We start from the raw sequence: 57671 nt of genomic DNA on the forward strand, positions 1-57671 counted from the left end.
CAGAGCAGCGCCCTGGCGTGCTGGTACCGCAGCGCACTGCCCAGCGGTTCAGTCGAACCGGCGTGGTGCACGGCTAGCGCCAACAGGTCCGTCGCGTCCTCGCCAGCGCGCGTGATCAGCTCGTCGACCGAATCCAGCACCCAGCGGACGGTGCGGTCGCTGAGCACCCCGCCCGCGACCAGGTGCGCCGCCACGCGCTCGACGGGCAGGCCCGCGGCGGCGAGCCGTTCGCCGAGGTGGGCGTGCAACGCCTGCCGCAGGCCCGCTGGCAGGTCCTCGACCAGCGCATCGCGCACCAGATCGTGCCGGAAGTCGAGCCGATCGGCCGTTTCGACCAGCAGCCCGATGGTGACGGCGTGCTGCACAAGACCGGCGAGTTCGAGCACGGGCACTTCGGCGATCGCGGCGAGTTCGGGTCCGCTGAAGGACCCACCGAGCAGTGCGGCCAGCCGAAGCACCTCGGTGGTCTCCGCCGAGATCGCGTTCATGCGCTGCAAGATCGCGCCGCGCAGCGATCGCGGCAACCGGGACGGCACGGCGTCGGCGGTGAGTTCGGCGACGCCCGAAACGACCGCGACCGCACCTTCGCGGACCAGTGCGGCGACCATTTCCTGGACGTACAGCGGATTTCCGGCGGCCGAGGCCAGCACCGGCACCAAGGTCTCGCCGGGCGGTCCGCCGAGGAGGTCTGCCGCGAGCGACCCGACCGACGCCGCGTCCAGCTCGGTGAGCGTGACCGCCATGCTGCCATGCGCCTGCAGCCGGGCCAGCAGCTGGGCCAGTTCGCCGTCGTCGGGAAACGGGCGCCGGGCGCAGACCAGCAGCAGGGGAAGCTGTTCGGCGACGGCGCCGAGCCGCCCCAGCACGACCCGGCTCGCCGGGTCGCTCCACTGCAGATCGTCGAGCAGCAGCGCGACCGGTGCGCTGCCGCACCACTGCCGCACGACGTCGACGATCGCCGCGGCCACCGTGCGATCCAGTTGGGCGGCGGTCGGTGCCTCGACATCCCGCGCTGGGCGCAGCATCGCGGCGATCGATTCGATCTCGGCGGGCCGATCGACGGCGTCCAGACCAAGGCACGAGCCCACCGAAGCGAAGTGCAACCGCTGCTCCAGCTGCTCGGCGGCGCCGCGCAGCACCCGGATTCCGGCGGCGGCACCGGATTCGGCGATCACGTCGAGCAGGGCCGTCTTGCCGATGCCCGGCGGTCCTTCGATGACGATCGTCCGGCCCTGACCGGCCTGCACGCGGCGCAGTTGTTCGCGCACCGCATCGACCTGCGCATCGCGCCCCACCAGTGTCGCCATCCTCGACGCTCCTCGGCTCTTCGCCACGGCCGAACGGCCGCAACGAGAAATGATGCCGGGTCGAGCGGGCGCGGTGCGCCGAAACGGGATTAGTCGGGGTGGGAGATCGCGGGTCAGATCACGCCTGCGCGCAGCGCGATGGCCACCGCGTGCGACCGGTTCCGGGCGTCCACCTTCTGGACGACCCGCTGCACCACCTTCTTCACGGTCCGGTCCGAGTAGTTGAGCTTCACCGCGATCTCCTCGGTCAAGAAACCGTCCGCCAGCAGCCGCAGCACGTCGAGCTCGCGATCGTCCAGGCCGGTGATGCCGATGCCCAGCGGCCGCAGCAGCCGCTGCAACTGGTTGACCTGCGTCAACAACGCCCCTTGCAGGGTGCGCGGCAGAACCGCCTGCGCGGCGTGCACCGATCTGACCGCGTCGATCAGCTGCGCCGCGGTGGTCGTGCTCCTCGGGAGCAGGCCGACGAGGCCGTACTCGATGGCGGTCAGCAGATCCCGGGCGTCGAAGTCGTCGGTGATCAGCAGCACGCGCGTGGGGGTGTTCTGGTGGATCTGCCGCAGGTTGACCATGGCGTCCGTGCTCCACCGGTTGACCAGCAGGACCAGCACGTCGTGCTCGGTGACCTGCTGCGCGGGAACCGGCTGGATGTGCCGCTGGCCGTGCAGGAAAGCGGTCATGGCGGTCGAGGTGATCGGGTCGGCGTCGGCGCACACCGCCACGCGAATCCGCTGCACTGATAACGCTGCCACCGCCGCCACCTCCAGAGAACCGCTCCGCCATCGAATGTGCCCCCGTGCGCCGCGGGGCACATCCGCGAGGTGGCTGGCAAAACGGCAACGACCAGGCAGCGCCAGCGGCCCGAACACCCGGTGCAACCGGACGTATCGGGCGTCCTGCGGTCGATCTCGACCACCTGGATCGACCACGCGCGGCACCCCCGGGATTTCCTAGGCCATCTGGCGGAGAAAACCGGCTCTGACATCCCGTGACACGCCCGATTCTCCGGCTCGCTGAGGACAGGAACTGGCCGCTGTCGCTCATACGGTGGCCATCGAGCATCCCCGAATGAGAGGAAGGTTTCATGACCATTGTCGTGGCCGGTGCCACCGGCACGGTTGGGCGCCAACTCGTTGATCAACTGCTGGCCGCCGGACATCCGGTTCGCGCCCTGACCCGCAACCCGGTGCGGGCCGACCTGCCCGAGGACGTCGAGGTGGTCGCGGGCGACCTGGCGGACACCGGCAGCCTGGCGGGCCTTTTCGACGGAGCCACCGCCGCGCACCTGATCACCTTCGACGGCGCGGACTTCTCGCCGCTGACCGGCGGCTCGCAGATCGCGAAACTGGCCATAGCAGGTGGCGTCCGTGCCGCTGGCCGGACCGGGATCCCGAACCTGCTCGGGCCGACGGGCACGCTGACCCACTGGAACTGCCAACAGCCATCGCATTCGCCATCGAACAACCCGACGTCGTAGACGTGAACGAATCATCCGCCCCACCGCCCAGAACTGACCCGGGCTTCTGAGTCCTCGGTGTGGTGTGGGGACACGAATGGGTCGTGGTGGTTGTGTGGGTGTGCTTTGGTCGTCCTGGCTCTGTCACGATGAATTCGTACTTGGTCGGTGCGTGGAGGTCTTGTGTTTCGGTTCGCTGCCGGGTGATCGCTTCGGCCTGTTGCGCCTGTCAGCGTGAGGTTCCGCTTGAGAACAGGAGAGCGTCATGTCCGATGCGCGGCAGACCGCGGCGACGATTGATCCGTTGGCGCTCGGCGGTGTCGACCGCTTTCCCGATGCGGAGCAGCAGCTCGTGCTGCACCGGGATGTCGCCGCGCACGACGGTCTTCCGCCGCAGATCCATCTCGGCGTCGCCGAGAACGTGATGCTCTACCCGCTGCTCAAGCTGCACGTCTTCGCGAAGCTCGCCGAACTGCCGGTGCAGAGCCTGAAGTACGTCACCGCATACGGCAGTCCGGAGTTGCGGGAGAAGATGGCGGCCCGGCTGGAGAAATCGCTGATTCCCGACCAGCACCTGTCGAACGCGGCGACCGGCGTGCACCGCGACGACGTGTTCGCCACCGCGGGTGTGTCCTCGGCACTGGAGTGCATCGCGTTGGCCCTGCGCCAGTCGGGGGAGCTTCGCGCGGGCGACACCGTGCTGCTTCCCGCGCCGTACTGGCAGGGATTCAAGTGGTCGTTCGAACAGCGGCCGGAACTCCGTTGCGTTCCAGCCCATGTCGGGGTGGCGGACGATCCGGATCCCGTCAAGCGCTTCGAACTCAGCCTCGCCAACTTGCAGATGGCCTACGACATGGCCGAACCAAAGCCCCGGCTGCTGGTGCTGACCAATCCCAACAACCCGCTGGGCGTCAACTACCGGGCGCACCTGCTGGAGGAGATCTACACCTGGGCGTTGGGCGAGGGAATGCACATCATCTCCGACGAGATCTACCGCCATTCGCAACTCGACGGCGCCGATCCGAAGTTCGTCAGTGCACTCGCGCTGGCGGCGACCCGTCGAGAGGGCAACCGCGAGCGGGTGCACGTGGTGTGGGGGCTGGGCAAGGACTTCGGGCTGTCCGGCTTCCGCACCGGCTTCATCATTTCCCGATCACCCGAAGTCCGGGCCGCGATGGAAGGATCGACGGAACCGGATGCCGCGTCGCTGTCCTGGTTCAGCCCGTTCGACTCGCTCAAGCACCGGGTGGTGCTGACCCTGCTGGACGGTGAGGTCGACGGCGCGGCGTTCTGGGACGTCGCGATGCGCGAATACCACCGGCGGCTGGGGGATTCCTTCACCGCGGTCAAGCGGACGCTGCGGGACTGGGACGTCGACTGCGTGCATCCCGACAACGGCAACGCCGCCCAGTTCCTGTGGCTCGACCTGACCCGGTGGGTGGATCTCGTTCCGGAGCACCACAGCAGCGGCATGCACCTGTTCCCGGGTGCCGGGCACTCCGAAGCCGCGCTGGCCAACTACCTCGCCGCGACCGCGAACGTGACACTGCTGCCCGGCCAGACGCTCTCCAGCCGCGACCGCGGCTACTTCCGGCTCTGCTTCACGGCCTGCGAGAAGAACACCGCGGTGAAAGCCGCCAACCGCATCGGCGAAGCCCTGCACCGCCTGCACGCCTAGGGTGTGTCTGACAATCGGATCGCTGGTTGTCTGCCAGGCCCTGGCATGGCTGACCAAGGCGTGATGGAGCCCACCCCCGTCTTCGATCAGCTGTTGCGCGAGATGCACGGCTCGGACCCCCAGGAGCGGGGTTCGTGAGACCCTCGTGACGGTCGCGTCCCGGAATCTTGGAAAAATCACGCGACGCGCGGCGCCCGATCGTCGATGATCCACGCGTGGCCACCTCGAACGTCGACAGGACCAAACGCGGCCCGTCCCCCCGGTTCTCCCTGACCGCGCTGGCCGGACGTACCTTCGGCGCGATCCCGCCACCGGCACTGGTAATGCTCGGCATCGTCAGCGTTCAGGTGGGCTCGGCATTGGCCAAGCACCTGTTCAGCGCAGTGGGCAGCTTCGGGACGGTCGCGTTGCGACTGTTCTTCGCGGCGGCCGTGCTGATGCTGTTGTGGCGGCCCTCACTGCGCATGAATCGTCGCACGTGGACAGTGGTGCTCAGCTACGGCGTGATTCTCGGCTTGATGAACCTGTGCTTCTACCTGGCGCTGGCCCGGATCCCGCTGGGGATCGCGGTAACCATCGAGTTCCTCGGGCCGCTGGCGGTGGCCCTGGCCGGGTCGAGGCGATGGCTGGACGCTTTCTGGGCCGTGCTCGCGGCAGGCGGCGTGGTCCTGCTGATGGAGGGACGCGGCGACCTCAACCTTGTCGGTTTTCTGTTCGCCCTCGCCGCAGGAGCGTGCTGGGGCCTGTACATCCTGGTCGGCGCGGCGCTGGGGCGCCACACCACGGAAGGCAATGGTCTGGCTCTGGGAATGGCCGTCGCGGCACTGGTGGCTGTGCCATTCGGCGTGGCCGACAGCGGAACGGCGCTGATTCAGCCGTGGGTCCTGGTTGCGGGGCTCGGCGTGGCACTGTTGTCGTCGGTGATCCCGTACTCGCTGGATCTGGAAGCACTGCGCAAGATCCCACCGCGCGTGTTCGGCATCCTGATGAGCCTCGAACCAGCGATGGCGGCCCTCATCGGCCTCATCGTGCTCCAGGAGTGGCTGTACTGGTCGCAGTGGATCGCGGTGCTGTGCGTGGTGGCCGCATCGGCGGGCGCCACACGCGGCGCCCGCCCAGACGTCTAGCCCGGCCACCGGACCGCGAGCATCGGCAGGTCCGAGCGGCGGTACGAAACCGGTGGCCCGGAATGGTCGAATGGGGTCCTTGCACACCGGGGCGCGATGCATGAAAGTGTTAGGCCGCAATGCAACCCGGTTCGTCGTCGGACGCAGTGCGAGGGAGCCTGAGATGGCCGTGAACGCGCCTGACAAGCCGAAGAAGTTGGTCAGACGACGGCTCACCGCCGACGCGAAGCGCGCCATCGGCGCGTCCGTGCTGGTGCTGGTCATGCTGGTGGGGGCCGCGGCACTCGATCCCGCTGAACTCTTCCGAAACGGCCAGCCCTACCAGCGGGCGGCCGCCGTCGCGGGCGCGGTGGTCTTCCTCGCCGTCGGCATGATCGCGGTCCACAACATCGCCAGGGAAGCGCGCCGCCGAACCCGGCTGCGCATGCCCGCAAGCCACGCCGGGGCAATCCGGCTGGTCGTCTCGCTGGTGGGCTACGTCGCCGTCGCGCTCACCGCGTTGAACGAACTGGGCGTTCAGCTCGACCAGCTACTGCTCGGCGGGGCGGTCACCGGCGTGATCATCGGTATCGCCTCGCAGCAGTCGCTCGGCAACGTTTTCGCCGGTGTGATGCTCGTGATCGCCCGCCCGTTCACCGTTGGTGATCACCTCATCGTCTATTCCGGCACGCTCGGTGGCCCGCTTGAGGGTCAGGTGACCGAAATGGGCCTCGTGTACCTGACGCTGGAAAACGACGACGGCCTGATCCGGCTACCCAACACCGCCGTGCTCAATTCCGCCGTAGCCCCCAACAGCGGCGGCCGAGCAACCGAATCAGACCAGTCCGACCGCTGAACTGCCACGAGCGACCTCGGAGGTTCAGTTGCGCGCTCGACAACGCGCCCGCCGAGTCGAGTTCCTGGGCGCGCGGCGTCGCGGCGAGAATCGCCGCGTGCGCGTCGAATCGCCTCGCCGTGCCGAACTCCGACCGGCGCCGACCAATCGGATCTCCGTGGCGTCGCGGTGAGTTCTGGTTGATCGACGGTGACAGCATTGCCCCGGTTCGTGCCATGTGACATTTTATAGGCCGACGGGAGGCATGTGGGCTGGTGGCGAGAGGAGTGCCGGAGCATGGATCGGACAACTCGGGTTGCCGTCGACGTCGGCGGCACGTTCACCGACGTCGTCAAACTCATCCCCGCCACGGGTGAGTTCCGGTTCGAGAAGGTTCCGACGACACCGGACGCCCCGTCCGCCGGAGTGCTGCACGCATTCGAACGGGCCGAGGCCGACATGGCCGAAGTGGCGATGTTCAACCACGGCACGACGCTCGGCCTGAACTCGCTGTTGACCCGATCCGGCGCGCGGACCGCGATCATCGCCACGCGCGGCTTCCGCGACGTCTTCCTGCTCGGTCGAACGGATCGGCGGGTCATGTACGACATCACCTACCGCAAGCCGCCCGCACTCCTGGAGCGCCACGACACCTTCGAGGTGACCGAGCGGGCGTACTTCGACGGGACGGTCGCGACACCGCTGGACGAGCCGGACGCGCGGCGCGTCGCGGCGGAGATCGGTCGGCGCGGCTTCGAATCGGTCGCCATCGCTTTCCTGCACTCCTACGCGAATCCGCGCCACGAGCTGCGCATGCGCGAGATCCTGCTGGCGCACTGCCCGGGGATCGAGGTCACCGTCTCGCACGAGCTCTCCCGCGAATACCGCGAGTACGAGCGCACCAGCACCGCGGTTCTGGACGCCTACATCAAGCCGATCGTGCGGCGCTACCTCCAGCGCCTGGACGACAGCCTCACCGACCGGGGGTTCGCGGGCCGATTCCTGGTGTCGCGTTCCGGTGGCGGCGCCATGACCGCGGCGGCGGCGCGCGAACAACCGGTCAACCTGATCCTGTCCGGACCGGCCGGGGGAGTCGTGGGCGCCGCGGGTTTCTCCCGCCTGATCGGTCGCCCCAACCTGATCACCATCGACATGGGCGGCACCAGCCTCGACGCGTCGCTGGTGCTCGACTCGCAACCCGTGCTGTACCAGGGCGCCGAGTTCGAAGGCCTGCCCATCAACACGCCGTCGCTCTACATCCACACCATCGGCTCGGGCGGCGGCTCGCTGGTGCACGTCGACGACGGTGGGGCGCTCCAGGTCGGACCGCGCAGCGCCGGTGCGGTACCCGGACCGGTCGCATACCGGCGAGGCGGCACGCAACCGACCTTCACCGACGCCGCGGTCACGGTCGGCTACCTCGGGGCGGACACCCCGCTCGGCGGCACCCTCGCCCTGGACGCGGCGGGGGCGCGGGGCGCGCTCGAACCGATCGCGAGAACGCTCGGCCTCGATGTGGACGAGCTCGCCCGGGGCGTGTTGCGGATCGCCAACACCAAGATCGTCGGGGCGGTCCGCGCCATCACCGTCGAACTCGGGCACGATCCGAAGGACTTCGCGTTGCTGTCGTTCGGCGGCGCGGGCGGCCTGGTGGCCGTGGACGTGGCGCGCGAGCTCGGCATCCCCGAAGTGGTCGTTCCGCCGGGGCAAGGCGCGTTTTCGGCCCTGGGCATGCTGATGGCCGATGTGCAGCACGATGTCGCGCGCACCTCGGTCCAGGCACTGTCCGAACTGGACGAACGAACCGTGGACGACGCCTACACCACGATGGAGCGCGAGGCCGCCGCCAGCCTCGCCGCCGAGGGATTCGCCGCCGACCGCCGGATCTTCGAGCGCAGCGTCGACGTGCGCTACACCGGGCAGGAACACTCGGTGAACGTCGGATACCCCACCGACGCCGACGATCCGTTCGCCGTGGTGGAGAAGGAGTTCGCGGCGCTGCACGAGCGGCAGTACGGCCACGTGATGGACGAGCCCATCGAGATCACCACGCTCCGAGTCCGCGCTACCGGCATCGTCGACAAGCCAGCGCTCCCCGAATTGCCCGAACGCACCGGCGCGGCGCCGACGGCAGGTGGCAGTCGGGCGGTGCGCGGCCCCGACGGTGCGGTGACCGACTACGCGCTGTGGGCGCGGGAGGACCTTCTCGCCGGGGACGTGATTCCGGGACCGGCGGTGGTTTCGGAGCACACCGCGACAACCGTGCTGCACGAAGGTGACCGGCTGCGGGTCGGGCGCTACGGCGAGCTGGTCATCACGCTCGCGAGTGAGGGCGAGGAGCTGCGATGAGCGACGCGATCACCATCGAGGTCATCCGGCACGGACTGCTCGCCGCCGCTGAGGAGACCGCCCGCAACCTGTGCCGCACCGCCTACAACACGGTGGTCTACGAGATCCACGACTACGGCATCGGCATCCACGACGCACGCGGCGATGTGGTCGCCGACGCGCCGGGCATCGCGGTGTTCACCCGGGCCAACGACTACGGCATCAAGAAATCGCTGGAATTCCTCGGCGAAGCCGCGATGGAACCCGGCGACGTGTTCATCCTGAACTACCCGTACTGGTCCTCGGCGCACACCCTGGATCCGCTGGTCTTCGCGCCGATCCACGTCGAATCGGAGCTGATCGGCTTCGCCTCCTGCCGAATCCACGTGCTGGACCTCAACCAGAAGGACCCCGGCTACGTGCTGGATTCCACCGACGCCAGCCAGGAAGGACTGGTGTTCCCGGCCTCGAAGCTGTATCGACGCGGCCAGCGCAACGACGACGTCTTCAACCTGATCCGGTTCAACTCCCGCATGCCCGAGCGGACCATCGGGGACGTCCAAGCGCAGGTGTCGGCCTGCACGACAGGCGTCCGGCGAACTCAGGACCTGGCGCGAAAATACGGCGTGCCCGACCTGCTCGCGGCCATGCGGGAGATCAACGAACACGGCGAGCGGCTCGCCCGGATCGGCCTGGCCAAGCTGCCGAAGGGCACCTGGAGCGCCACGGACTTCCTCGACAACGACGGCGTCGACCTCGACCAGCACGTCGAGCTCGCGGTCACCGTCACCGTGACGGACGAGGAGATGATCGTCGACTGGCGCGACAGCGCCCGCGACGTCCGGGGTCCGATCAACCTGCCGGTGGGGCAAACGCATGCGCTGTCCAGCCTGATCTTCAAGGCGCTGACCACATCGGACACCCCAGTGGTCGCCGGGAACTTCGCGCCGCTGCGGGTGATCACCGAACCGGGCTCGGTGATGCACGCCGTCGCACCGATGCCGACGTTCACGCTGTGGACCGGTCTGCTGGCGGGCGAGGTCATCCTCAAGGCCCTCGCGCAGGGGATGCCGGAGATCGTGCCAGCGTGTTCCGGCGGCGACGTGTGCTCGATGATGGGGCTGGGCGTCCACCCGCGCACCGGCAAACCGTGGCTGGAGGCGACGAACGAAGCCGTCGGGTTCGGCGCCACGGCCCACGCCGACGGTGAGGACGGGATCATGCACCTGTCCGAACCCGGGTGCCGCAACAACCCCGTGGAGGTCCTGGAGACGAAGTCGTCGATGATCATCGACCACTACGGGTACCGGCCCGATACCGCTGGACCGGGGAAGTTCCGGGGCGGCGTCGGCGTCAGCCGGGTCTACCGCTTCACCGCGCCATCGACCGGGATCTGCCTGGTGTACAAGACGAAGTCCCGGCCGTGGTCGATCAACGGCGGTGGGGAAGGGGAGCCGAACCGCATCGTGCTGGACAGCGGCACCGAGCACGAGCGCGTGCAGGGCGGCAGCTACAACCAGCTGTCCGCTGGCGAGACCCTGACCAACGACACCGGTGGTGGCGGCGGCTTCGGCGATCCATTCGAGCGCGATCCGCAGGCCGTGGCCCGCGACGTGCGCAACGGCTTCGTCTCGCCAGCCGCCGCGAGGAAGCAGTACGGCGTGGCCGTCGATCCGGTCGATTTCACCGTCGACGAGCCGACCACCGAAGCCCTGCGCGGGCGCGGAAAGGGGACGGGTGCAACATGACCAGCAGCTCGCGGAGTTCTGCCTCGCCGACCGGTGAGCTGACCGTCGTCAACGCCGTGATCTTCGACGGGAATTCCGAAGACCTCACCGAAGCGTCCATGCGCGTGGTCGACGGCCGAATCGTCGAGATCGACGCGCAGGTCCAGCGCAGCGACCACGTCATCGACGCCCGCGGCCGGGTGGTACTCCCGGGCCTCATCGACGCGCACTTCCACGCCTACGGGATTTCCGTGCACGGCCTGGAGTTCCAAGCCGGACCGCTGAGCTACCTGGCACTGGTCGCGGCCAAGCGGCTCGAACGGGCCCTGCACCGGGGATTCACCACGGTCCGGGACGTGGCGGGCGGGGACATCGGCCTGGCGCGCGCGATCGACGAAGGGCACGTCAACGCGCCCCAGTACCTCTACACCGGACCGGCGCTGAGCCAAACCGGTGGCCACGGCGACGCCCGACCGGCCGAACTGGACATCTGCCTGCACGGCGGGCACATGAACGAGGTGGTCGACGGCGTCGAGCCGCTGCGCACGGCGGTGCGGGAGCGGTTCCGGCGGGGCGCGCACGCCATCAAGATCATGACCTCCGGTGGGGTGGTGTCGCCGACCGACCCGCTCGCCCCGGCGCAGTACTCGGCCGACGAAGTGGCCGCGGTGACCGACGAAGCTGCCCGGCGAGGCAGCTATGTCGCCGCGCACGCCTACTCGCCGGAGGCCATCCGGCACTCGGTGGACAACGGCGTGCGCTCGATCGAGCACGGGAACCTGCTGGACGAGTCGACCGCGTCGGTGATGGCCGCCCGCGGCGCCTTCCTGGTGCCCACCCTGGTCGCCTACGACGCGATGGATCGGCGCGGCGACGAGATCGGCCTGCCCGCGGTGTCGCGCGCCAAGAACCGCGAGGTGCTCGATGCCGGGCGGGGCGCCATCGAACTGGCCCACGCCGCTGGCGTGCCGGTCGGTTTCGGCACCGATCTCATGGGAGAGCTGGAGAACGACCAACTGCTGGGCTTGCGGTTGCAGATCGAAGCCGCCGGGGTGCTGGCGTGCTTGCGGTCGGTGACGTCGGTGAACGCGCGCCTGCTGCAACGCGACGACATCGGCACGATCAGCGTCGGCGCGCGAGGTGACCTGCTCATCGTGGACGGAAATCCGTTCGACGATCCGGCCGCGCTGTGGGACGCGAGTCGGGAGCGCGTGGTGGTGCGCGCCGGTGTGCCGATCGACGGGCTGCGCTGAGCTGTCGGACTGATGCCTATGGCGCTGAGCTGTCGGACTGATGCCTGCGGCGCTGAGCTGTCGGACTGATGCCTGCGGCACGGGGCTGTCGGACTGATGGGGCTGTCGGACTGATGGGGCTGTTGGGCACGGGCGGCCTTGAGCGCGCGTCGGTTCTGATTCTTCGCTGGCAACTCCACACGACCACGGCAATGCATCGACCTCGGAGGCCTGAAGCCACGAAGGGAAGCTGAACATGGACCCCGAACGCACCCAGAGCCCGGCGGCGGGCACCTCGGTGGGCAAGATCTTCGCCGACATGCCCCTGACCCGGCAGCACCTCAAAGCGGGCATCGCGCTGTTCTTCGCCTTCGTGATCGAGGCGTGGGAGATGCTGATCCTGTCCTACGTCTCGTCGCCCATCGAACGGGAATTCTCGGTCGGCCCGACGAGCATCGGCTTCCTGCTGTCGGCGATGTTCTTCGGCATGATCCCCGGTGCGCTCGCCTGGGGCTGGTGGGTGGATCGCAACGGCCGCAAACCCGCCTGCATCATCAGCCTGGGCAGTTACGGGATCGTGTCGGCGCTTTCCGCGCTCGCTCCTAACTACTGGTCGCTGTGGGGCCTGAGGTTCCTCTCCGGCATCGCCTTGGCTGGCATCCTGGTGACGGTTTTCCTCTACTTCGAGGAACTCGTGCCGGTTCGCTACCGGGGGCGGGCAACGGTCTTCCTGGCCGCTGGCTGGCCGTTCGGCACCCTGATCGCGGTGGGAGTGGCGGCCGGATTGCTCGATGTGCTGGGCTGGCGGTGGGTGTTGTTCATCAGCTCGCTGTCGGGGCTGTGGGCGCTGGTGGTCTGGAAGTGGGCGCCGGAATCTCCCTATTGGGCAGTCCGGCACGGGCGCATCGAGCAGGCTCGCGCCGCGGTGTCGTGGCTGAGCCGCGGAACCATCAACCCCACCGGGCCGCTGTCGCTGCGGGAGGCGACGGCGCAACGATCCGCGGGTCTGCGGTCGCGTCGCCTGCTGGTCATGACCGGTGTGCAGGCGGTCATCAACTTCTCGCTGTCGTGGGGCTACTGGGGACTGCAGACGTGGCTGCCCGGTCTGCTCGCCGAACGGGGCCTGTCCCTGCCGGACAGCTACACCTTCATCGCGATCTCCGCGGTGTTCATGATCCCGGGCTACCTGGCGGCTTCCTGGCTGACCGGGCGGATCGGCCGCAAACGCGTGTTCCTGGTCTTCGTGCTCTTCGGCAGCGTCGGGGGTCTGACGTTCGCCTACTCGGAAACGCTCGCGTGGTTGTACGTCGGGAACTTCATGATGTCGTTCTTCGCGCAGGGTGCCTGGGGCGTGTGGGACACCTGGCTCGGCGAGATCTATCCAACCGCCAGCCGGGGCAAGGGCTACAGCATCGGCATCACCGCTCAGCGCGTCGCGAACGCCGTGGCGCCCAGCGTGATCGGCCTGCTCGTCGCCGTGTCGGTCGGGTTCACCCCGACGGTCGTCTTCATCGAGGTGTTCTTCCTGGTCGCGCTGCTCTTCGCGCTGGCGTTACCGGAAACCGAAGGCGTGGAGCTCGACTGAACCGGCTGGAATTCCCAGCACGCGGGACCCGAGCGGCACGGCTCTTCCGAGCGTGCCTGAGCACGTAAGATGCAATGTCACATGGTAGTTTACATTGAGCGAAAAATTCTGTTACGCACCGTTATGTTGGGAGGTCTTATGTCGGAACTTAGCAAAGCCCGGCACGGCGTCAGCGCCGTGCCCGCGCTGCCGTTCACCGCTGATCTGTGTCGTGGCGCCTGCGCCGAGCATGTTCGGCCTCTGGCCGCCCAGAACGGTGCCACGCGATGACGAAGTCGAACATTCCGCTCGGCCCGCTGCATCGGCAGACGAGCATGCGGGAAACGATCATCGAACAGCTGCGTGCCGCGATCATCTCCGGTGACCTCGATGAGGGAGTGGTGTATTCCGCGCCCGCGCTCGGCAGCGCGTTCGGCGTGTCGCCGACGCCCGTCCGGGAGGCGATGGTGAAGCTCACCGAGGAAGGGCTCGTCGAAACCGTCAAGAACAAGGGGTTCCGCGTCACCCGCATCTCGGACAAGGAGCTGGACGAGATCACCGAGATCCGCCTGCTCCTCGAACCGCCTGCCGTTCGCGACGTCGTCGGGTCGGTGCCCGCGGACGGATTCGCCGAGCTGCGCGAGCTCGCGCAGCACATCGTCGAGGCCGCCGCGGGAAAGGACCTGCCGGGATACCTGGCCGCCGATCGTGACTACCACGCCCGCCTGCTCAGCTACACGGGCAACGGGCAACTCGCCGACCTGGCCACCAGCCTCCGCTTGCGGACGCGCATGTACGGGCTGAAGTACCTGATGCGACAGGGATTGCTGGACGGATCGGCGCAGGAGCACCACGAGCTGCTCGACCTGATGGAGCGCGGCGACGCGCAGGGCACCTTCGACCTGATGACGCGGCACATCGGACACGCGCGTGGGCTGTGGGCCACCGGGTACGAGGCGGGCGATCCGGTGCCGGAGGGCGGTACGCAGCCGAGGGCGAAGTCCACCCGCCGGTGACTCCGGCCGCGCACGTCCTCGCCTGAGTCGGCGCATCGCGGCCGAACGAGAGTCGTCGGTCGGCAACGCATCCTCAATCCATTGTGGACTTCTTGTCTTTGGCTCGGCGGTGCGCGCTCGTGACTGGAAAACCCGGTTCTTGAATCCCACTGGGTCTGACCGGCCGCGAAATCGGCGACCGTGCCGTGTCCAGTGGAGATACCGTCGTGCAGGGCCTCGGTCGTGGATTCCTAGACAGGAACTTAGCTAATTGACATAATTCCTTCATGCTCGACGTGGATCTGCTGAGGGCGCTGGCCAACGACAAGCGGTTGCTGGTGCTGGAGTGGCTGCGTGATCCGGCGGCGCACTTCCCGCCGCAGCGCGATGGCGACTTGGTCCGGGACGGGGTGTGCTCGTTGTCGCTCGCCGAGAAGCTCGGCGTCAGCCAGCCGACGTGCGGTGCGCACCTGAAGGTGCTCAGCCGTGCCGGGTTGGTCCGGGGCAAGAAGATCAAGCAGTGGGTCTTCTACCAGCGCGACGAAAACCGCATCGCCGAAGCGAAGGAGTTGCTGGGGAGTGGTTGGTGAACCGATGGCACGACGGTGGTGGATCTGCACGCGCGTTTGATCGCGGATTTGGACTCGGTCGGAGCGCGGTATCGGTTGATCGAGCATGCACCGGTCGTCGTCGCTGCCCTTCCGTTGGGCGCTCCTGTTGAAATCGAGGCAATCGCCCTACCCAAGAGCGAGGGAATGGACCATCTGTGGCTGCCAGCGCGCGCAACACCCGTGCAAACGTCACCGGCGACGTGATCACTGCGGAGCACATCCGCTACGTCTCCGATGTGATCAAGCCCTACCTGCGGCGGACGCCGATCATGGAAGTCGATCTGGTCGAGCTCACCGGCAAGGGGAGAACGGACCTGGTGCTCAAGCTGGAGCAGCTGCAGCGCGCCGGTTCGTTCAAGGTCCGCGGTGCCTTCGCGAACCTGCTGCTCCGCACCGTGCCGGAAACAGGAGTGGTCGCGGCATCGGGTGGCAACCACGGCGTGGCCGTCGCCTACGCCGCCCACCGGCTGGGTGTTCCCGCGAAGATCTTCGTCCCGACCATCTCCGCACCCGCGAAGATAGCCAAAATCCGCTCACTTGGAGCGGACCTCGTGGTCGGCGGTGACCGCTACGCCGATGCCCTCGCCGCTGCCCAGAATTGGGTAGCCGACTCCGGCGCGCTGAGCATCCACGCGTTCGACCAGCGTGAAACCCTCCTCGGCCAGGGAAGTCTCGGCCTTGAACTCGCCGAGCAGGCCGCTGGCCTGGACACCGTGCTGGTGCCCGTCGGCGGAGGCGGGCTCATCGCTGGAATCGCGGCCTACTTCGCGGGCGATGTCCGCGTTGTCGGGGTGGAGCCCGCCGACGCACCGACGTTGACCACCGCCTGGGCGCACGACGCGCCGACCGACGCGCCCAGCGGGGGCGTGGCAGCCGACGCCCTCGCCCCCAAGCGCGTCGGTGAACTGGTCTTCCCCATCACTCGGTCCTATGTGGATGATGTCGTGCTGGTCGACGATCAGGCGATCCGAACGGCGCAGCACGCGCTGTGGGACACCACCCGCATGATTGCCGAGCCCGCCGCCGCCGTCGGGATCGCGGCTCTCGTCACCGGTGCCTACCGGCCTGAGCCCGGCGAACGCGTCGCTGTCATCATCACCGGAGCCAACACAACCCCAGCCGGGCTTGACGCGAAACCCTGACCAGTTCGAACCTTTCGACACTCAGGATTCCAGCGCCGCGCGTGATCGATCCTTCGCGTGGAAATCCTGGGGCTGGCTTCCCGGTCAACGCTAGGCGGAAAACCGTTGTGCGAAACCGCCCGCCCCGGTGGGGGACGGGCGGTGCTCGCAGTGACTCAGCGCTGAACCGCGCAGATGGCCGTAGCGGTCTTGGTCGGATCGCTCTCGGACGTCGCGGTCAGCGTCACCGTGCCGGAGCTGGCGGCATCCCCGGCCGCGGCGACGGCGACCGGCACGCTCGTCGTCTTGTTGAACTGCGCCGTGGCCAGCTCGTTCGGCAGCGCCGCCCGCCAACCCGCGCCCTCGACACTGGCGGAGAGGCGGTAGACGTCGGAACGCAGGAACTTGCTGACATCCTCGGGCCGGTCTGCTCCAGCGGGCTGGTTGCGTCCGGTGTTGGTCAGGTCGAACGAACAGGTGGTTCCCGCGCCGTTCGGGTCACCGGCCGGGCGTCCACCGGCCAGCTCGACGCCGCGCTCCTGCGGGCCGGAGCCGTCCAGGGAGCGCACCGCCACGGTGTAGAGCAGTTCGCCAGCCGGGGTCAGCGACCGATCTAGCACGTAGAAGTGCAGCCGGTTCGCCTCGTCGACGTACTCGTACTGGCTCCCGGAGTTCGTACCGGCGTGGAACAGCCCGTCGTTGAGCTGCCGGTAGTCACCGATCGAACGCATCACCGGGGTGCCGTCCGGCTTGGTGTAGTCGACCATGTTGATGTCCTGCGGGTTGGCGTCGACCATCCAGCTGAAGCAGAGGTACCCGCAGCTGTCGCCCTCGTCGTCGAAGGGCTTGTTCTTGGTCAGCATCACCCCGTTGTCCGGTGTGAAGGAGTCGGAACCGATCCGCTGCACCGTCTCGATCGTGTAGTTCCGGTATCCGGGTCCCGCGCACAACGGGTCGGCGTTGACGTCGCACGGGGGAGTGTTGTCCTGGTCCACGTCCACCAGCACGCCCTGCACGTCACCCGGTTTCGGCTGCGCCGAGCGGGCCTTGACCTGCACCACCGCGACGCCGCTGTCGGCGAGCGCTTCGCGGGACAGGTGCACCACCTGCTCGTCGTCGATGAAGCCGAGCTTCATCTTGGTGCGCAGGGTCTGTCCGGCGGGCATCGAGGCGCCCTGGGTGGCGGGCACCTGCCAGCGGTTGTGCGGCCCGCCCGGTCCGTTGAACGACCCCCGGTCCATCAGGTCGAACGGCCCGGTGCCCGCGCGGTGGTAGGGCTGGGCGTAGGGATTGTTGTTGTTGTCGCCGATGTCGAAGGTGTGCGACAACTCGTGGGTGATCGTTCCCGAACTCTCACCCTGCCGGATTCCGGAGTTGCCCCACAGCTGCGAACCCGCCTTCCACGAGGTCCAGTCGCTGTAGCGGCCCCGGACCCAGTTCGGCAGCGACGGGTCCGGCGGACCCCACTCGTCGGGGATGTCCTCCTTGGTCTGGAACTTCATCTCGCCGAATTCCTGCCAGACCGACGTTTCGTCGTATCCGGCGTACAGGCGGAGGACCCGGTCGTACTTCTTCGTCTCGTCCTCGCCGACATCGGCCTGCCACTGGGCGTCGATGTCGGGCTCTATCCGGCCGTCGCAGGTGTGCCCGGTCGGGCATCCCTCGCCTTCCTGGCCGATGTCGTTGACGCCGTACTCGTAGGAAGGCCGCGGCGCCTGGTACGGACCGAACGGCACGAACTCGACGCCGATGCGTCCGCCCGTCTGCTCCATCCAGTACTCGTTGACGGTGTGCCCGTGGTTGAGTTCGCTCGGCTTGCCCCAGAAGTCGGCGTAGAAATGGGCCACCGAGTCACGGCTGATCGGGTCGATCTGGGGGTTGCCGAACGGGTCGCTGCCCTTGGGCTGGGTGATCACGAACGGCTGGTCGGGGAAGTCGACCGCCAGCACGGCGACCTTCAGCTTCTGCTGCGTGGGCTCACGATTGCCGTCCGCCCAGTTGGTGCCCGGCACGCCGTGGTAGTCGTCCCAGGTCATGTCCTGCTGGTCCTGCCAGTGCTGCGGGTCGATCGGTGCGAACGGATCGGCCTGCGCCTCATCGGATCCGGGCACGGCCGGGGCGGCCGTTGCGCCTGCCAGGAGTACCGCACTGACAGCGACGCCCGTCGCCATCAGTGCCCGCGAATGTCTTGCACGTCGCCAGAAGCCCATCTGCTTCCTTCCGAGAATGGTAGGTCTACGGCTGTGCGAGCGGCGATTCGGTGGTCAGCTCACCCCCTTCATCTGGCGAAGGATCACCGGGGCCAGGAAGTACAGCAGACCGCCGCAGGCCGCCACCACGGCACCGATGACTCCGAAATAAGCGATTTCCGTGTCCGCGCTGTAGAGCCGGACCACCTGTGCGCTGATGCCCTGACCGGCGGCGTCGGCGAGGAACCACAGGCTCATCATCTGGGCGCCGAACGCGGCCGGGGCCAGCTTGGTGGTCGCCGACAGCCCAACCGGCGACAGGCACAGTTCCCCGGCCGTGACGACGACCAGGCTGACGACCAGCCACAGCGGACTCGCCAGGGCGTCCGTGCCGCCCAGCAGTCCGGGCAGGGCCATGATCAGGTACGACAACCCGGCGAACACCAGACCGGCGGCGAGCTTGCGCGGCGTGCTCGGCTGCCGCGGCCCGAGTTTGGTCCAGATCCAGGCGAACACCGGGGCCAGGATCACGATGGCCACCGGCCCGATGGACTGGAACAGCGCCGGATCGATGGTGACCCCGAACGCGTCCAGATCGGTGCGTTGGTCGGCGAATCGGGCCAGGATCACCGAACCCTGCTCCAGGATGATCCAGAACAGCACCGCGGCGACGAAAAGCGGGATGTAGGCCCGCAGTCTGGAGCGTTCCACGGCTGACGTCTTGCGACTGCGCAGCATCACCGTGAAGTAGCCGACCGACAGCACCACGCCCAGGACGCTGATTGCGTTGATGACGAACTCGATGGTGAGCAGACCGGTGACGGCGAGCAGGACGACCGCCGCGACCAGCACGAGCAGCAGCCCACCGAGCCGGGGCCACAGCCGGGACCGCTCGGCCGGGGTGAGCGGGTTGCCCGGGGCCGAACCGGCGCCGCCCAGCCGTCGTCCACCTAGGACGTACCAGGCGATTCCGAGCGCCATCCCGATCGCGGCCACCGCGAACCCGGCGTGGTACCCGCCGATCGACCGCATCCCGCTGACCGCGAACGGAGCCACGAACGCGCCCAGGTTGATGCCCATGTAGAACAGCGAGAACCCGGCGTCGCGCCGGTTGTCGCCCTCGTCGTAGAGGTCTCCGACGACCTTGGAGATGTTCGGCTTGAGCATCCCGGTGCCGAGCACGATGAGGACGATCGAACCGTACAGCGCCCCCACACCGCCGCCGGGCAGCGACAGGCAGACGTGTCCGAGCAGGATCAGGATGGCGCCGTGCAGGATCGAGCGCCTCGACCCGAGCAATCGGTCGGCGATCCAGCCGCCGAGCACCCCGGACATGAAGACCATCGACCCGTACACCGACATCAGCGACGAGGCGAGTCCTTCGTCGAGGCCGAGTCCGCCTTGGTCGAGCCCGTCGTACATGTAGTACAGCAGGATGGCGCGCATGCCGTAGTACGAGACGCGTTCCCAGAACTCGGTGAAGAAGAGCGGGGACAGGCCCGCTGGATGTCCGAAAAACCCCCGCTGTTCCGGTCGCGAGCTGGTGGTTCCGGTGGCGGCCATCTACCCCCGTCCCTCCGTGTGGTGTCGGGATTGCGCCGACTGTTTGGAAGAGTCAAATGTCATACGGCTTCGGTAGAGTAAAATGTCACATGCCATATGACAATAGTTGGCACGAGACAGAACTTGAGCCACCGCCGCCGCCACCGCCGCCGACCTTGGCCTCCGCGCTCGATCCGGCTGCGAGACAGCGCATCTCGGATGGCTCGCCCGGACGGCGGAGCTGGGGCGAGCTGGCCGTGCCGACGAGGCGGTCACTGATCGTCCTCATAGGACAGATCGGCGAGACGTCGGGAGTGGCGTTGCGGCAACGGAAATCGGTTGGGGTGCGGAGGCTAGGCGATGCCGCGGCGGGCGTTGAGCATCCGACGGTGGCACGCGCAGGCAGTAGTCCAGCAGTTCCCGCCGCGTCTCAACCTCACCGGTAGCAGCCGATCGGTCGGTGGGTTGAGGCGACTTTCACGAGCTCGCTCTCGGGCCGGTCAGTTGCGGCACCGATGTGCGACCGAAGTTTCACCGGCCGGTGCTTCCGGTGGTTTCGGGCGGAATTTTTCGCATGCCGTTCGGGCGCGGCTACCGGCGGCAACTGCGGCCATATCGAACCGCTATCGCGCAGCGGCGTGGCGTGGATTGGCGCTATCGGGCGAGTGCTGCTTGATTGGCGGCGAGGCCGAATTCCCGGCCGTTGACCCGAACGGAGAACTTCGTTGCAACACCGAGAGATCCGCATCGCACGTCGCGCGATCCTGGGCGCGCTGCTGGCCGCCCCCGTGGTGGCGGCGTGCGGTTCGGCCGGGCCGAGCACGGCGCCACCGACCAGTGCTCCCGTCGACCCGAACGGCCGGTACGCCCAGGCGTTGGCCGACCTGGAGCGCCGCTACGACGCGCGGCTGGGGCTGTCGGCGACCAACGTCCAGACCGGTCGCACCCTGAGCAACCGAGCGGACGAGCGCTTCGCGATGTGCTCGACGTTCAAGGCTTACGCGGCGGCCGCCCTGCTGCGCCAGCACCGGCTGGACAGCGGCTACTTCGACAAGGTGATCCACTACTCGCGGGCCGACCTGGTGGCGAACTCGCCCGCCGCCGAGGCACACGTCGACACCGGCATGACGGTCTCCGCCCTGTGCGAGGCGGCGATCACGGTCAGCGACAACACGGCGGGCAACCTGCTGCTCGCCGAACTCGGCGGCCCAGCGGCGATCGCCCCCTTCGCTCGCTCGATCGGCGACGGCAGCAGTCGACTGGACCGCTGGGAAACCGAGCTCAACAGCGCGATCCCCGGCGATGAGCGGGACACCACGACCCCGGCCGGAATCGCCGCGGGTCTCCGGGCGCTGGTACTCGGCGACGCGCTCGGCGCACCCGAGCGGGAACAGCTGACCAGCTGGCTGGTCGCCAACACCACGGGTGGGCCGCGCCTGCGCGCCGGTCTGCCGCCGACCTGGCGCACCGGGGACAAGACCGGCATGGGCGACTACGGCGCGCTCAACGACATCGCGGTGACCTGGACCGACAACGGCCAGCCGATCGTCATCGCGGCGCTGAGCAGCCGCCCCCGGCAGGAGGACGACGGCGACAACGCCCTGCTGGCCAGCACGGCGCGGATCGTCGCCGAAGCCCTACGCTGACACCTCGGCGAGAACGTCCGGTCGTGCCGGGTGAAAGTCCCCACGCACTTGAACCGGTGCACCGGTTCGGCGTTATCGCTGAGCATTTCCGCAGTCAGGCTGTTTTCGCACACCTATCCCCTGAAGGAAGACGATGACGTCATCACAACCGACCACCACTCGCCGCACTTTCCTGGCGGCGGCTGCACTTCTACCGTTGGCCGGTTGTGCGAACGGCGAAACACCGCCGTCCGCGCCCTCCGCTGCCGCGACGAGCGATCAGCACGATCGGTTGGCCGAATTGGAGCGGAAGTTCGACGCGCGCCTGGGGGTGTACGCCCTCAACACGGGAACCGGTGCCACCATCGCGTACCGGGCCGATGAACGATTCGCGTTCTGTTCGACGTTCAAGGGACTGGCGGCAGCTGCTGTCCTGCACCGCAACCCGCTGTCGCACCTGGATGCGGTCATGACGTACACCGAAGGCGATCTCATGAAGAGCGCCGTCATCACCGGGCAGCACGTGGCAACGGGGATGACGATCCGCGACCTGTGCGACGCCGCGGTCCGCTACAGCGACGGCACGGCGGGCAATCTGCTGCTCCGCGATCTCGGCGGCCCGGCCGAGCTCACGGCATACACGCGCAGCCTCGGCGACACGGTCACCCGGATGGATCGGATCGAGCCCGCGATCACGGAAGCCACGCCGGGAGATCCTCGTGACACGACTTCTCCCCGGGCAATCGGCACCGACTACCAGAAGATCGTGCTGGGCGAAGCCCTGCCGACCGACAAGCGCGCGTTCCTCCGAGACCTGATGGAACGCAACGCCACCGGAGCTGGCGCCCAACGCATCCGGGCTGGTGTACCGCAGGGCTGGGCCGTGGCCGACAAGACCGGAACCGGTGATTACGGCACGCTCAACGACATCGCCGTCGCTTGGCCCTCGAACTCCGCGCCACTGGTCATCGCCGTCATGTCCAGCAAGGCCACCAAAGACGCCAAATACGACCAGCCCCTCATCGCCGAGGCCGCCGCACACGTAGTGGCCACGCTCACCTGACAAGCACGTGCGAGGCAACCGCCGGTCTGAGTCTCATCTAACGTCCACTGTAGACTGATCACGTCTTGGCCGCGACGGTGACAAGCGGTCGCGGTGCGCAGCTCGTCCCCGGTTGCTGCGTCATGCCGTGTCTTCCTCCGCGCGCGGGTCCAGAGTTGCGGTGCTGGTCGCGGGCTCGTTGGTGGTTGGCCAGGACGGCAGTCCGATGCCGTGCAGACCGCGGTATTCGGCCACCGGCGGTGAGCTCCACGTCGCCAGCAGGTCGGGGTCGGGCCGGTACACCTCGACCGCGAGCGGACGGCAGACGTCGATCGGATCGCGAGCGTCCGGGCCCCACAGCGGGACCGACAGATCACCGGCGGGGCAGGTCGACAGCGCGCAGAGCAGGTCCAGTTCGGCGAAGAACTCGAAGAAATCCCCGGGCCGGGCCGGTGACGCCTTCATGAAGTAACGGTCGTCGTCGTTGAGCCCGGTGCACTGGAAGATGTTGAGCACGTCGTGCACGTCGAACTCGGTCAGCCCGTAGGGCAGCACCGCGCGCACCAGGTTCGAGTGGCAGTGGAAGTCGAAGTCCTCGCCGGTCAGGATCCGGTTGACGTACGGGTCGCAGCGGGACCCGAGCAGATCGTGCACCCTGCCGCCGTCGCCATCGACGCCGTAGGACTCCAACGTGTCGTAGGTGATGGTCAGCAGCGGACGCAGGTAGGGCAACGTGGACCACAACCGGTCGTAGCGCGTCACGTGCGCGCGGTGCAGCTGCCGGGTGCGCGCCGCCCACAACCGCTCTCGCGGGTTGTGCCGGTTCCACACGTTGAAATCGCCGACCTGCGGCCCTTCTGGGGTGATCACCCGGCACAGGTGCCCGGCGGGAACCTCCCAGGCACGGCCGGAGCGGATCGGGATCACGAAGCTCTCGACCAGCTCCCGGCGGTCGGTCCGGTCGGCCAGCCGGTCGTAGAAGGGCCGGTCGACATCGAGCATGCTGCCCGCCTTCGGCTGATAGGCGGCTGGGGGAGAGCCCATCTGCGTTCCTCATCTCTGTTCGGGCGGCGGGACCGGTTGCGCCGTGCGGGCGGCGCGCAGCTCGTCGAGCACCTGGCGCTCGGAGTCCTCCAGGTAGACCAGCAAAGCGCCGACACCCTGGGAGCGGCGGCCCCGGCGCAACAGCTCGTACAGCTCCCGGTCGCGTTCGGACCAGGACCGCTGGAACGCCTGCTCGTCGCGATTGTTGAGCAATCAAGACCCGCGAAGTCGGTCAGAGTAGTTCCATACCAGGAGATTCTGGTCTAGTACGGGCATGTGTGCCGGATCCGCTGACGATTTTGTTGAGCAATATTTAAGGTGGGTTCCAACGATGGTGCCCGAACACATCAACAGAGCGCGTTCTTGGCCCGAGGCCAGCGCTCTCCGCGACGTCGGCCGCGGCGGCGAAGGTCATGCGCCGGACCCGGCGCAGGGACACGGCTCCCGAGCAGGCTGTTGATCTAACTTCGCCGTGCAGGTACCTGGACTCGTACGGTGGTTGACGTCTGGACGCGAGATCGTGTGGGCTGCTGACCCGGGACGACGCGGAAGCGGGGGAACGATGGTCGAGTGGGCCTACGGTGGTGAGGGCGTTGGCCGGGAAAGGTTCGCCAGGGCTGTGCACAATGAGATCAGTGGCGAGGCGGGATCGGTCGTACAAGCTGATCACCTCGCCGGGTCCGTGGTGTTCGGCAACCAAACGCATCACCACCATTACGGCAGGCATGAGCACCCACCGGGGCCTGGATTGGTATCCGTGGCTCCGCCTTTGCAGCAACTGACGCACGCCGTGCTCGGCCGCGATGAGCTTCTGGCGACGGTAAGTGCATCGGTACGAGACAGACAACGATCCGTCATCGTCTTGCACGGCGCCGGGGGCAACGGCAAGACAACTCTGGCGCTCCAAGTAGCCCAGGACCTCGGCGACGAGGTCTCCGTCTGGTGGGTAGACGCATCGTCTGAGGTCACCCTCATCGGCGGGCTGCGCGAAGTCGCACTGCAGGCGGGAGCTGATCCACAACAGCTGCACCAGGCATGGACCGGGCACAGTTCAGCACCAGACTTGCTGTGGCGGTGCTTGGACCAGCTTCAAAGCCGTTGGTTGCTGGTGCTCGACAATGCCGACGACCCGCGTTTGCTCGCTGCGGCCGGATACCGCGTTAGCGACGGCAATGGCTGGTTGCGAAAGCCACGTTCCGATCAAGGTGCCGTGCTGGTCACCTCACGTGACGCAAATCCCGCGACCTGGGCGGCGCACGCGGTTTTGCACGCAGTAGCGCCGCTGAACGTGTCGGACGGGGCACGGCTGTTGTTGAACCGGGCGCCAAAAGCAGGATCTGCGGCGGGAGCCGAGCAACTGGCGCAGCGGCTTGGCGGTTCGCCACTCGCGTTGCACGTAGCCGGGACCTATCTCGCCACCGTCACGTCAGCGCCGCCGTTGCCTGGCTTCGATCGAGTTTCAGATTTCGCTGGCTACCGTGCGGCGCTGGACGAGCGACTGCTCGAACTGACCGAGATTCCGGGGCTCGGCGGGGAGAGGCGAGAGCGGGAGCTCCTGCACCGTACGTGGGAACTTTCGTTGGACCTGCTCGTAGGTCGTGGACAGCCGATGGCCAGGACTTTGCTGCGATTGCTCTCCTCACTCGCCGCAACTCCTGTTCCGCATGCTCTTCTAGACTCGCAGCTGCTCAGCCAATCCGCGTTGTTCGATTCGCTGACCCCGCGACAACTAGCTGAATTAGTCGGCGCACTACGCGATATGGATCTTCTCGATGCTGCTGAGGTGCTCGACGGCGATCGGGGCCGGGCGGGTGGACATACCGCAATTGGCCTCCACCCGGTGATACGGGATGCGAGTCGTCAACAATCGGATTTCGCTGAACATCGCGATGCGTACACCGAGCTCGGTTTGAAGTTGCTGTTGAAGCTCACCCGCCATCTTGATGACGAGTCGCCGGACAGTTGGAAACTGTGGCGGTTGTTGCTGCCGCACTGCTTCCAAGTGTTGGAATTCTTCATCAGGCCCGCCAGCCCGGTCGATCACGAGGTACGCGGTCGGCAAGATCGTGAAGAGCAGATTCGCCGCCTTGACCGTTCACTTGCTGTCGCTTTGTGTCGTCGGGCGGCGGCTTTTTGCAAAACGGCCGATCTGTCAAATGAGGCACATGTCCTCTACAAAGCTCTTGTCGCGGATTCGTGGGAGCATTTCGGCCCCGACCATCGCGACACTTTGTGGGCACGGCTTAAACTTGGCGAAACGCTTATGGGAATGAAAAAGATCGGCGCGGCAAAAGCAGAGTTCGGTGACGTTCTGAGCAGGGCGTCTCGGACGCTGGGATCGGACCATATCGATACCCTGGGAGTGCGGCGCAGAATTGCTGATATCTTTTGCCTCGAAGGTGATTTGGCAAATGCGGAGACGGAGTTGCGCGATGTCCTCGCCAGGCTGCGCCACGTTCTGGGATTTGATCATGTGGTGACGTTTGCTACGCGTAGGCAGTTTGCTCATGTTCTGCAGGAGCAGGGCGACTTGGTGGGTGCTGAGGTAGAACTTCGTGACCTTCTCGCCAGGCAGCGCCACGTTCTAGGTTTTGATCATTCGGATACCATTTACACGCAAGCGTATCTTGCTAGCCTACTTGCGCGATTGAACGATTTTCCGGCGGCAGAGGTTGAGGCCCGGGCAGTGCTCGACGCGCGAACTCGGGTGTTCGGCACTGATCATCCGGACACGCTGAGTTCTCGACACTATCTCGCCTACCTGCTGTGGCGTCGAGGGGAACTCGCCGATGCGGAGGCAGAATTTCGCGAAAACTTGGCTGTTCAAGTTCGGGTATACGGTCCAGAACACCTGAATACGCTCAAGACGCGACACGGCCTCGCTGGAGTGCTTCGAAAGCTCGGTGAATTAGCGGAGGCGGAGCACAACTATCGCGAGGTACTAGCTGGTTGGACGCGAATTCTGGGGCCTAAGAATCATGACACGCTGACTGTTCGTCACAACCTTGCAAGTCTGTTGTTCTCTCGTGGAGAACTCGTAGCGGCAGAAGTAGAATTTCGTTGGATCCTGGAAGCGCGGATTCAATTGCTCGGCCTTGAGCATCCGGGGACTTTGGCTACTCGACATTTTCTCGGTGCCGTATTGTTGGAACTCGGGGAGTTTGATGCGGCAAAAGTCGAGCTGGGTAGCACGTTGGAAGCTCGTGTCCGTGTTCTTGGCGAGGACCATCCAGACACCGTTTCTGTGCGGAACTATTTAAGCGCTCTCGATTTTCCTGGGGACAAGAATAGATTGTTCCGGCTCCTTGGTCTCGGCTCGGTGTCTGATTTCGATCCTGCCGCGGCGTGGCGGCCTCGGCCGATCGAGCAACTCTTTCGGGTAGCAATCGGGGTCGACAAGCAAGGGTGCGCAGTCGAGTTGGATATCAAAGAAACCATGAAAGGCGGTGATGGTCCGCACGGTCTTTGCATCGGTTCTACCGGTTCTGGCAGAGTTGAGTTCTTGCGTACCCTGATCCTGTCTTTAATGGCTATGCATCCGCCTGATCTGCTCAATTTTGTGCTGGTGAGTCCGTCGAGAGCGTTCCCGGAGTTCGAGACGGCGCCGCACGTCTCGGCCCGCATCTCGGATTTTTCGCCGGACGATGTTCAGATAGATCGCATGGTGGAGATTTTGAATGGGGAGCTTTTTCGGCGCCAGGAGCTCCTGAGCCAAGTGTCGGCAAAAAATGTTTGGGATTATCGGAAAATTCGCGACGACAACAAGGATCTACCCAAGCTTCCTGCGTTGTTGGTCGTCATCGATCAATTCGATTTGATGTCGCTGAACCGCCGGGCCTTCGATCTTTTTCTTCTGATCGCTCGACTCGGCCGCTCCTTGCAGGTGCACCTGCTGTTGAGCGCCGATCGCTTGGCGGAGGACACCCTGAAGCAGATCGATCCTCACCTGTCGTACCGCATTGGCCTGAAGACGTTCAGTTCGGAAGAATCGAATTTTGTGATCGGCACTCCAGACGCCGCGGATCTTCCAGCAACCGGAGGGCACGGATTTCTCAAAAGTCCCAGCGGCATGAAGCGTTTTCGCGCCGCCTTCGTGTCCGCACGACTTGAACAGACCGCTGAAGCGGAATTGACTGATCTTCAGTTCGCAGTGCGGCGTATGGCGAACCATGGGCCGCGGGCTCAGCAGCTGTGGCCGCCGCCAGCGTAGCCGAAACCCAGGCGTTGAACGCCGATCCACCCAATCTTCAGCTGGATTCGGACCTGCACTGATCAACCAGTTCGGCACTGTCGTGCTCGTCGGCCGCTGTTGGTGGGGACCGCATCGGTTGCTCGACGGTGACGGTGCCGAACCTGTCGGTGATGGTCACCGGGACGGAACCCGGCGTGCCCGGTGCTTGCGAATCGCACGCCGACAACACGGGTTCGGACATGTCGGAAGGGTCAAGGATTCCAGATCGTGGTTCTGACGACTGGAACGCTTCGGGTGGTGGGGCCCTGCGTGATCAGCAAGTGGACCAGTTTGCCGCCGGTTGTCCGGATGCAGAAGGACGATTCGGCTCCGAGATCGCCGCCGGGGCCTGATTCGGCGCTGTCCGAACCGGGTTGGTACGCCCAGTCGACCCGGTCCGGGGCCTGCTCCACCGCCTGCTGGCAGTCTTGTCCGCTCGGCTCCCCTGCTTTGCCCATCCGGGCAACGTCCGCGCTGGTCCGGTAGCCGGTGAGGTTCCAGGCCTCGTCGCAGGTGTCCCAAATCAGGTCGGTGCTGTCGGGGGCGTCGTCGTAGGGTTCGAGCGAGGTGCGGACCCGGTCGCCTTCCACCGCGTCGAAATCGATCATCTGACCTCGGCATTGTCCGTCATCGTCGGTGAACGTCAGCGAAAGCGATGGCGTGGTGGAATCCGAACCGGTGAAAATGCCGACCAGCAGCTGCCGAACGTCGGGGACGAGCCAGGCGCCGAGTGCGATCAACGCGCCGATGGTGGTCAAGACATTCGGGATCGTCCAGAGCTTGCGTTCCTTCGCCGGTTTGCCTTGCTCTTGATCGGGCACGAGTGCTCGTCCTGACTCGGTGGAAGTGGGCAGGGCTCCTTGCAACGCGTCGTGACGATCTTATGCCAGATGTGACGATCTCGGTTCGCTTCGACCCGATTTCCCGGATCTTGGTTGCGCCAGCGGCTGAAGCCGTCGATCCTGCATGGCGGCGGTGCGTGATCGGCAACCAGGCTCGAACGTTATTCTGGCTGTCGCAAGGAAGTCGGCGCGCGGTCGTGCTGAAAACGCAGACATAGCCGACGATTCCGGCCAGGTTGGACGACGATCTACTCATCGGCGTCTTATGTTGATACGGTTACGGCCGTAACGAAGGCGCGATGTCTCCAGGATTCCCTGCGTGCGGGAGGTCGGCGTATGTGCCAGCTGTGCGGTGCCGAGGCGCGGCTCGGGTCGTTCGAGGACGCGACGGTCTCGCGGCGGACGCTGTTCGCCGCGGCGGCCGGGCTTGCCCTGACGCCCATGGTGGTGGGAACACCAGCGGTGGCCGAAGCACGTCCCGGTGACGGGGCCGACCTCATCCTCTACAACGGCAATCTCGTCACGCACCCGCTGCTCGGACGCTCCGCGCACGCCGTGGCCGTCCGCGGTGGCCGCATCGTGGCGGTGGGCGGCACGAACCAGGTCATGAGCCTCGGTCGGCGCGGTACCCGCAAGGTCGACCTGCGCGGTCGTACCGTCGTGCCAGGGCTGATCGACAGCCACTTCCACCAGTTCAACGCCGCGCTCGACCGGCCCAACGTGTCGCTGCTGGAAGCGCGCAGCATCGCGGACGTGGTCGCGCGCATCGGGGAGCGGGTCGCCGCCAGCGATTCCGGTGCGTGGGTGCAGGCGCGTTCGGGCTGGCACGAGAGCCTGCTCGCCGAGGGCAAGTTGCCGACCCGCACCGAGCTCGATCCGGTCTCACCCGACAACCCGGTCTTCATCCCGCGCGGTGGCCACGTCGCCACCGTCAACGGCCGCGCGCTGGCGCTGGCGGGCATCACGCGGGACACACCCGATCCCGCTGGCGGGGTCATCGTTCGGGACGCGAACGGCGAACCCACCGGCGTCCTGCTGGAACGAGCGCGCTCGCTCGTGCAGGCCGTGCTGCCGCCGCAGCCGTCAGCCGACGAGCAGCGGCGCCTGCTGCGAGAGCAGATGGCCGAACACAACGCGCTCGGCATCACCGGCCTGACCGAGCCCGGGCTGACGCCCGAGCAGATCGAGATCTACACCCGGCTCTGGCACGACGGTGAGCTGACCACCCGGGCGCACCTGCTGTGGCGGGTCGCCAGCCTCGCCGACGTGGACGCGGCCGTCGAGGCGTTCCAGCCGCGCACCGGCGATGACATGCTCAGCTTCGACGGGCTGAAGTACCTGTCCGACGGCGGAGTTGAGGGAGGGTTCCTGCGCGACCCCTACCAGATCGTGCCCGGCGAGCAGACCAGCCCGGACTACCACGGCCTCCAGCTGCTACCGCCCGGCGGCGAGGCGGAACTGGCGGAGATGTACCGGCGCGCCGCGCGGCACGGGTTCCAGGTGCAGACGCACGTGGTCGGTGACGCGGCGATGGACTTCATCGTCGACGTGCTGGACGCGGTGAACCGGGATACGCCGCTCGCGCCGCTGCGCTGGGTGCTGATGCACCTGTTCCTGCCGTCCGGCCAGAACATGGCGCGGATGCGGGAGATGGGGCTGCTCGCCAGCGTGCAGGACCACCCCGTCCTGCTGGGCTTCAACCAGGTTCGCTGGTGGGGGCAGGAACGCGGCGCACGCGCGATCCCGATCCGGGAGATCCTGGACGCCGGTCTGGTCGTCGGCGGTGGCACCGATGCGCCGGTCGTGCCACCGAGCCCGCTCTGGTCGCTCGGCTGGATGGTCACGCGGGAGACGCTGCGCGGCGACGTGCTCGGCCCCGAGCAGGGCATCACCCCTCGCGAGGCCCTGCACCTGTACACGCTCGGCAGCGCACGCACGCAGTTCGCCGAACACGATCTCGGGACGATCGAGCCGGGCAAGCACGCCGACCTCGCCGTGCTGGACGCCGACCCGTTGACGGTCGAGCCCCGGTCGATCAGGGACATCGGAGTCGACATGACGATCGTCGACGGCCGCGTGGTGCACGAACGCACCTGAGCGCGCGGTTTTGGCGACGCTGGTCGACAGATTCGTCGAAGCGGACAGGTACGCATACGTCGTCACCGACCACATAGGACGAATCCGCCCGGTGGTGCGATCGGCATCGCCGGGACCGCGACGCTCCCTACGGGCGGCTCGGGCACCACCGGCGCACTGCCGCTGACGGCCGCATTCGCTACGGCCGCAGCGCTGATCGCACTGGCACTGCGCCGCGCGAGGTAGGTCCCCGGTACCTCGACCGGCAGAACCCCGAAGCAGTCCTCGTAATCCGACATGGTACGAGTGAACTGCCGCAACCGGTATGACTCGCCCGATGCGGATCAAGAACCTCACATGGATATTCGTGCGCTGCCCGTTCTCCGGCGCCGAGTACCACGCGACATGTAGCACTTTCGGCTTAAGCCATGCATGCGAACAGGTGAAACGCCACCGACTTAAGCCTATTGATCTACAAAGGTGATAGCCCCGGCTGAACGGTTAGTGTTACTGTCCCCGCAGCTTGTTGATCATGGCGAAGGCGGACATACCAGATGCGTGACCTGCCCAAACTCCTGGTGGGGGAGAAGCTTGCGGTTGACGCTTATTATCGCGATTTTGAGCCGCGTTTCTGGAATATAAGGGATCACGACTTCTGGAAGCTTGAGCGAAGGCAGAGCTTTCAGGAAGAGGGGAGTCCGAGTTGGGACGCGTTCACCAGAGGTGAATGGGATGAGGCGCTGCGGCTCATCGCCGAGAGGCGAGAATCGCTTGAGGACTACTACGATCGTGCTGCGCGCAACGGATTCTCCATTTATCGCGTGCGCGTAGTCGTCGAGCCCATTAGTCCCTACCTGCAATGGGAGCTGAACTCGTTGCGCCAACGAAGCGAGATCGGAGAGCGGATTCGCGTAGTTGGCAAGAATGCTGTATCAGAGTTTGAAGGCGACGGGGAGCTTCCGGAGATTGTCACCGTCGGTTCGGAAGTCGTGTATCAGGTGATGTACGACCGAAGCGGCGCCATCGAAGGCGCGATTCGTTCTACCGATCCTCGTGATGTCAACAGCTGGCGCGAATTTATTCAGGATCTGTACGCGTCAGGTGAAGAAATGGCTAGCTTCTTCAGCAGCACGGTCGCTGCGCTAACACCTCCCAGCGCTCAATAAGGGAAAGATCAACCGACCACGGTGACTGGCGGGGATGGTCATGACGAAGGGAAGCCCTTGCGGGCAGGCAGCGCAGTCGCCGGAAGGGACACGCAAGTTTCACGACCTGTTGCGTGCGTATGCCATCGACCAGGTTCGGCAGGAGCGGGACGGTGCGGTTTCCGGTGCTGTGCTGCGTCGGCTGCTGCTGTGGTACCTGCGCATGTCCGATCGCGCCCTTGCGATGATCGTGCCGAGTGCGCGGCACTTTTCGCTCGCTGCGTGCTGGTCGGAGGCAGCGGAGATCCTCGCGGACTTCGCCGACCCAGCAGCCGAGCGGCTCCGCGATCGCGTCGCGCGATCGCGGGAGCGCAGTGGACACCAGCCGGATCCGTGAGAGTTGGTGTCATCTCAGCTCTTGTCGAAGAAGTCCGGTCGAGGAGTACTGATGCCGACGACGCTCCGCGTGGCGCTTGTTTCTTTCCGCTCCGATATTTTTTCGGCACTGCATGCTGGCTGCGTAGCGGGCGGAAATGCACCCGTCCTGTACATCACCGGTCGATCCAGTGGGCCACGAAAACCCAGTTACCCCAACATCGGCACCAAGGTAACGGATGTTCTCGGTAGCGTTCCGGTCGATACAGATCTGCTGCTCCCGGGCAGCGCTGAGGGCATGGTGCAGGCGATTCGTGGATACGATGTTGATCTCGCGATCGTCTGCGGACTCTCTTGGCGTCTTCCTCAGTCCGTGTTGAACGCCCCGAAACTTGGCGTGCTGAACGTACATACCTCACTGCTGCCGAAGTATCGCGGCCCAGCACCGGTCCAGTGGGCGATCCGCAACGGCGATCCCGATATCGGCGTGACGATCCATTGGATGGACGAAAGAATCGACACCGGCAACATCGTCGCGCAGCGCGGCGGAATCGCGCTGCCCGAGTTCGTCACGTTCGAAACGCTCTGGGCCCGAGTAACTCCTGTCATACAGGACCTGCTCGTCGTGGCGCTGGACCGAGCGGCTGGAGGATACGCAGGGGAGCCGCAAGACGAGGACGACGCCAGCCGCGCCAGCCCGATGGAACCGGAGTTCAGCTACATCGACTGGTCGCGGTCGGCCACCGACGTGCACAACCAAGTCCGCACGTTCTACTACGGCGCGGGTATTCCGGGGCCGTTCGGCAAGATCGGGAGGAACTGGGTCCGAGTACTCCGCACCAGTCGGACACCAGGTACTGGTGTGCGTGTCGACTGTGCGGACGGCCCCATTTGGGTAGTAGAAACCGAACCAGCCCAACCGTTCGGATCCGCGTCCGGACGGTGATGTGTCATACGCCGGGGATTTCCCACAACTCGGTGTCTACATCAGACGATGTGACGGGCTGCGGGTGATCGAGCCGGATCGGCCCGTTCCGGTTCGGGTGGGGAGCTATCAGGTCCACCTGAACAGGAACGGGCCGGGTGGTTTCCGTCAGTGGTTGGTGCGCCGCAGGTCTGCGAATGCCTGGTCGGTGCGGTCGAGGATGGCGTCGATGTCGGCGTCGGTGTGGGCGGCCGAGAGGAACCAGTTGTGCCACGGGTGCAGGTACACGCCCCGCTGGACCGCGGCCTCGGCCCACGCGGTGCCCAGGCTCAGATCATCATCGCCCGCGAAGTACAGGACGGGCATCTGCACCGGGCCGGTCTGGCGGATCTCGTACCCGTGCGCGGCCGCCTGGGCCGCCAGCCCGTCCCGCAGCCGGGTGCCGGTGCGGCGCATGTCCGGCAGGGCCTGTCCCTTGCGCAGTTCGCGCAGGGTGGCCAGACCTGCCGCGAGCGGCACCGCGGCGTACCAGAACGATCCGGTCACGTAGATCGAGCGGGCGGCCTCGCGCAGCGCGTCGATGCCGGTGACGGCGCCGAGCGGCTGCCCGTTGGCCAGCGCCTTGGACCAGGCCGTCAGGTCGGGCCGGACGCCGAGCGGTTCCCAGCTCCCGCCGAGGTCCAGCCGGTGTCCACAGCGGACGTCGTCGAGGATCAGCGCGGCGCCGGTGCGATCGGCCAGCGCACGGAGACCGCGGGCGAAGGCCGGGTCGGCGAGCTCCTGATCGCGCCGCACGTCGTGGCGCATCGGGCAGACGATTATCGCCGCGAGGTCATCGCCCGCTTCGGCGGCGGCCCGCTCCGCCGAAGCCAGGTCGTTGTACTCGTAGTGGATCAGATGGGCCTGGTCCTCGGCGGTGACACCCGCGCCCCGCAACGAGCACCAGGGCGCCGCGCCGTGGTAGGCGCCGGTGGCGACCAGGATCTTCCGCTTGCCGGTGGCAGCCCGGGCGGTGGTGACGCAGGTGGTGGTGGCGTCGGTGCCGTTCTTGCAGAACATGGCCCAGTCCGCGGACGGAACCGTGTCCACCAGCAGTTCGGCGTAGTCGACGGCGACGGGGCTGGTGCCGTCGAGGCAGTCGCCGCGTTCGAGCTGGTCCAGGATCGCCGTGGTGACACCGGGATGCCGGTGCCCCAGCACGACCGGTCCCCAGCCGCACATCAGGTCCAGGTACTCGCGGCCGTCGGCGTCGGTGACGCGGCATCCGTTGCCGGACACCATGAACTGCGGGTGGGCGCTGCTGAAGGACTCCACGCGCATGTGGCCGTACATGCCGCCGGGAATGACCTGGCGGGCGCGGTCGCGCAGGGCGAGTTCCCGCTCCCCGAGTGCGGCGGTCGGTGCGGTGGTCATGCTCGGTTCCCCTCGTTGGTGGTGAGCAGCTCCTGGGCGACGGCGGCGATCCCGGGCGCGTCGAGCCGGTAGTGGGCGTAGAGACCGGCGGGCGGTCCGACGGGTACGTGCTCGTCCGGCACTCCGTGGCGCCGGAAGGCAACGCGGACTCCGGCCTCGAACAGCACTTCCGCGACGGCGGTGCCCAGGCCGCCCGTCACGTTCCCCTCCTCGACGGTGAGGATGGCGCCCGTTGCGTTCGCCGCGTCGAGCACGGCGTCGCGGTCGAGCGGCGAGATCGTCCACATGTCCACGACACGTGTCGAAACTCCTTGTGCGGCAAGGAGTTCAGCCGCGCCGAGTGCAGGGTGCACCTCGGAGCCGGTGGCGATGATCGTCAGGTCCGCGCCGTCGCGGACCGTTTGGGCGCGCCCGAGCACCAGGTCCGGGACCGCGTCGTAGACCTCGGGGTCCCGTCCTCGGCCCAGGCGCAGGTACATCGCCCCCGGATGGTGCAGCGACAGGCGCAGCAGGGCGCGCAGGTGGTTGGTGTCGGTCGCGCACACGACGGTGAGATCCGCGATGGTCCGCATCATGCCGAGGTCTTCGAGGCTGTGGTGGCTGGTGCCGTAGAACCCCATCGACATGCCGGAGTGGTGGCCCACGATCCGCACCGGGAGGTTCGGGTAAGCGCAGTCGGTGCGGATCTGCTCGGCGCACAGCAGCGCGGCGAACGAGCCGAACGTGGCGGCGAAGGGCACGTATCCGCAGGAGGCCATGCCAGCCGCGATCGTGATCATGTTCTTCTCGGCGATGCCGACGTTGACGAACCGGTCGGGGTGGCGGGCCGCGAAGTCCAACGCGCGGTTCGAGCGGCCGAGATCGGCGGTGAGCACGACGATCCGCGGGTCGCGCTCGGCCAGGTCGGCGAGTTCCGCGCCGAAGACGAACGCCGGGATCGCCCGCGCGTCGGTGCCGTCGGCCGAGCGGGCGTCCTTGAGGCCCGCGGTGCCGTTGAAGATCTCGGACTGGTCCTGCGCCTCGGTCATTTCCCCTCCTCGCAACCGAGTTCCGCCATGACGTCGTCGTAGTCGGCACCGGCGAGGTTGCCCACGTGCCAATCGGGGCTCAGCTCCATGCGCCGGACGCCCTTGCCCTTCACCGTGTCGGCGACGATCAGCTGCGGGTGCCGCCCGGCCGGACTTGGCAGTGCCGCGAACACGTCGAGCAGGGCCGCCAGGTCGTGGCCGGGCACGCGGTGGGTCTGCCAGCCGAAGGCCGCGAACCGGTCCTCGATCGGCTCGGATGGCATGACGTCCCGGACGAACCCATCGATGCCGAGCTGGTTCGCGTCGACGATCGCGACGAGGTTGCCGAGCCCGAAGTGGCTCGCCGACATCGCGGCTTCCCAGACCTGCCCTTCGGCGAGCTCACCGTCGCCGAGCAGGCAGTAGGTGCGGTAGTCCAGGTCGGACATCCGACCAGCCAGCGCCATCCCGACGGACACCGACAGACCGTGCCCCAGCGAGCCGGAGGAGAAGTCGATGCCCGGGATCTTCCGCATGTCGGGGTGGTCGCCGAACGGGCTGCCCAGCCGCGTGTAGGTGTCCAATTCGGACGGATCGAAATAACCCAGGTCGGCCAGCAGCGGGTAGAGGCCGATCGCGGCGTGGCCCTTGCTGAGCACGAACCGGTCGCGCTCGGGCCAGTCCGGTCGGGCCGGGTCGATGCGGAGCTGGCGGTAGTACAGGACGGCGAACAGTTCGGCGCAGGAGAACACGGCGCTGTAGTGACCCGCGCCCGCGATGCGGGTGAGCCGCACGGTTTCGGTGCGCACGAACTTCGCACGGTCGGCCAGCTTTCTGAGCTGTTCCTCCCCGGCGGGAGCGGCTTCGACGGGCACTGCGCTTCTCCGATCGTGGCGCCTCATGCGCCGGGTTCCAGGACTGGACCGCCGGTGTCGCGGAAGCGGTCCAGGACGTTGGCCGTGACCCGGGCGGTGTCGTTGTCGCCGCCGTTGTGGGTCATGGCTGTGGACCAGGCGATGGAGCCGACCGAGAAGACTGCGCCGCCCCCGGGCCGTCCGAACAGGACGATGTCGGCCCGGACCTTGGGGTGGATGCCGGGCGGCGGTGCGGCGTAGCCGTGGTCGACCTCTTCGGGTACCAGCACGATCTTCTCCGAATGGCCCACCGAGGAGGCGAGCACCACCGCGTCGGGCGGGGTGCCGAGGGTGACATCGGCCCGGTCGAGCTCGTCGCCCGCGGCGCCGCCTAGCCCGGGGCCCTCGTCGCCGAACACCTCGCCGACGCCGACGTCAACGCCGTCGAACACCCAGGACACGGCTGGGTCGGCGCTGGCTTCGGACCGGCGGTAGCCGCTCGCGCGGTCGTGTCCCTGTGCGGTGAAACCGACACCGGCCAGCAGGTTCGGTGCCCGCCCGCGCATCCGCCACAGCCCGCCCGGTTCGCCGGTCGCGGAGAGGTTCTCCTCGCCGGGATCCGACACCCAAGTGGCGACTCCCGCGTGCCCGCGGCGGATCTCGATCGCCTCGGGCTGCCCGGGATGCCGCGCGGTGACCTGGTAGAAACCGTTGCCGCCCAAGTACATCAGCCGTCCGCCGGAGCGGGTGTGGGCCAGGTAGGAGTCGAGCATCCCCGCCGAGCAGTACTCGGGATGCGAGCCGGTCAGCACCACCCGGTAGTGGCTGAGCAGCGCGGTGCCGTCGCGTTCGACCTCGTCGTCGGTCGCCACGGCGTAGCGCTCGCCGCGCTCGTCGAGCCACGCGAGCAGCAGCAGGTCCTGGGCGAAGTGCCGGAACCCCCGCGTCGTGGGCGTGTAGTAGTCGGGGCGGATGTTGATGATCGGGCGGCGGCGCGTCGAGTAGCACACGCCGCTGCCGTCGGTGTGGACGTCGTAGAGCGAACGGCCGAACTCGGGATGCTCGACCAGCCACTGGTCGCGCTCGTCGAAGCCGCGCCGCTCGCCGTAGAGGGCGAGCCGCTCCTCCTGGTACTCCGCGTAGGTGCGCCAGTTCGCGTAGGCGAGGTAGGTCCAGGTCGGCAGGACGACCAGCACGGGGGCCTGGTGCGCGGCCGGGGTGACGACGAACGGGATGCGGTCCACGTCTTCGGCGGCAGCGACCTTCAACGCGTAGACACCGCTCGGCAGGTCGGCCGGGATGGTCCAGGTGAGGTCGGGTTCCCAACCGGCGTCGGCGAGATCGTCCTCGTGCAGGTGCAGCGCGTCGAATTCGGCTGGCGCCCGGCGGAAGTCGGTCTCGCCTCCTGTCCAAAATGGACCGGGAACGCCGCGAGCTGGCAGGTGGCGGATCGCCGCCCCGGAGGTGAGGCCGCCGCGGTCGGGGACCCGGGTTCCGGCGGGATCGGCCGCGAGGTCGAGCACGCTGGTGGTGGCCGCGGGGAGCAGCGCCAGCGGGTTGGCGCCAGCCGCGAGCGCGGTGGTCGTGCTCTCCGGCCAAGCCGTCGCGGACACGACCGGACGAGCCACCTTGCCGTTGAACGTGTTCCCGAGGCCACCCGTGCTCCGCCCGGCGCTGCCCAGGCGAATCGTCGGGCGGTTCAGGCGGATCGGCCCGGCCCGGCCCGACGCGGACAGCTCCTGCCGACCAGGCCGGTGCAGGGACAGCCGCACCGCGCCAGCCTGGTCGATGGTCGCGGCCGCGAACGCCCAATGGCGCTCCTCGACCGGGGTGGCCAGCTCGGCGACGACGTGCTCACCCGACCGCAACGCCACACCACCGGCCGACACGTCGAGGACGAGATCACCGACCGCCAGCAGCGGGCGCGGCTCGGACCCCGGCAGGGTCGGCTGGAACCACACCGCGAGGCCGACCGAGTCCAGGTCCCGGTGCACCTCGGCCACCGCGTGCGACCCGGAAGTCGTGACCTGCGTCCGTCCATTGAGGACATCGGGGAGGTCCGCGTCCACCGGCTCCTCGACCAGCGGCGTGCCGTGCCGCGGGGAACCGGGCTTGCGCAGCCGGACGATCTGCGGCCGAACCTCGGCGTGCTCGGAACGCAGGTTGAAGGTCACGCGTTCACCGGCACGGGCCGAAAGCCGGTCGGCGTATCCGACCAGCCTCATCCGTTCACCCACTTCGTCCACCGCCGCGTGGCTTCGTCGAGGTTCTTCGCCCACCAGTCGTTGTCCCGCACCACGATCGTGCCCTTCGCCTTGGTGTCGTCGGCGACGAAGGCGTCGATGTCGGGGTTGCTGCTCTTGGGGATCTGCGAGTTGGTCGCACCGTAGGGCAGCCGGTCGACGATGGCCTGCTGGTTCTTGGCCCCGACCAGGGCGTTGATCAGGGCGTAAGCCTGGTCCGGGTGTTGGGCGCCCTTGACGATCGTCAGCACGTCGTAGTACTTCAGCGGCTTGTCGTACACGACGCCGAGGTGCGCGCCGCTCTTGGCGGCGTCGTAGGCGCGGCCGGGCCACGCGAGCATCATGTCGATCTCGCCGGACTGCAGGCCCTGGGTCTGCTGCGCGCCGGTGTCGTAGAACCGGACGTTCGGGCGGATCTCGTCGAGCGTCGCGAAGGCCTTGTCGTAGTCCAGCGGGTAGAGCTGGTCGCCCGGCGTTCCGCTGGCCAGCAGCGCGGTCTCCATACCGGCGTCCTTCGGGGAGTTCATGATCCCGCGCGTGCCGGGGAACCTCACCGGGTCGTAGAAGTCCGCCCAGCTAGTCGGCGGATTCGCGCCGTACTTGTCCTTGTTGTAGACGAGCAGGAAGTAGGAGTTCAGCACCGGGACCCCGCAGTCGGACAGCTGCGACTTGTCGAGCCCGGCGGTGTCGATCTTGGTGTAGTCGATCTTCTCGAAGAGGGTGCCGCACTTGCCCATCGCGGTGTACGGCGTGGAGTAGAAGACGTCCCAGGTGGGCTTGCCGCCCTGGACCATCGCGGTCAGCTTGGCCTCGTTGTTCGGTGACTCCTCGGACACCGTGATGCCCTTGGCGGACAGCTCGGCGTACGCGTTCTGCTTGAACACCTCCGCCAGCGCCCCGCCGGTGTTGCTGAACACCACGGACTGCCCGCCGCCGCCCGCGGAATTGCCGACCGGCCCGAAACAGGCCGTCGTCGTCAGCCCCACCAGGCTGGCCAGCGCCAGTGCCGTACCGAGATGTCTGTTGTGCCGCACCAGGACCACCTCTCTCGCCACCGCTTCCGGCGATTCGAGATTTCGTAATATGAAACGAAACGCGTATTGAGGAATAGCATTGGGTGCGGATTCCGTGCGAGTCAAGCCCCAGCGGGAAGTCGGCCGAGATGTTTCTCGACCTTAAAAGCTGAAAACGACGGTTGACACACAACTTTCGAACAGGCAGTGTTCGTTTCGCTTCGTGAAACGAGTATCGGCTAGCGAGACATCGCCCCTGAGGTTCGACCGATCGGAAGGAGCCGTCGCCCATGGCCGTGACGTCCCCGCCGAGCGCGACCGCCCGCACGACCATCCGCACCACATCGCCCCCCAGCGGCAGAACCGCCTGGCGGCTGGGCATCCTGCTCGCGGCGCCCGCGGTGGTGGTGCTCGTGGTGTTCTTCGTCGTGCCCGCGCTGCGTCTGCTCTGGCTGTCGGTGACCGACCCGGAACCCGGCTTCGGCAACTACGCGGCGATCGTCACCGACGACGTGGCGATCACCGTCGTGCTGCGCACCCTCGGCATGGCAGCGATCGTGACGGTCGTCTGCCTGCTCTTCGCCTACCCGTACGCATACCTGATGACGATCGCCGCACCGCGCTGGCGCGCTGTCCTGACCGGCGTCGTCCTGCTCCCGTTCTGGACTTCGCTGATGGCCCGCACCTTCGCCTGGGTGGTGCTGCTGCAGGACAACGGCGTCGTCAATGACCTGTTGCGCGCGATCGGGCTCGGGCCGCTCCACCTGCTGGGCACCACGGCCGGGGTCACGCTGGCGATGGCGCAGGTCATGCTGCCTTTCGTGGTGCTTCCCGTGTACACGACGATGCGCGGGATCGACCGCCGCCTGGTCGACGCGGCGCTCTCGCTCGGCGCCCGCCCCGCCATCGCCTTCCTGCGGGTCTACCTCCCGCTGTCGCTGCCGGGCGTCGCCGCGGGCGCGACCCTGGTGATGGTGCTGTCCCTCGGGTTCTACGTGACGCCGTCGCTGGTCGGCTCGCCCCAGCAGTCCATGCTCGCCCAGTTCATCTCCGTGCAGGTCAACCAGCTGGTGGACTTCGGCGGGGCCGGTGCGCTCGCGGTCGCGTTGCTCGTGCTCACCCTCCTGCTCGTCGGCGGCGTCCAGTTCGCCACCCGGACGAGGGGAGCCCGGGTGACCGGCGCCATGACCGGAGGTGCGCCGCTGTGAGAACTGGACGCGGCCTGCGCGCCGTGCTGATCGCGTTGGGCGTCCTGATCGGGGCGTGGCTCGTCGTGCCGACCTTGATCGTGGTCCCGATCAGCTTCTCCGGTGAGGACAGCTTCGCTTTCCCGCCGAGATCGTGGGGCCTCCAGCACTACGCCACGTTCTTCACCGAATCCAGCTGGCTGACCGCGCTGCTGGTGTCGGTGCAGCTCGCCCTGATCGTGACCGCGGTGGCGACCGTGCTCGGCACGATGGCCGCATTCGCCCTCGCCGGAAGGAAATTCGTCGGGAAGGGCGCCATCGACGGGCTGTTCATGGCGCCGCTGATCGTGCCGGGGATCGTGGTCGCCGTGGCGATGTACGCGGCGTTCCTCGGCTGGGGGCTGATCGGCACACCCGCGGGTTTCATCACGGCCCACACCGTGCTCGCGCTGCCCTTCGTGACGGTCAACGTGACAGCCGCGCTGGCTGGCTTCGACCGCGTGCTGGAGCGCGCCTCGGCGAGTCTGGGCGCGTCCCCGTGGACGACGTTCTGGTCGGTCACGTTCCCGCTGATCCGGCCCGGCGTGCTGGCTGGCGCCCTGTTCGCGTTCGTCACCTCGTTCGACGAGGTCGTCGTGTCCCTGTTCATCCAGTCCCCGACGCTGCAGACCCTGCCGGTCCGGATGTTCACCTCGGTGACCAACGAGGTCGACCCGACCATCGCGGCGGCCTCGACCGTCGTGCTCGTGGTCTCCACCGCGCTGCTGGGGCTCGCAACCATGACGAGGAGGAATCGCGGTGCAGCCTGACGGTGGTGCGCGCATCGAGACCCGTGACCTGTGCAAGGTGTACCGGGGCTCGTCCCGACCGGCGGTCGACGCCGCCGACCTGACGATCGAGGCGGGCGAGTTCATGACGCTGCTCGGGCCCAGCGGCTCGGGCAAGACCACCACGCTGAACATGATCGCCGGGTTCGAAGACGTGACCTCGGGCCAGATCCTGCTCGACGACGCCGACATCGCCCGGGTGCCGCCGCACCGGCGCAACCTCGGCATGGTGTTCCAGAACTACGCGCTGTTCCCGCACATGACCGCGGCCGACAACGTCGCGTTCCCGTTGCGCCAGCGCAAAGTGGGCAAGAAGGAGATCGCGCGGCGCGTCGCCGAGGCGCTGGAACTGGTGCACCTCGGCGAGCACGGGAACCGGCTGCCGTCCCAGCTCTCCGGCGGCCAGCAGCAGCGCGTCGCGCTGGCCCGCGCCGTCGTGTTCGCGCCCAGGGCCCTGCTGCTGGACGAGCCGCTCGGCGCGCTGGACAAGAAGCTGCGCGAGTCGCTGCAACTGGAGATCTCGCGACTGCACAAGGAACTCGGGATCACGTTCGTGTTCGTCACGCACGACCAGGAGGAGGCGCTCGCGCTCTCCGACCGAATCGCCGTGTTCCACGAAGGCCGGATCGAGCAGGTCGGGACGCCGGATGAGCTCTACGAAACACCCGTGTCCCATTTCGTGGCCACTTTCCTGGGAGATTCCAACGTGTTCACCGGTCACGCCCGCGACGGCATCATCGACACCGGCTGGTGCGAACTGCGGTCGGCGGGCGCCGCCCAAGCCGGGCCGGTCGCGCTGGTGGTGCGCCCGGAGCGCCTGCGCATCGGCGCGTCGAGCGAGCCGGGCGCCAACGTGCTGTCCGCGACCGTGACCGACATCGTGTACCAGGGCGCGTTCCGCCGGGTCTTCGTCGAGTTCGACGGCGGCACCACCGGCCAGATCCGGGACACCACCTCGACCGCGCCGGTGACCACCGGGCAGCGAATCGAGGTGCACTGGCCCGGCGACGCCGGTGTGCTCGTGCCGAGCGACGGGGTGGCTGAAACGCGGGTGGCGGCTTCGCCGGTGACCGCGCGATGAACGGCGAACTCGAAGCGGCACGCCACCAGGTCGCCGAGGCCGGACGCCGCATGGTCGCCGACGGTCTGGTGCTCGGCACCGCGGGCAACGTCAGCGTCCGCGTCGGCGAACTGGTCGCCATCTCGCCGTCGAGCATCCCCTACCACCTGGTCGCTGCCGACGACGTCTGCGTGGTCGACCTGGCGGGCGCCCCGCTCGCCGACCTCGACACCCCGCCACCCTCGTCCGAAACCCCCATGCATCTGGCCATCTACGCCGACACCGGGGCAGCCGCCGTGGTGCACCACCACGGCCTCAGCAGCACCGCAGTGTCCACAGTGGTCGACGAACTCCCGCCCCTGCACTACTACGCGCTGCAACTCGGCGGACCGACGCGCGTCGCCAAGTACGCGACGTTCGGGACGGACGAACTCGCCCGGTCCGTTCACGACGCGCTCGAAGACCGCACTGCGGCGCTGATGCAGAACCACGGCGCCGTCGCGTACGGCGACAACCTCGACCGCGCCTACGACCGGGCGCGGTTGCTCGAATGGTTGTGCGCCCTGCACATCCAGGCCCACCAGCTGGGCAGCCCGCGGGTGCTCACCGCCGCGGAGCTGGCGGACGTCACCCGGCACAAGGCGGAAAGGGCGGCACGATGAAGGTCGTCTGCGTCGGCGCGCACATCTTCGACGTGCTCGGGCGTCCGGTGGCCGAGATCCCGCCCGGTCAGGGGCGGCTGGCGCTGGAGGAGATCAGGGTGACGGCGGCGGGCACCGCCGGTGGGACCGCGGTCGACCTCGCCAAGCTGGGCGCCGAGGTGGTCAGCATCGGCGCCATCGGTGACGACACGGCCGGGCGCGTGCTGCGGCTGCTGCTCGCCGAGCACGGCGTCGACGAGCGCCTCGCGGTCAAACCGGGCCGGGCGACGCCGTCGACGATCCTGCCGATCAGGCCCAACGGGGAACGCCCTTCGCTGCACGCTTCCGGCGCGATGGACGCGCTCACCGCGGACGACATCGACTGGCAGCTCGTCGCCGAGGCGGATGTGCTGCACATCGGCGGGCCGGACGCGCTCGGCGATTTCGCCGTCGCAGTGCTGCCGAAGCTGCTCCGGTTCGCGCGCGAGCACGGCGTCGTGACCACGATGGACCTGCTCAGGTCGAGCGTGCAGCCGGAACTCGTCGAGGCCTTGCGGCCGTGCTGGGAACACACGCAGTACCTGCTGCCCAACGACGACCAGATCCGTGCGATCACGCGCACCGAGGACCTTCGCCTGGCCGCCGAGAAGATGCGCGCGCACGGCGTGGGCACCGTGCTGGTGACCAGGGGCGGTGCGGGCTCGCTGGTCGTGGGCGAGGCACTGGCAGAGGAGATCCCGGCGTTCCGGATCCCGGTCGTCGACACCACCGGCTGCGGCGACGGCTACACCGCCGGGTTCATCGTCGGGCTGGGCCACGGCTGGGATTTGCTGTCCGCGGCTCGCCTCGGCACCGCCGCGTCGGCGTTGGTCGCGCAGGGTCTCGGCTCGGATGCCGGAATCGTCGATCTGGCCCTGACGTTACGCTTCTGGTCCGAGCGGCAGGCCGAGCTGGGCGGTTCGACCCCGCCCGAATCGCGGCTGGCTTCGGACCCAGCAGGGCTTCGCCGGAACTGAGGAGGATGTCGCCAACTGTGGCCGGGCCAGACGAGACGGGCAACGATGACAAGGCGGGCGCCGGGGGCGGGTCCGTCCGGGTGCTGGTGAAGGCGATGGCGGTGCTCGAACTGCTCGCCGAGGCGCCGGACGAGCTGGGCCTCGGCGAGATCGCGAGTCGGCTCGACCTCAACAAGAGCACCTGCCACCGGATCCTGACCACCCTCGCGGCCGGTGACTTCGTGGAGCGGCCCGCCGCCGGGTCCTACCGGCTGGGCATCGGCGCGTTCCGGATCGGCAGCGCGATGGCGCGGCGGCTCAGCATTCGCGACCGGGCCCTGCCCGCGATGCGCGACGTCTACCGCAAGACCGGGGAGACCGTCTTCCTGATCGTGCTGCGCGGCGACGAGGCGGTCTGCCTCGAACGCCTCGACGGCCGGTACGCGGCGACCCACACGCTGCGGGTGGGTGGCACCTTGCCGCTGTACCTGGGTGCCGGTCCTCGGCTGCTGCTGGCGCATCTGCCGGAAGCCCAGTTCGAGAGCTACTTGGCCGGGCCGTTCCAGCGGCGCATCGGCGGGCCCGGTGAAGCGCAACTTCGGGAGCAGATAAGGAAAATCCACCACGACGGCTACTCGGTCAGCCGCGACGACGTCGAAGAGGGCGTCACCGCGCTGAGCGTCGGCGTGCGCGACCACCTCGGCAAGATCACCGCGGCGCTGAGCCTGAGCGGCCTGTCCTCGCACCTGCCCGAATCCGAGCGCCCCAGCCACCTCCACCACCTTAAGGAAGCGGCCGCGGAAGCCTCCCGGGCGATGGGCTTCCGCGACCCCGCCACCGAGCGCCCCGCGATCTGAACGGGCGATCGGGCGGCCCCTTCGCCTTGAACGCGATCAGATTGAGAACGGCCCGCTGCGGCTAGCCCATAGGAGCGGAGCGCTGGTGGGCGCTGGAATTGCTCTGAGGGGGGATGGGCGATGGGTGAGACGCGGAATTCCTCGGGTCAGCTGGAGGGAATCGCGTTGTCCGTGGTGCGGATCGTGGTGTCGTTCCTGTTCATGCTGCACGGCGTGGCCAGTCTGTTCGGCGTGCTGGGCGCCCCGTACGCAACACCGCTGTTCGCATGGCCGTCCTGGTGGGCCGGGTTGATCCAGTTCGTCGGTGGCGGCTTGGTGCTGCTCGGGGTCTTCACCAGGCCAGCCGCGCTGCTGTGCTCGGGCGCGATGGCGTTCGCGTACTTCAGCGTGCACCAGCCCCGGGGGCTCCTCCCGATCGAGAACGCCGGGGTTCCGGCCGCGCTGTATTCGTGGTTCTTCCTGCTGATCGCGGTGTTGGGTGCCGGTCCGCTGACGCTCGATTCGCTACTCCGCAAAATCCGACACGCTCCAACACGCACCCGAGTGCACACCCAGTCGGGTTGAACCCCATCTAGTGCTGTGACCGCAAACCCCCGCCGGGCTGCGCGGTCCGCGAGAAAAACGCGGGTGTGACTCCTTCCGATCGCGGTACGGTCCTTGTCATGTCCGGATCAGCCGAGACTGGCCTCGCCCTGTCCTCTGTGACTGCGGACGACCTCGACCTTGGGCGGCTAGGTGTAGGAACTGATGTGGATACGGGCTACTGCCAGGTGGCTGTGTCCGGGTCGATCCCGTGAGCGCGAGCGGACTCGTCGATGATCTGTCGAAACCAAGAAGCCAGTCCGGCCCGAATGCCGTCGTAGTGGGCGGAGAAGCCCGGGTCGGACTCGAACATCCTCCCCAGACACACTTGCATCTGCCGCGTGAGCGGGAAGAAGTTCGAGAAGACCTCGCGGTGACGTTCGACGAGCCCGTTCGCCTCAGGGGTGCCCGGAACGACATCCCGATCGAGGGCGTCGCCCAGATCGCGCTGCAACGTGGACATCGCTGCGGAGAGCGACTGCCACTGATCCCGAGTACGGGAAGCGGACCGCTCGGCAAACTGCGCCCATTGCGGGGAATCTCCCCACACGGTGCGGGCGGCCCTTGACCGGCGCGCGTCCCAGTCCGCCCCGAACATCTCAGACTGCGCTTCGTCGCTCAAGAGGATGCCGCGCTCGTGCGCCTCGGTCATCCGTTCAAGGCGGTCGTCGAGCCGTTGCAGATCATGGATCCGCTCCGCGAGCTGGGCACGCTGCGCACGCAAGGTGGCACCGATCTCCGCGGTCGCGTCATCGAGCACCTCACGCACCGCGTCCAGTCCGAGCCCGGCCTCCCGATAGGCAACGATCCGGTGCAGGCGTTGCAGGTCTTCTTCGGTGTAGTGGCGATAGCCCGCGGTGGTACGCACGGACGGCGATGCTAAGCCGATCTCGTCCCAGTGATGCAGCGTGCGGACGGTCACCCCCACCAGCTTGGCTGCCGCGCCCACCGTGACACCGTCGTCGATGTCGAAGTCAATCACGGACGCCATTGTGACCCTCGCTAGCTGGGTCCGGGGCTACGATCCCGACCGATGCGAGATCGCGTGCCTCCTGACTGTCGGGAACAAAGTCCTTCGCCGCGGTGAACACGACCCGAGCCTGTTCCGGAGTGATCACCTCGATGTCGCGAGTTCCCCACGGCGTATCACGCGGTCCGGTCACGCTGCCTGGCACGAGTTCCGTGCACGCCCCCATGATCGGTTCGATCTCACTCAGCACGCACGAGAAGCTCACGCTCATCGCCGGCACCTCGGCCCGTGCGGTGCCCGCTGCCGCGGGAACGAGCAGGACGTCCTGGAACGCCCACCGGCGCAGGTGGACCACCTGCCCGGGAATGCTGAACAGCTCGATGAAGCCGAACCCGCGCACCCAGAAGTTCGTCGACGCCGCCAGGTCGGACGTGGGAAGGGTCACGAACACCGGCATTGCGTAGATGCCGCGGAACACCTCGGGCGCAACCGCCTTCGGCCCCCTCTCCGATATGGGGCTCATCTCGAATGCGTTGAAGAAGTCACTCATGCATTACACCGTCCACCCTCACCCAACGTGAGGGTCAAGCCAAGCCCGCAAGTCCAGGCCCTGACGCAGCGGTGTCACCAATGTGATGGCCGGATACAGCTAGGACGTCGGGGTGGTGGGCGTGGTCGTTGCGCCAGCGCAGGTAGCAGCACTAGGGAGTTCGACGCGCCGACGAACCACATCGAGCGCGCAACGGAGTTGCGAAGCGGCGGCGCTCTCGGTCGTGCTGCTTGCCTTCAGAGCTCGGGTTGGTGGTCGTCGCGGGGTGGCCGGTTGAGGATGAAGCCGCTCGACGCCGCTGCGAGCAGCAGCGCGGCGCCGAGGAAGTAGACCGCGGTGATGCCGAGCCGGTCGGCGAGGAGGCCGCCCAGGAGGAGGCTGACCAGCCTGCCGGTCTGGAACAGCGCGTCGAATCCGGCGAAGACGCGACCCCGCGTGGCCTCGCCGGTGCGGGTTTGCACCAGGCTGGTCAAGGAAATGGTGCCGGTCGAGGTACCCAGGCCGAAGAGCACCAGCGCCGCGGCCGCCAACGGGGCCCACGTCGTCGCAGCCAGCAGCACGTCGACCAAGCCGCGCAACCCGCAGGCACCGAACACGATGTTCGGCCGGACGGGGTCGCGCACGATCCGGGTCAGCAGTACGGGGCCGACCACGGCGCCTACCGCGATGGCGGCCAACAACCAGCCGAAACCCTGCGGACCCAGCCCGAACTGTTCCCGGGCGAGGACCACGAGCAACGCGCCGGTGGCCCCGGTCGACAGTGCGGCGAGCAGCTGCGCGGTGGCCAGCGCCCGCAGCAGCCGGTCGGCGGCGAGCAGCCGCGCGCCGTCGAGGGCGTCGCGCAGCCAGCCGTGCGAGATCGCGGCGACGCGATGACCAGGCACCACCAGGCCGGTGAGCAGCAGAGCACTGGCGGCGAAGGATGCGGCGTTGACCCAGAACGCGGCGGCGAACCCGACCACGGCGACGAGTGCCCCCGCCAGCGGTGCCAGCGCGACCTGGGCGACGACCGCGGTGGTCCAGACGCCGGAATTGGCGGCGACGAGCTCGCGTTCGCCGACCAGCTCAGGTAGCAGGCTGTTGGCCGCCGGGGTGAAGAACACCGTGGCCGCCGAAAGCGCGAACGCGATCGCGTACACCGCTGCCACGTGCGCGTAGACCAGCGGCAGCGACGCGGCGAGGACCATGCGGACCAGATCCGCGGCGATCATGATGTGGCGTCGGGGCAGGCGATCGGCCACGACGCCCGCCAACGGAGCGAACAGCAGCACCGGCAGGATGTCGGCGACCACCACGGTGGCCACGCCCAGACCGGAGCCGGTGCGGTCCAGCACCAGCAGGAGCAGCGTTACCCCGGCCAGGACGTCCCCGGCGCGCGAGATCACCGCAGCCGCCCACCACCGCCGGTAGACGGGCCGTGCGAGCAACGCCCGCACCGTGATCCGGGCCTGTTCCGCGCCTGCCACGGGTCTCCTTCCGCAACTCGTCACGGCGGGTTCTGCTGCTCGGGAGCAGGTGAGGGCTGGGACGGAGCACCGCGGTGCGCGCATCGAGATGCGGCGTCACCGCCGCACCGTCAGCCGCATCCCGCCGCACCAGGTGCGGCCGGTGTCCATCTCGCGGCGGGAATCACCGGCCCGCACCCGGAAAACCGCCACCAGAGCGGGATCTCGCACTGCCTGGTCCGCTCGCGCGCCGCGACTTCGGGGTGCTCGTCCCGGCGAAGGGTCTGGAATTGCCCGCTGTCGTTTCCTACCGGGCACGGCGCGGATTCGGTCGGGGCGTGAGCGCTGCGGCCTTCGGACGCTTCCCCTCGTTGGCCACCCGGACCGCTTCGGCGACGATCTCGTGGTCGGGGGACAGGACGCAGACCGGGTCGGTGCGGGCGGCGTCACCGGTGAGCAGGAACGCCTGGCAGCGGCAGCCGCCGAAGTCGATCTCCCGCCGGGGGCAGCTCCGGCACGGCTGCGGCATCCAGTCGGTGCCGCGGAAACGTTGGAACAGCGGAGATTCGGCCCAGATCCAGGCGAGGGAGTGCTCGCGCACGCTCGCCCGGGGCAGCGGGAGCGTCTGCGCGGCTGGGCAGGGGAGGGCATCGCCGTTGGGTGTCACGGTGAGCTGCCGTCTTGCCCATCCGTCCATGCAGGGTTTGGGGTACTGGCTGTAGTAGTCGGGCAGCACGTAGATGATCTCCATCCGGCCAGCCAGGCGCTCGCGCGCGGCGCGCACGACCGCCTCCGCCCGGTGCAGCTGCTGCCTGTTGGGGAGGAGCGCGTCGCGGTTGCGCCAAGCCCAGCCGTAGTACTGGGTGTTGGCGAGCTCGATGCGGTCGGCGTGCAACTGCTCGGCCAGGCGGAGGATGTCGGCGATGTGGTCAATGTTGTGCCGGTGCAGCACGACGTTCAACGTCAGCGGCCAGTCCAGCTGCTTGACCAGTTGAGCCGCCGCGATCTTGCGCTCGTACGAGGGCGTGCCAGCGATCCGGTCGGACGCGGTCGCCTCGTGCGCCTGAACGCTGATCTGCACGTGGTCCAGGCCCGCCGCGCGCAACTGCTCCGCGCGGCGCGCTGAAAAGCCGATCGCGCTGGTGATGAGGTTGGTGTAAAGGCCCAGTTCGCTACCGGTCTGCACGATCTCCACCAGGTCCCGGCGCTGGAGCGGTTCGCCGCCAGAGAGGTGGAGCTGCAGGACGCCGAGCTCGCGCGCCTCGGCCAGCACCCGCTGCCACTGCGCGGTGGTCAGTTCGTCGCGGTAGTCGGTGAGGTTGAGCGGGTTGGAGCAGTACGGGCAGTGCAGCGGGCACGCGTACGTCAACTCGGCCAGTAGTCCGAACGGGTTAGTCATCGTCGAGCTCCACCCACCGCTTGGCGACGAGGCGGGCGAGGAAGTCCGCCACGTCATCGTCGGCCACCCGGTCGTAGCGGTCGCGCAGCTCCGCCACGATCTCGGCCACCGTGCGCCTCCCGTCGCACAGGTGCAGGACGGCCGCGCCGGTCAGGTTCAGGACCGTCACCGCCTCGGGCACCTGCAACATGTACCGCTTGCGAGCCCGGTCGAAGCCCAGCCGCACATGCGTTGCCAATCTGGGCTGGCTCGACGGTTGTAGCGCTGTGCTCATCGCTGTCCCAGTTCAGTCCGGACGAGCGGGCACCACGAACCGCACGGCGCCGCCTTGTTCCCGGCGCCGGTGCGTCGGCGCCGCCGGTCTTCCCGCCGCGGCTAGTCCTCCATCCGCGAGATGTACATCGTCACTTCGGACGTGCACTGAAGTTCTTCGAAGTCGGGGGCTTCCCATTCGACGAGTTCGAACTCAGGGGGCTCCCATTCGAGAACGGTCCGAGCGGATTCGGATTCCATGGCTGGCACCTCCTCTCCGTCGATTTCGAGCTAGACCTGCGGAAGCGTGGCAGTGCGGAGAGCCAGGGCACAGCGCAACGATCGACGTGCCGAGCTGCTGATGTCTCGCGGCCATGCGGGACTCCCGGGCCGCGGCCGACGGTGCGTCGCAGGCGTTGGTCAGCACCGAACGAGCGACCGCAAGCGCTCCGGCACCACCTGCGTGCGTCAGCCATGCGCACCGGGTCATCCGACACCCCCCGCCTGATGAATCCCACGCAGGTGCAGGATATCTCCGTTTCCGAACTCTGGTAAGCCGAATGGCACCCGAAACCGGCAGGTCACCGCGTCGGCCGGGCCGCGAGGTTCGGGGTGGGACGGCTGGCAACCCGTCGGGTCCGAGGCGAGGCCCGCGCTCGAACAAACGGCAACACCGGCACCACGCCATTCGTGCGCCGTAGCGGTTTCCCGATAGCGAGTCGATGCGAGGGGGAAGCCGGAAAGCTCGACAAGCGTTCCGATGCTGCCGAATTTCACAGGTGTTGTTGGAGGGTTTCGAGTAGTCGGGTGCGGCGGGTGCATCGTTGGAGGGCGAAGGAGTCGGCCAGGGCTCGGGCTTCGTCGGCGTTGATACCGGCGAAGCAGCGGGCGAAGTCCTCGACCATGGGTTCGGCGAGCAGGATGTGCCGCACCAGCACGTGGATCCACTGCCGCTGCCCGTACGGCGGTGGGTCGAACATCGGGAATTCTTCGGCGACGGTTCGCTCCAGCGGGTCCAGGATGTGTCGGACTCCGGTGTCGACGCCGCCCCACACGTCGACGCCCAGTCGTGCCTTCTTCTCCAGGACCGGGCCGATCCGCTGGCGGTAGGGGGAGTCGTCGGCCGCGTGGACGAGGCCCTGCAGGCCGATGTCCTTGTACGTCCACAGGCTCCAGCCCGCGCCGTGTTCGTCGTAGATGTCCAGTTGGTCGGACAGCACACCGTACCGGGAGTCGTCCAGGTCCGGGTCTCCGCTGTAGACCGGGCCGAATTCGCCGACCCAGATGGGTGTTCCGGTGCTGCGCATGTACTCGGACCGCTTGCGGAACTGGGCCTCGATGTAGTCGCGATCGACGTAGGTGCCGCGAGAGACGCCGGGATAGCTGCCGCTGTCGGCGAAACCGGCGAGCGCGTAGTCGTGGACCGTGTATACGGTGTTCGGCCACGGGTCCTGGAACAGGTCGAAGGCGGTGGCGTGCCGGTTGCCGTCGAGGAAGATCACGTGGTCGGGGTCGACGGCGCGGATGGCGGCGTGCAGCCGCGCGTAGAACGGTCCAATGGTTTCCCCGTCGTGGTCGGCGGGCTCGTTGAGCGGGTTGTACCCGGCCACCCACGGGTTCGCGCGGTACCGGTCGGCCAGCGCCTCCCACAGGTGCACCACGCGGTCCTGGAAGTGCCGGTGCTGCCAGAACAACGATCGGTGCGTGGGATTGTCGCTGTGCCAGCGCTGGTTGTGGTACCCCGGCGCGGCGTGCAGGTCCAGCACCGCGTAAATCCCGTGCCGCGCGCAGACGTCGAGGGCCTGGTCCAACAGCCGGAAACCGTCTTCCTTCAGCTCCATCGGGCGGGCATCGTCTTCGAAATGCCGGTAGTGCAAGGGGATTCGGACGCAGTTCATGCCGAGCTCGGCCAGCAGCGCGGCGTCGTCGTCGGTGAAGAACACCGCCAGGAAGCGGTCGAAGAACGCGTCGTACACCTCCCGGCCCAGCACGTCGAGCAGCGCCCTGCGGTGCAGTTGTTCGGTCGAGGGGAAGCCGGTGATGAAGTTCTCCATGTTCAGCCAGCCGCCCAGCCCCACCCCGCGCAGCCGCACGAGCTCGCCGTCCGCGGTCGCCAGTTGGCGTCCCGCGACGTGGAGCCGCGGCGCGGAGCCGGTTCCGTCCGGCGCGTGCGTCGTCGTGCGTGCGGGCACCGTTGCCATCGTGCTGTCCGCCTCTCCGCCCCCGGTCGTGGCGCCAGGCGCGGGGCGACACGCTTGGCGTTCTGCCGCGTCCGACCGTGCCGGTGGACCGCGGATCGTGCTTGGTACATCGACATCCTGCCCAGCGCGGTGGCCGGTTTCAATCGTTGTCGATAACGGTAGCGATATCGTTTTACGCGAGGTAGCATCCCCGGCGTGATCAGCGGCCGTGTGACCATCCGGGACGTCGCCGAGCAGGCGGGCGTGTCGGTGGCAACGGTGTCCAAGGTGCTCAACGACCGGTACGGGGTTGCCGCGGCCACCGTGGCGCGCGTGCGCGCGGTCATCGCCGAACTCGGCTACGAGTCGAGCCTGGTCGCACGGAGCTTGCGCAATCAGCGGACGAACGTGATCGGCATCCTGGTGTGGGCCATCGAACCGTTCAGCGCCGAGCTGCTGAAGGGAGCGGCGCGCGCGATCCGGGACAGCGGGTACGAGCTGGTGATCTACTCTGCCGGTGGTCAAGGGGCCGGTGGCCAGGGCGCCGGTGATCAAGGGGCCGGTGGCGAGGGGTCGGAGAAGATCGGCTGGGAAAGCCGTTACCTGTCGCGGCTTTCGGGCACGCTGATCGACGGGGCGGTCCTGGTGACGCCGACGGTGCACACGTCGCGCTCGGACATTCCCGTCGTCGCGGTCGATCCCCACACCGACGACGAGGGTGCGCCCGCGGTCAGCGCCGACAACGTTCGCGGCGCTGCCCTGGCCACCGAGCACTTGATCGCCCTGGGGCATCGGCGGATCGGTTTCCTCGGTCGTCCACCGCGAAGTCTGGCTTCCACGCACCAGCGCGAGATCGGGTACCGCAGCGCGCTCGCCGAGGCCGACATCCCCTTCGATCCGGACCTCGTGCGGATGGCCGGGTACCAGGAGGAGACGTCGGCGGAGGCCGTGCGCGAGCTGTTGTCGCTGCCGGACCGGCCGACCGCGATCTTCGCCGCGAACGACGTCTCGGCGATCGTGACCATGGACGTCGCTGTGACGCTCGGCATGCGGGTACCCGACGACCTGTCGATCATCGGCTTCGACAACGTGCCGGAAAGCCGGATGACGGACCCCGCTCTGACGACGATCGACCAGCCCATCCAGCTGATGGGCCAGCGGGCGGTGGAGATGCTGGTCGAGATCCTCTCCGGCGGTGAACCCGCGGAGATGCACACCCGGCTGCCGACGCGGCTGGTCGAGCGGGCGTCGTGCGCCGCGCCGCCCCGCGCGGTGCGGTCGATCGTCGGCCTGCGGCCGACTTCCGGTGGTGTCCCACGATGAGTTGGCGCGGCGGCACATCCGACGCCATCGTCGTGGCCAGAACTGTCCCATGTGGACTTTTGCGTGCTGAATTCCGCAAGCTGGAACAACTAATATCAAGGTAGCGCAACGAACATCGTTGCCCTCTGGATCGGCGAAGTCGCGTCTGATCCACTGAGCAATGTGGAGCGTAGGTGCTCCGGCGCGGCGTTGAACGTTGGTGCGTAACGCAAGGAGGCGAACGCAGGTGCCCGATCGGGCGGATACCACTGTGCTGATCGATCTCGCTACCGAGGTTGGCTCGCTCGCGCCCGTGCCGTGGGCCGTGTCGCGGTTGCGCGCGGAACTGGACGCGAAGGGCGTCGCGGCACGGATCGGGACGAACGGGGAAGAATCAGGCGATGTCGCCGTGGTGCGCGTCGAACTGGGCGACGTACCCGCCCCGGCCGAGACCTTCGCGATCGAACGCGGCGCGGTGACCCTGATTCGGGCCGCCGAACCGCGCGGACTCGCTTACGGGTTGACGGAACTCGCCGACCGGGTGCGCTGCGCCACCGATCCCGTCGCGGCGATCCGCTCGGCGGAGTCACCACTGCGCGGCCCGGCGGTAGCGGTTCGCGGTGTGCTGCGGTCCTTCTCCAGCGATGTGCTCGACCGCCCGTGGCTGCGCGATCGAGACTTCTGGACGAGCTATCTGGACGAGCTCGCGGTGCAGCGGATCAACCGGCTGCACCTGGCGTTGGGAATGCAGTACAACTACTCGCACGACGACGACGTGCGCGACAACTACCTCTGCTTCGCCTACCCGTTCCTGCTGGAGGTGCCGGGTTGGGAAGGGGTTGGCGTCACCGGCTTGTCGGCGAGCGAGCGGGCGGCGAACCTGGCCGCCTTGCGGTTCGCCAGCGATGCGGCCAAGCGGCGCGGGCTGCACTTCCAGCTGGGGCTGTGGAACCACGCGGTGCGCCCGGAACTCGTGGACAGCCCGAATCTTCGTTATCCCATTCACGGATTGGCCGACGACCAGGTCGCCGCGTACTCGGCCGCGGCCCTGCGGCAGTTGCTGCGGGAGTGCCCGTCCATCGACGGTGTCACGTTCCGGGTGCACTACGAGGGCGGCGTGCCGGAAGCCGGGCGCGCCGAGTTCTGGCGGACGGTGCTCAGCGGTCTGCGGGGCGTGGGCCGCGCCCTCGACGTCGACCTGCACTCCAAGGGCGTCGACCAGGAGGTGCTAGACGCGGCTCGGGCCACTGGTGCCCGCGTCTCGGTTTCGGCGAAGTACTGGGCCGAACACCAGGGTTTGCCCTACCACCAAGCCTCGGTGCGGCCGCTGGAGAAGGCCCGGCCCGACAACGGTGACGGGCTGCGCGGCATCACCCAGAACGAGCGACGGTTCACCCGCTACGGCTATGGCGACTTCCTCCGCCAGGATCGCGACTTCGACCTGCTGTTCCGGGTGTGGCCCGGCTCGCAGCGGTTCCTGCTGTGGGCGGATCCGGAGATCTTCGCCGGATACGGCCGGATGAGCACCATCGGAGGGGCTCGCGGCACCGAACTGTGCGAGCCGTTGACCTTCCGGGGACGCAAGGACACCGCGGGGCAGGCCCCGCGAGACCTCTACGTCGACCCGGAGTTGGAGCTCGGCACCTCGGATTGGCGGAAGTACGCCTACGAATACCGGTTGTGGGGTCGGCTGATGTTCGACCCGGACGCCGATCGGCAGACCTGGTTGCGGTACCTGCGGGCCCAGTTCGGCGAGGCCGCCGAGGACGTCGAGAACGCGCTGAGCGTGGCGGGCAAGGTGCTGCCGCTGGTGACCGTCACGCAATCCCTGAGCGCCTCCAACAACTTCTTCTGGCCCGAAGTGCTCACCGACATGCCCATCGCGCGCGGCGTCAAGTCGGCGACGTACGACTTCGACCTCTCCGCCCCGGGCACCTGGGGAGGAGTCAGCCCCTTCGACCCGACCCTGTTCGAATCGGCCGACGACTACGCCAGCGGACTGCTCACCGGGCGACCGAGCGGCCGGTACACCCCGGAGCAGGTCGCGTCCTGGTTGGAACGGTTCGCGAGCGTTGCCGATGCCGCGCTCGGGCGCGCACGACACCGGGTCGGCGACCCGGCTGCGCCCGAGTTCCGCCGCATCGAGGTGGATGTGACGGTCGCGGCGCTGTTGGCGCGATTCTTCGCGGGCAAGGTCAGAGCGGGCATCGGGTACTCGCTCTACCGCCAGACCGAAGATCCGCAGCACCTGCGGGACGGGCTCGGGCACTACCGTGCGGGACGGCAGGCGCTGGCGGAGATCGTCACCACCACCCGCGGCGTCTACGCGTCCGAGCTGGCCTTCGGCGACCGCCCGTCGGAGCAGGGGCACTGGAGTGACCGGCTCGCGCAGGTCGACGACGACGTCGACGAGTTCGCCCGCGAACTCGACGAGGCGATCGCCGCCGCGAAGCCGGTGCGCGCCACCGTCCAGCCGGGCGATGCCGACCCGCGCCCCGTCGTCACCTGCGACCCACCCGCGGAGTTCGTGCCCGGCAAGCCGCTGGTCGTGCGGGCCGAGGCGGCGGGCGAGGTGGCGCTGACCCTCCAGGTCCGCCACCTCAACCAGGCCGAGGAGTACCTGAGCATCCCCATGGTCCCGGCCGGTGATCGCCGCTTCACCGCCGAAATCCCGGCGGACTACACCGATACCGCCTACCCGCTTGAGTTCTTCCTCGTCGCCCGCAGCGCGGCGGGGCGGGACGCCTGGATCGTCCCCGGCCTGGACGGGACGCTCGCCAACCAGCCCTACTACGTCGTCCTCGGACAGCGCGTGTGAGCCGATCGGCCACACCCCGGAGCTCGGAACCGAAGATCGAGTGGAGTCAAAGATGACCGACACATCGAGAACCTCTAGCCGCCCGAAGGCCCGCGCCGCTCGGCGGCTGGCCGTCGGTGCGGCGCTGCTGGCGGCGGCGACGGCGCTGACCGGCTGCACGGGCGCCATCGACACGACGAGTTCGGGCTCGAATTCGGGCGGCATCAGCGGTGTCATCCGGGTCAGTTCGCAGACCGGGCAGCCGTACCTGAAGGAGGCGGCGGACCAGTTCCAGAAGCTGCACCCGGGCGTCACCGTCCAGTTCGTGCAGTCGCCGTCCAACACCTACCAGACGACCGTGCGGGCACAGCTGGCCGCGGGGCACGGCCCCGACGTCATGTTCGTCTGGGGCGGCTCCGGCAACTCCATGGCGACGAAGACCCTCGCCCAGGCCGGACTGCTCGAAGACCTCACACCGCAGCCGTGGGCATCGGCGATGGGCGACACGGCAACGAGCCTCGTCTCGGACCAGGGCAAGGTGTACGCCTTCACCTCGTACCAGAACCCCACCGGCGTGGTGTACGACAAGGACCAGCTCGCCAAGCTGGGCGTCTCGGTGCCGACGAAGTTCTCCGAGCTGCTCAACTTCTGCCGCACCGTGTCGTCGAAGGGAATCATCCCGATCGCGATCGGGAACCAGACCGGGTACCTGAACACCGAGATCCCCATCGAACTCGCCAACACCCTGGTCTACTCGCAGGATCCCCAGTTCGCCCAGAAGGTGACGACGGGCGCCATCACCTGGAGCGGATCCGAGCTGTGGCGCTCGGCGCTGACGAAGGCGCACGAGGAGTACCTGCAGATGCGGGACGCCAACTGCTTCCAGCCGAACTCGACCGGGTACTCCGACACGCAGGCCACCCAGCTGGTCACCTCGGGCAAGGCGCTCGGCGTCGACGTCATCTCGCCCGCCATCGACGACCTGAAGCAGGGCAACCCGAACCTCCGCTACGACATGTTCGAGATCCCGGCCACCGAGAACCCAGCGGACACCTATCTCACGACGAACACCGGGGCCGCCTACGCGGTGGCCAAGTCGAG

49 protein-coding genes (2 of these 49 cut by a window edge) are annotated in these 57671 nt (G+C 67.7%); 28 read left to right on the forward strand and 21 right to left on the reverse strand.

Features of this window, described 5'->3' with window-relative positions; all coding sequences use genetic code 11:
- Window positions 1-1307, reverse strand: partial view of an ATP-binding protein gene (locus ACTWQN_RS00230; RefSeq protein ID WP_443201204.1) — the 5' portion only. Its footprint begins 1540 nt before the window's first position; the window shows 1307 of its 2847 coding nt (coding positions 1-1307); its start codon is at window positions 1305-1307; its stop codon lies beyond the left edge, outside the window.
- Between the two features lie 113 nt (window positions 1308-1420).
- On the reverse strand, window positions 1421-2059 hold the full coding sequence (locus ACTWQN_RS00235) for a LuxR C-terminal-related transcriptional regulator (RefSeq protein ID WP_443201205.1): 639 nt from the start codon (window positions 2057-2059) through the stop codon (window positions 1421-1423).
- A gap of 332 nt (window positions 2060-2391) precedes the next feature.
- Between ACTWQN_RS00235 and ACTWQN_RS00240 the strand changes: the two genes are divergently transcribed.
- The 11 genes from ACTWQN_RS00240 to ACTWQN_RS00290 all read left to right on the forward strand — a co-directional run bounded on the left by ACTWQN_RS00240 (window position 2392) and on the right by ACTWQN_RS00290 (window position 15981).
- The gene (locus ACTWQN_RS00240; protein WP_443201206.1) at window positions 2392-2784 is read left to right on the forward strand and encodes an SDR family oxidoreductase; all 393 of its coding nucleotides are present in this window, start codon (window positions 2392-2394) and stop codon (window positions 2782-2784) included.
- A gap of 244 nt (window positions 2785-3028) precedes the next feature.
- Window positions 3029-4441: an aminotransferase class I/II-fold pyridoxal phosphate-dependent enzyme gene (locus tag ACTWQN_RS00245; RefSeq protein WP_443201207.1), complete on the forward strand. Its 1413-nt coding sequence runs from the start codon at window positions 3029-3031 to the stop codon at window positions 4439-4441.
- 323 nt (window positions 4442-4764) lie between these two features.
- Window positions 4765-5568 (forward strand): EamA family transporter, encoded by an 804-nt coding sequence (locus ACTWQN_RS00250; RefSeq protein WP_443201208.1) that lies wholly within the window; start codon window positions 4765-4767, stop codon window positions 5566-5568.
- A gap of 163 nt (window positions 5569-5731) precedes the next feature.
- On the forward strand, window positions 5732-6403 hold the full coding sequence (locus ACTWQN_RS00255) for a mechanosensitive ion channel family protein (protein ID WP_443201209.1): 672 nt from the start codon (window positions 5732-5734) through the stop codon (window positions 6401-6403).
- 276 nt (window positions 6404-6679) lie between these two features.
- Window positions 6680-8731 carry a hydantoinase/oxoprolinase family protein gene (locus ACTWQN_RS00260; protein ID WP_443201210.1) on the forward strand — a complete coding sequence of 684 codons (2052 nt, stop codon included), beginning with the start codon at window positions 6680-6682 and terminating at the stop codon, window positions 8729-8731.
- Window positions 8728-10458, forward strand: coding sequence for a hydantoinase B/oxoprolinase family protein (locus ACTWQN_RS00265; RefSeq protein ID WP_443201211.1), 1731 nt, complete (start codon window positions 8728-8730; stop codon window positions 10456-10458). Before ACTWQN_RS00260 ends, ACTWQN_RS00265 begins: the two co-directional genes overlap by 4 nt.
- Window positions 10455-11690, forward strand: coding sequence for a metal-dependent hydrolase family protein (locus tag ACTWQN_RS00270; protein ID WP_443201212.1), 1236 nt, complete (start codon window positions 10455-10457; stop codon window positions 11688-11690). Before ACTWQN_RS00265 ends, ACTWQN_RS00270 begins: the two co-directional genes overlap by 4 nt.
- 235 nt (window positions 11691-11925) lie before the next feature.
- Complete coding sequence (locus ACTWQN_RS00275) at window positions 11926-13254, forward strand: MFS transporter (RefSeq protein ID WP_443201213.1); 1329 nt, start codon at window positions 11926-11928, stop codon at window positions 13252-13254.
- Window positions 13255-13520: 266 nt separating this feature from the next.
- Entirely contained in the window at window positions 13521-14249 is a 729-nt protein-coding gene (locus tag ACTWQN_RS00280) for a GntR family transcriptional regulator (protein ID WP_443201214.1), read from the forward strand.
- Window positions 14250-14515: 266 nt separating this feature from the next.
- A complete protein-coding gene (locus ACTWQN_RS00285) occupies window positions 14516-14818 on the forward strand; it encodes an ArsR/SmtB family transcription factor (protein ID WP_443201215.1) in 303 nt (100 codons plus the stop codon).
- 176 nt (window positions 14819-14994) lie between these two features.
- Window positions 14995-15981, forward strand: coding sequence for a threonine/serine dehydratase (locus ACTWQN_RS00290; RefSeq protein ID WP_443201216.1), 987 nt, complete (start codon window positions 14995-14997; stop codon window positions 15979-15981).
- Between the two features lie 155 nt (window positions 15982-16136).
- Here the strand turns inward: ACTWQN_RS00290 and ACTWQN_RS00295 are convergent, their stop codons facing one another.
- Both ACTWQN_RS00295 and ACTWQN_RS00300 read right to left on the reverse strand, forming a co-directional pair.
- Window positions 16137-18131, reverse strand: coding sequence for a metallopeptidase domain-containing protein (locus tag ACTWQN_RS00295; protein WP_443201217.1), 1995 nt, complete (start codon window positions 18129-18131; stop codon window positions 16137-16139).
- Between the two features lie 93 nt (window positions 18132-18224).
- Window positions 18225-19712: a peptide MFS transporter gene (locus ACTWQN_RS00300; RefSeq protein WP_443201218.1), complete on the reverse strand. Its 1488-nt coding sequence runs from the start codon at window positions 19710-19712 to the stop codon at window positions 18225-18227.
- 725 nt (window positions 19713-20437) lie between these two features.
- Between ACTWQN_RS00300 and bla (ACTWQN_RS00305) the strand changes: the two genes are divergently transcribed.
- On the forward strand, window positions 20438-21337 hold the full coding sequence (bla, locus tag ACTWQN_RS00305; RefSeq protein ID WP_443201998.1) for a class A beta-lactamase: 900 nt from the start codon (window positions 20438-20440) through the stop codon (window positions 21335-21337).
- Window positions 21338-21470: 133 nt separating this feature from the next.
- On the forward strand, window positions 21471-22379 hold the full coding sequence (gene bla, locus ACTWQN_RS00310; protein ID WP_443201219.1) for a class A beta-lactamase: 909 nt from the start codon (window positions 21471-21473) through the stop codon (window positions 22377-22379).
- 120 nt (window positions 22380-22499) lie between these two features.
- On the opposite strand, the gene ACTWQN_RS00315 is transcribed toward bla (ACTWQN_RS00310), so the two are convergent.
- Together ACTWQN_RS00315 and ACTWQN_RS00320 are read right to left on the reverse strand one after the other, a co-directional pair.
- Window positions 22500-23402: an urea carboxylase-associated family protein gene (locus tag ACTWQN_RS00315; protein WP_443201220.1), complete on the reverse strand. Its 903-nt coding sequence runs from the start codon at window positions 23400-23402 to the stop codon at window positions 22500-22502.
- A 9-nt stretch (window positions 23403-23411) separates the two neighbouring features.
- Entirely contained in the window at window positions 23412-23615 is a 204-nt protein-coding gene (locus tag ACTWQN_RS00320; RefSeq protein ID WP_443201221.1) for a hypothetical protein, read from the reverse strand.
- Window positions 23616-24159: 544 nt separating this feature from the next.
- On the opposite strand from ACTWQN_RS00320, the gene ACTWQN_RS00325 reads away from it, so the two are divergent.
- Complete coding sequence (locus ACTWQN_RS00325) at window positions 24160-27612, forward strand: tetratricopeptide repeat protein (RefSeq protein WP_443201222.1); 3453 nt, start codon at window positions 24160-24162, stop codon at window positions 27610-27612.
- Between the two features lie 37 nt (window positions 27613-27649).
- On the opposite strand, the gene ACTWQN_RS00330 is transcribed toward ACTWQN_RS00325, so the two are convergent.
- Together ACTWQN_RS00330 and ACTWQN_RS00335 are read right to left on the reverse strand one after the other, a co-directional pair.
- Window positions 27650-27835 (reverse strand): hypothetical protein, encoded by a 186-nt coding sequence (locus ACTWQN_RS00330; RefSeq protein WP_443201223.1) that lies wholly within the window; start codon window positions 27833-27835, stop codon window positions 27650-27652.
- A gap of 10 nt (window positions 27836-27845) precedes the next feature.
- Window positions 27846-28454, reverse strand: coding sequence for a hypothetical protein (locus ACTWQN_RS00335; protein WP_443201224.1), 609 nt, complete (start codon window positions 28452-28454; stop codon window positions 27846-27848).
- Between the two features lie 357 nt (window positions 28455-28811).
- On the opposite strand from ACTWQN_RS00335, the gene ACTWQN_RS00340 reads away from it, so the two are divergent.
- Window positions 28812-30572, forward strand: coding sequence for an amidohydrolase (locus ACTWQN_RS00340; protein WP_443201225.1), 1761 nt, complete (start codon window positions 28812-28814; stop codon window positions 30570-30572).
- Window positions 30573-30634: 62 nt separating this feature from the next.
- Here ACTWQN_RS00340 and ACTWQN_RS00345 read toward each other — a convergent pair whose 3' ends face one another.
- A complete protein-coding gene (locus ACTWQN_RS00345) occupies window positions 30635-30850 on the reverse strand; it encodes a hypothetical protein (RefSeq protein WP_443201226.1) in 216 nt (71 codons plus the stop codon).
- 255 nt (window positions 30851-31105) lie between these two features.
- Between ACTWQN_RS00345 and ACTWQN_RS00350 the strand changes: the two genes are divergently transcribed.
- From ACTWQN_RS00350 to ACTWQN_RS00360, 3 genes are all read left to right on the forward strand, one after another.
- Window positions 31106-31717: a DUF6879 family protein gene (locus ACTWQN_RS00350; RefSeq protein ID WP_443201227.1), complete on the forward strand. Its 612-nt coding sequence runs from the start codon at window positions 31106-31108 to the stop codon at window positions 31715-31717.
- Window positions 31718-31826: 109 nt separating this feature from the next.
- Window positions 31827-32093: a hypothetical protein gene (locus tag ACTWQN_RS00355; RefSeq protein WP_443201228.1), complete on the forward strand. Its 267-nt coding sequence runs from the start codon at window positions 31827-31829 to the stop codon at window positions 32091-32093.
- Between the two features lie 51 nt (window positions 32094-32144).
- Window positions 32145-33017, forward strand: coding sequence for a methionyl-tRNA formyltransferase (locus ACTWQN_RS00360; protein ID WP_443201229.1), 873 nt, complete (start codon window positions 32145-32147; stop codon window positions 33015-33017).
- 147 nt (window positions 33018-33164) lie between these two features.
- Here ACTWQN_RS00360 and ACTWQN_RS00365 read toward each other — a convergent pair whose 3' ends face one another.
- The 5 genes from ACTWQN_RS00365 to ACTWQN_RS00385 are packed head-to-tail and all read right to left on the reverse strand — an operon-like array spanning window position 33165 to window position 39547.
- The gene (locus ACTWQN_RS00365; RefSeq protein ID WP_443201230.1) at window positions 33165-34409 is read right to left on the reverse strand and encodes an aminotransferase class III-fold pyridoxal phosphate-dependent enzyme; all 1245 of its coding nucleotides are present in this window, start codon (window positions 34407-34409) and stop codon (window positions 33165-33167) included.
- Window positions 34406-35437 (reverse strand): transketolase family protein, encoded by a 1032-nt coding sequence (locus ACTWQN_RS00370; RefSeq protein ID WP_443201231.1) that lies wholly within the window; start codon window positions 35435-35437, stop codon window positions 34406-34408. The genes ACTWQN_RS00365 and ACTWQN_RS00370 overlap by 4 nt, the downstream gene beginning before the upstream one ends.
- Window positions 35434-36291 (reverse strand): transketolase, encoded by an 858-nt coding sequence (locus tag ACTWQN_RS00375; protein ID WP_443201232.1) that lies wholly within the window; start codon window positions 36289-36291, stop codon window positions 35434-35436. The genes ACTWQN_RS00370 and ACTWQN_RS00375 overlap by 4 nt, the downstream gene beginning before the upstream one ends.
- Before the next feature lie 23 nt (window positions 36292-36314).
- A complete protein-coding gene (locus ACTWQN_RS00380) occupies window positions 36315-38495 on the reverse strand; it encodes a N,N-dimethylformamidase beta subunit family domain-containing protein (RefSeq protein WP_443201233.1) in 2181 nt (726 codons plus the stop codon).
- The gene (locus ACTWQN_RS00385) at window positions 38492-39547 is read right to left on the reverse strand and encodes an extracellular solute-binding protein (protein ID WP_443201234.1); all 1056 of its coding nucleotides are present in this window, start codon (window positions 39545-39547) and stop codon (window positions 38492-38494) included. Before ACTWQN_RS00385 ends, ACTWQN_RS00380 begins: the two co-directional genes overlap by 4 nt.
- A 269-nt stretch (window positions 39548-39816) precedes the next feature.
- On the opposite strand from ACTWQN_RS00385, the gene ACTWQN_RS00390 reads away from it, so the two are divergent.
- From ACTWQN_RS00390 to ACTWQN_RS00420, 7 genes are all read left to right on the forward strand, one after another.
- Window positions 39817-40734 (forward strand): ABC transporter permease, encoded by a 918-nt coding sequence (locus tag ACTWQN_RS00390; protein ID WP_443201235.1) that lies wholly within the window; start codon window positions 39817-39819, stop codon window positions 40732-40734.
- Window positions 40731-41522, forward strand: coding sequence for an ABC transporter permease (locus ACTWQN_RS00395; RefSeq protein ID WP_443201236.1), 792 nt, complete (start codon window positions 40731-40733; stop codon window positions 41520-41522). Before ACTWQN_RS00390 ends, ACTWQN_RS00395 begins: the two co-directional genes overlap by 4 nt.
- A complete protein-coding gene (locus ACTWQN_RS00400) occupies window positions 41512-42621 on the forward strand; it encodes an ABC transporter ATP-binding protein (protein WP_443201237.1) in 1110 nt (369 codons plus the stop codon). Before ACTWQN_RS00395 ends, ACTWQN_RS00400 begins: the two co-directional genes overlap by 11 nt.
- On the forward strand, window positions 42618-43262 hold the full coding sequence (locus tag ACTWQN_RS00405; protein WP_443201238.1) for a class II aldolase/adducin family protein: 645 nt from the start codon (window positions 42618-42620) through the stop codon (window positions 43260-43262). Before ACTWQN_RS00400 ends, ACTWQN_RS00405 begins: the two co-directional genes overlap by 4 nt.
- Window positions 43259-44257 carry a carbohydrate kinase family protein gene (locus ACTWQN_RS00410; RefSeq protein WP_443201239.1) on the forward strand — a complete coding sequence of 333 codons (999 nt, stop codon included), beginning with the start codon at window positions 43259-43261 and terminating at the stop codon, window positions 44255-44257. Before ACTWQN_RS00405 ends, ACTWQN_RS00410 begins: the two co-directional genes overlap by 4 nt.
- 17 nt (window positions 44258-44274) lie before the next feature.
- On the forward strand, window positions 44275-45093 hold the full coding sequence (locus tag ACTWQN_RS00415) for an IclR family transcriptional regulator (RefSeq protein WP_443201240.1): 819 nt from the start codon (window positions 44275-44277) through the stop codon (window positions 45091-45093).
- Window positions 45094-45213: 120 nt separating this feature from the next.
- On the forward strand, window positions 45214-45657 hold the full coding sequence (locus tag ACTWQN_RS00420) for a DoxX family protein (RefSeq protein ID WP_443201241.1): 444 nt from the start codon (window positions 45214-45216) through the stop codon (window positions 45655-45657).
- Between the two features lie 196 nt (window positions 45658-45853).
- Here ACTWQN_RS00420 and ACTWQN_RS00425 read toward each other — a convergent pair whose 3' ends face one another.
- From ACTWQN_RS00425 to ACTWQN_RS00455, 7 genes are all read right to left on the reverse strand, one after another.
- On the reverse strand, window positions 45854-46666 hold the full coding sequence (locus ACTWQN_RS00425) for a MerR family transcriptional regulator (protein WP_443201242.1): 813 nt from the start codon (window positions 46664-46666) through the stop codon (window positions 45854-45856).
- Complete coding sequence (locus tag ACTWQN_RS00430) at window positions 46650-47195, reverse strand: VOC family protein (protein WP_443201243.1); 546 nt, start codon at window positions 47193-47195, stop codon at window positions 46650-46652. Before ACTWQN_RS00430 ends, ACTWQN_RS00425 begins: the two co-directional genes overlap by 17 nt.
- A gap of 236 nt (window positions 47196-47431) precedes the next feature.
- Window positions 47432-48661, reverse strand: a complete 1230-nt coding sequence (locus tag ACTWQN_RS00435) for an MFS transporter (RefSeq protein WP_443201244.1) — start codon at window positions 48659-48661, stop codon at window positions 47432-47434.
- Window positions 48662-48947: 286 nt separating this feature from the next.
- Complete coding sequence (gene pqqE / locus ACTWQN_RS00440; RefSeq protein WP_443201245.1) at window positions 48948-50039, reverse strand: pyrroloquinoline quinone biosynthesis protein PqqE; 1092 nt, start codon at window positions 50037-50039, stop codon at window positions 48948-48950.
- Complete coding sequence (gene pqqD / locus ACTWQN_RS00445) at window positions 50032-50313, reverse strand: pyrroloquinoline quinone biosynthesis peptide chaperone PqqD (RefSeq protein WP_443201246.1); 282 nt, start codon at window positions 50311-50313, stop codon at window positions 50032-50034. The genes pqqE and pqqD overlap by 8 nt, the downstream gene beginning before the upstream one ends.
- Window positions 50314-50414: 101 nt before the next feature.
- Window positions 50415-50552: a pyrroloquinoline quinone precursor peptide PqqA gene (gene pqqA / locus ACTWQN_RS00450; RefSeq protein WP_443201247.1), complete on the reverse strand. Its 138-nt coding sequence runs from the start codon at window positions 50550-50552 to the stop codon at window positions 50415-50417.
- Window positions 50553-51064: 512 nt separating this feature from the next.
- Complete coding sequence (locus tag ACTWQN_RS00455) at window positions 51065-52483, reverse strand: glycoside hydrolase family 5 protein (protein ID WP_443201248.1); 1419 nt, start codon at window positions 52481-52483, stop codon at window positions 51065-51067.
- Between the two features lie 204 nt (window positions 52484-52687).
- On the opposite strand from ACTWQN_RS00455, the gene ACTWQN_RS00460 reads away from it, so the two are divergent.
- The 3 genes from ACTWQN_RS00460 to ACTWQN_RS00470 form a co-directional block, all read left to right on the forward strand.
- Complete coding sequence (locus tag ACTWQN_RS00460) at window positions 52688-53794, forward strand: LacI family DNA-binding transcriptional regulator (protein WP_443201249.1); 1107 nt, start codon at window positions 52688-52690, stop codon at window positions 53792-53794.
- Between the two features lie 226 nt (window positions 53795-54020).
- Window positions 54021-56591 carry a hypothetical protein gene (locus ACTWQN_RS00465; protein ID WP_443201250.1) on the forward strand — a complete coding sequence of 857 codons (2571 nt, stop codon included), beginning with the start codon at window positions 54021-54023 and terminating at the stop codon, window positions 56589-56591.
- Window positions 56592-56643: 52 nt separating this feature from the next.
- On the forward strand, window positions 56644-57671 hold the 5' portion of the coding sequence (locus ACTWQN_RS00470) for an ABC transporter substrate-binding protein (protein ID WP_443201251.1). Its footprint extends 304 nt past the window's final position; 1028 of the gene's 1332 nt are visible here — the first part of the coding sequence; it begins with the start codon at window positions 56644-56646; its stop codon lies off the right edge, out of view.

Origin of the sequence: Saccharopolyspora antiqui, from assembly GCF_052246905.1 — a bacterium.
Classification (GTDB): Bacteria; Actinomycetota; Actinomycetes; order Mycobacteriales; family Pseudonocardiaceae; genus Saccharopolyspora.

Excerpts from the sequence above, each read along its gene's own strand:
- ACTWQN_RS00410 (WP_443201239.1), top strand. The coding sequence starts at position 43,259 with ATGAAGGTCGTCTGCGTCGGCGCGCACATCTTCGACGTGCTCGGGCGT.
- pqqE (WP_443201245.1), bottom strand. The coding sequence starts at position 50,039 with ATGACTAACCCGTTCGGACTACTGGCCGAGTTGACGTACGCGTGCCCG.
- ACTWQN_RS00240 (WP_443201206.1), top strand. The coding sequence starts at position 2,392 with ATGACCATTGTCGTGGCCGGTGCCACCGGCACGGTTGGGCGCCAACTC.
- ACTWQN_RS00425 (WP_443201242.1), bottom strand. The coding sequence starts at position 46,666 with ATGGCGTCCGTGATTGACTTCGACATCGACGACGGTGTCACGGTGGGC.
- ACTWQN_RS00295 (WP_443201217.1), bottom strand. The coding sequence starts at position 18,131 with ATGGCGACGGGCGTCGCTGTCAGTGCGGTACTCCTGGCAGGCGCAACG.
- ACTWQN_RS00370 (WP_443201231.1), bottom strand. The coding sequence starts at position 35,437 with ATGACCGAGGCGCAGGACCAGTCCGAGATCTTCAACGGCACCGCGGGC.
- ACTWQN_RS00275 (WP_443201213.1), top strand. The coding sequence starts at position 11,926 with ATGGACCCCGAACGCACCCAGAGCCCGGCGGCGGGCACCTCGGTGGGC.
- ACTWQN_RS00315 (WP_443201220.1), bottom strand. The coding sequence starts at position 23,402 with ATGGGCTCTCCCCCAGCCGCCTATCAGCCGAAGGCGGGCAGCATGCTC.
- ACTWQN_RS00245 (WP_443201207.1), top strand. The coding sequence starts at position 3,029 with ATGTCCGATGCGCGGCAGACCGCGGCGACGATTGATCCGTTGGCGCTC.
- ACTWQN_RS00260 (WP_443201210.1), top strand. The coding sequence starts at position 6,680 with ATGGATCGGACAACTCGGGTTGCCGTCGACGTCGGCGGCACGTTCACC.
- ACTWQN_RS00340 (WP_443201225.1), top strand. The coding sequence starts at position 28,812 with ATGTGCCAGCTGTGCGGTGCCGAGGCGCGGCTCGGGTCGTTCGAGGAC.
- ACTWQN_RS00280 (WP_443201214.1), top strand. The coding sequence starts at position 13,521 with ATGACGAAGTCGAACATTCCGCTCGGCCCGCTGCATCGGCAGACGAGC.
- ACTWQN_RS00330 (WP_443201223.1), bottom strand. The coding sequence starts at position 27,835 with ATGTCCGAACCCGTGTTGTCGGCGTGCGATTCGCAAGCACCGGGCACG.
- ACTWQN_RS00255 (WP_443201209.1), top strand. The coding sequence starts at position 5,732 with ATGGCCGTGAACGCGCCTGACAAGCCGAAGAAGTTGGTCAGACGACGG.
- ACTWQN_RS00270 (WP_443201212.1), top strand. The coding sequence starts at position 10,455 with ATGACCAGCAGCTCGCGGAGTTCTGCCTCGCCGACCGGTGAGCTGACC.
- ACTWQN_RS00285 (WP_443201215.1), top strand. The coding sequence starts at position 14,516 with ATGCTCGACGTGGATCTGCTGAGGGCGCTGGCCAACGACAAGCGGTTG.
- ACTWQN_RS00420 (WP_443201241.1), top strand. The coding sequence starts at position 45,214 with ATGGGTGAGACGCGGAATTCCTCGGGTCAGCTGGAGGGAATCGCGTTG.
- pqqA (WP_443201247.1), bottom strand. The coding sequence starts at position 50,552 with ATGGAATCCGAATCCGCTCGGACCGTTCTCGAATGGGAGCCCCCTGAG.
- ACTWQN_RS00405 (WP_443201238.1), top strand. The coding sequence starts at position 42,618 with ATGAACGGCGAACTCGAAGCGGCACGCCACCAGGTCGCCGAGGCCGGA.
- ACTWQN_RS00300 (WP_443201218.1), bottom strand. The coding sequence starts at position 19,712 with ATGGCCGCCACCGGAACCACCAGCTCGCGACCGGAACAGCGGGGGTTT.
- ACTWQN_RS00380 (WP_443201233.1), bottom strand. The coding sequence starts at position 38,495 with ATGAGGCTGGTCGGATACGCCGACCGGCTTTCGGCCCGTGCCGGTGAA.
- ACTWQN_RS00365 (WP_443201230.1), bottom strand. The coding sequence starts at position 34,409 with ATGACCACCGCACCGACCGCCGCACTCGGGGAGCGGGAACTCGCCCTG.
- ACTWQN_RS00390 (WP_443201235.1), top strand. The coding sequence starts at position 39,817 with ATGGCCGTGACGTCCCCGCCGAGCGCGACCGCCCGCACGACCATCCGC.
- ACTWQN_RS00350 (WP_443201227.1), top strand. The coding sequence starts at position 31,106 with ATGCGTGACCTGCCCAAACTCCTGGTGGGGGAGAAGCTTGCGGTTGAC.
- ACTWQN_RS00265 (WP_443201211.1), top strand. The coding sequence starts at position 8,728 with ATGAGCGACGCGATCACCATCGAGGTCATCCGGCACGGACTGCTCGCC.
- ACTWQN_RS00250 (WP_443201208.1), top strand. The coding sequence starts at position 4,765 with ATGCTCGGCATCGTCAGCGTTCAGGTGGGCTCGGCATTGGCCAAGCAC.
- ACTWQN_RS00360 (WP_443201229.1), top strand. The coding sequence starts at position 32,145 with ATGCCGACGACGCTCCGCGTGGCGCTTGTTTCTTTCCGCTCCGATATT.
- pqqD (WP_443201246.1), bottom strand. The coding sequence starts at position 50,313 with ATGAGCACAGCGCTACAACCGTCGAGCCAGCCCAGATTGGCAACGCAT.
- ACTWQN_RS00345 (WP_443201226.1), bottom strand. The coding sequence starts at position 30,850 with ATGTCGGATTACGAGGACTGCTTCGGGGTTCTGCCGGTCGAGGTACCG.
- bla (WP_443201219.1), top strand. The coding sequence starts at position 21,471 with ATGACGTCATCACAACCGACCACCACTCGCCGCACTTTCCTGGCGGCG.
- ACTWQN_RS00430 (WP_443201243.1), bottom strand. The coding sequence starts at position 47,195 with ATGAGTGACTTCTTCAACGCATTCGAGATGAGCCCCATATCGGAGAGG.